The sequence below is a fragment of the Embleya sp. AB8 genome, from assembly GCF_049739465.1.
In the GTDB taxonomy this organism is placed as follows: Bacteria; Actinomycetota; Actinomycetes; order Streptomycetales; family Streptomycetaceae; genus Embleya.
The window spans coordinates 57,672-114,151 of record NZ_JBMHHY010000031.1; the positions used below are offsets into that span (position 1 = coordinate 57,672).

Sequence of the window (56,480 nt, forward strand, 5' to 3'; positions counted from 1 at the left end):
GATGGCCTCGGTGATCGGCCCGGCGTATATCGCCGAGGTCGCGCCGCCCGCGTACCGGGGCCGGCTCGGCTCGTTCCAGCAGGCCGCGATCGTCACCGGGATCGCCGTCTCGCAGTTGGTCAACTGGGGGATCCTCAACCTGGCCGACGGCGATCAGCGTGGGAAGTTGCTCTTTGGCCTGGAGGCGTGGCAGGTGATGCTCGGCGTGATGGTGATCCCGGCCGTGTTGTACGGCCTGTTCACCTTCACCATCCCCGAGTCGCCGCGCTTCCTGTTGTCGGTCGGTCGGGTCGAGCAGGCGAAGAAGGTGCTTGCCGAGGTGGAGAGCGACGACGTCGATCTGGACGCGCGCGTCGCGGAGATCGAGGAGGCGATGCGCCGCGAACACAAGTCCACGTTCGGGGATCTGTTGGGCGGCGGTGGCTTCGTCTTCCTGCCGATCGTGTGGATCGGCATCGGGCTCTCGGTGTTCCAGCAGTTGGTGGGGATCAACGTGATCTTCTACTACTCGGCCTCGTTGTGGCAGTCGGTGGGGATCAACCCGAACAGCTCGTTCCTGTACTCGTTCACCACGTCGATCATCAACATCATCGGCACCATCATCGCCATTTCGCTGGTCGACCGGGTGGGCCGCAAGCCGCTCGCGCTGGTCGGCTCGACCGGCATGGCGCTCTCGCTGGGCACGGTGGCGTGGGCCTTCTCGGCGCGTACCGGGCAGGGCAAGTCGATCAAACTCCCGAACACCGAGGGCACTGTCGCGCTGATCGCGGCCCACTCGTTCGTCCTGTTCTTCGCGCTGTCGTGGGGCGTGGTGGTGTGGGTCTTCCTGGGCGAGATGTTCCCGAACAAGATCCGCGCGGCGGCGCTCGGCGTGGCCGCGTCGGCGCAGTGGATCGCGAACTGGGTGATCACGGTGTCGTTCCCGACCCTGTCGGACTGGGATCTGTCGGCGACGTATGTGATCTATGCGTGCTTCGCGGTGTTGTCCATCCCGTTCGTACTGAAGTTCGTGCAGGAGACGAAGGGCAAGACGTTGGAGGAGATGGGCTGAGGGCCGCTCTGTTGGTTGGCTTCAGTCCAGGTCGCGGCGGCGCAGCGCGGTCAGGCCGGCGGCCGGGAGCAGGAGTGCGAGGGCGAGCAGCCAGGCGTACGGGGTGGCGGTCACGTCGGCGCCGGGCAACTTCGGGAGGTGGCCGAAGGGGGACACGTCGAGCACGGCCTGGGGCAACTTGAGTGCCGGGCCGAGCCAGCCGAGCGCGATCACCAGGCCGACCAGGCCCCAGACGGCGGTACTCAGGCGGGGCAGCGTGCCGACGATCAGGACGGCCAGGCCGGTCATCACCCACACGGCGGGTGCCTGGGCCAGTGCGGCGAGCAGGATGCGGGGGAGTTGGCCGGATACGTCGCCGACGGTGATGCCGTACGACAGGCCCATCGCCAGGCCGCCGCCGGCAAGGATGGCCAGGGCGCCGGCGTACGCGATCACCAGGTGGCCGCCCGCCCAGCGGAGCCGGCCGACCGCGCCGGCGAGCAGCGGTTCGGCCCGGTTGCCGGTCTCCTCGTCGCGCAGGCGCAGTACGGCGGCGGCGGTGAACAGTACGCAGATCAGGCCGAGGATGCCGAGCAGTGTGGACAGGAACGCGTCGGTCAGGTCGGTGTGGCCGCCCATCCGGCGGAACAGGTCACGGGTGCCGGTGTTGTCCCCGACGATGTCCTTGGCGCCGTCGGCGATGCCGCCGAACACCGCACCGCCGAACGCGAATCCGACCACCCAGGCCAGCAGCGAGCCACGCTGGAGCCGCCAGGCCAGGCCGTACACGCCGGCCAACGACGCGGGCGCCGAGGCGGGTCCCGGGCGCGCCGGGATGAAGCCGGCGCCGAGGTCGCGGCGGTCGGCGAGGGCGTAGGCGAGTGCGATGCAGCCGGCGGCGAACGCGACCGGCAGCAGGAGGACCCACCAGCGGTTGTCGGCGAACGGGCGGACGTTCTCGGCCCAGCCGAGGGGGGTCACCCACAGGAGTGGGTGACTGGTGTCGGCGGGGCTGTTGCCGGCCGTGCTGCTGTTCGCCGCGTCGCCGGAGGCGCGCAGGACGAAGGCGATGCCGAGTGCGGCGGCGGCGATGCCGCGGGCCAGGCGGGTGTTCTCGGTGAGTTGGGCGGCGACCGCGGCGATGCCGGCGAAGACCATGCCGGTGAGCGCGACGACGGCGCCGAACGCGAGGGAACCGGCGGCCGATTGGCCCGCGCCGCGCAGGATCGCGGTGAGCAGGACGAGGAACAGCACGTTGGCCGCGGCGGCGGTGGTCAGGGCCGCGGTCAGCGGCGCCCGGCGGCCCAACATCCCGGCGGACAGCGCCTCCTGACGACCCGTCTCCTCTTCCTCGCGGGTGTGCCGGATGACCACGAGCAGGCTCATCAGCCCGGCCAGGAGGGCGATCGTGCCGCCGACGCGCCAGACGGTCAGGCCGCCGAAGGAGTCGGCGTGGACCGCGCCGTAGAGGGCGCGGAACGAGCCGTTGGCGTTCATGTCGTCGGCGATCTTGGCGCGTTTGGCGGCGGTGTCGTAGAGGTTTTCCAGGGAGCGTTCGGTGCTGGAGATGGTGGTGACCAGGACCAGGATCCAGACCGGGAGCAGTACGCGGTCGCGCCGCAGCGCGAGCCGGATCAGCATGCGGGTGCCGGTGAGGTGGTGGGCGGAGCCGGTGGGCGCGGTGGTCAGGGTGGCGGCGGTCATCGGGACACCCCCTCGGTGGCGCTCGGGACCTGGGCGTTGTCGGCGGCGGCGTCGGCGGCGGCGTCGGCGGTGCGGTAGTGCCGGAGGAACAACTCCTCCAGGGTGGGCGGGTTGCTGGTGAGGCTGCGCACGCCGATCTCGGTGAGGCGGCGCAGGATCGGGTCCAGGTACTCGTTGTCGACCTGGAGGATGACGTGGGCGTCGGTACTTGTCTCGACGCCGGTCCCGACGCCGGTCCCGACGCCTGTTTTGACGCCGGTTTTGACGCCTGTTTTGACGCCGGTCCCGGTGCTCGTCCCGGTGCTGGTCTCGATGTCGTACACGCCGGGGAGGTCGGCGAGGCCGGCGGGGCTGCCGCGTAGTTCGGCCCGTACCGTGGTGCGGCTCAGATGGCGCAGCTCGGCCAGCGAACCGGACTCCACGGTGCGGCCGTTGCGGATGATGCTGACCCGATCGCACAGCACCTCGACCTCGGCCAGGATGTGGCTGGAGAGCAGTACGGTCCGGCCGCGCTCGCGCTCCTCGGCGACACAGGCCCGGAAGACGTCCTCCATCAGCGGGTCCAGGCCGGAGGTGGGCTCGTCCAGGATCAGCAGGTCGGCGTCCGAGGCGAACGCGGCGACCAGGGCCACCTTTTGCCGGTTGCCCTTGGAGTAGGCGCGGCCTTTCTTGGTCGGGTCCAGTTCGAAGCGGGCGAGTAGTTCGGCGCGCCGGGCCGGGTCCAGGCCGCCGCGCAGTCGGCCGTACAGGTCGATCACCTCGCCGCCGCTGAGGTTGCGCCACAGGGTGACGTCGCCGGGGACGTAGGCGATCCGCCGATGCAGTTCGACCGCGTCGCGCCAGGGGTTGCCGCCGAGCAGGGTGACCGCGCCCCGGTCGGCGCGGATCAGGCCGAGCAGGATCCGGATGGTGGTGGATTTGCCTGCGCCGTTCGGGCCCAGGAAGCCGTGTACCTCGCCGGCCGCGACGTCGAGATCGAGACCGTCGAGGGCGTGCGTGCGCCCGAAGGACTTGTGCAGACCGCTGACACTGATCGCCGTGTTCATATTTCAGAAGGTACGCTTCTTTCAGGAAGTTGTGAAGTTAAGAAATCTCAAGAATCATGTACGGCGGGGCGGCGAGCGGAGGGATGCGAATGCGACACGACGAGCCGGTGACGACGACGCCGGGTGCCGGCGGGAGCGGTGGCGAGGGCAGGGGCGAGGGTGGAGAGCGGGACGAGGCGGATGTCGCGCGATACATCGAACGTTTCGCCGCCGAACTGACCGAGGCCGGCATGCAGCGCATGGGCGCGCGCGTATTCGCCGCGCTGCTCGCGGCCGACTCGGCGAGCATGACCTCCGCCGAACTGGGCGAGACGTTGCAGATCAGCCCCGCGGCGGTGTCCTCGGCGATCAGCTACCTGTCCGGGCTGCGGATGGTCCACCGGGTACGCGAGCCGGGCTCGCGGCGGGACCGCTACTGCCTCCAGGACGAGCTGTGGTACGCCACATACGGCGAGCGGGACAAGCTCCTGGCCCGCTTCGAGGTGATCCTGCGAGAGGGCGCCCGAGCCTTGGGCCCGGAGACACCGGCCGGCACCCGGGCCCAGGAATCGGCGGAATTCTTCGCCTTCCTCCAGGCCGAGTTCGTGGGCATGATGGCCCGCTGGCGCGCGCGGCGGGGGGCGGAGGGCGGGGTTTGAGGGCGGGGGTTGGGGTTGGGGTTGAGGGCGGGTGGGGTTGGTTGCGGCTTTGACGGCCTTGTGGGTGGTGGGTGAGGGTCCGTGCCCGGTGCCCGGGATCGGGATCGGGATCGGGTGTCGGGGTGCGGGGAGTGGGGACCGCGTGCTGGGTGGCGGACGCCGGCCTGATGCCGGGACGTCACCAAACCCAGCCGGTCCGGCGTTTGAGAACACCGGGCCGGAGGCCCGTTGCACCCCAGCTCGGTCGGCGTGTGAGACCGGTTGGGGTGGGGCGGGCGAACTTCAGCCGGTCCGGCGCTTGAGGACCTCGGGCCGGAGGCCGGCTTCGTCCGAGTTGGATCGATGTGTGAGACGGCTGGGGTGGGGCGGGCCACTTTCAGCCCGTCCGGCGCTTGAGGACACCGGGCCGGAGGCCGGCTGCACCGGAGCCGGGTTGGCGTATGAGTCGGGTCAGGTCAACTCCAGCCCGTCCGGCGCTTGAGGACGCCCGGCCGGAGGCCCGTTGCACCCCAGCTCGGTCGGCGTGTGAGACCGGCTCGGGCGTGGGGTGGGCAAATTCGGCCCGTCCCAACCCCCGGCCGGGGGCCCGCTTCATCCCAGCCTGGTCGGCGTGTGAGACCGGCTCGGGCGTGGGGTGGGCAAATCCGGTCCGTCCCAACCCCCGACCGGAGACCCGCTCCGGCCGAACCGGTGGGCGTGCGAACCTGGTTCGCGTGAGGGCCCTCGGCCGGAGGCCCGCCGCCAACCCCGAGGTGGACCATGTACGACGTCACCGAGTTCGCGAACATCCCGCCCACCACGCTCGCCGACCTGCTGGGCCGCGAGCAGGTGATGGACATCGGGATCCGGCCACTGTGGCAGTCGATGCCCCGCGTCGCCGGCCCCGCGTACACGGTGCGCTGCCCAGCCGGGGACAACCTGATGCTGCACGCGGCCATCCACCGCGCCGAGCCCGGCTCGATCATCGTCGTCGAATCGGGCGACGTGGACTACGCCCTGGCCGGCGGCAACGTATGCGCGGTCGCCCAACGACGCGGCGTGGCGGCCTTCGTCGCGGACGGCGTGATTCGCGACCTCGCCGAGGTCCGCGCGATGGCCTTCCCGGTATTCGCCCGAGGCGTCATCCCCATCCCCGGCACCAAGTCGGCCGTCACCCCACTCAACGACCGAGTGCGCTGCGGCGGCGTATATGTGGACGCCGGCGACATCGTGGTGGCCGACGAAGAGGGCATCGTGGTCGTCCCGGGCGCACGTGGCGAACACGTACTGCGCGATGCCCAGGCGAAGTTGGCCAAGGAGGCAGCCGAATCCCTCGACGAATGGGAGGCGGCCCACCGAGCCCGGATCGACGCGATCCTGACCGAGCACGGCGTCAAGTACTGACCGCCGGCAACGACTCGTCCGGCGGGAGGCCCTCCAGGATGGGGTAGTGCCGCATGGTGTCCCGCCCACAGGGGCAGTACACGCCGGCCCGCTGGTTCAGCACGAAGACCGCCCCGACCCAGTACTGCCGAAGAGCCCGAACGCACCACTGATACGGCAGAACTTCCCCATCCGGTACGAGAGTTGCCAGATATGCGCGGAGATTGGCGCCCATCGGCACGAGCCGCAACCGCTGCGGCAGCAGGGTGTGCCACACCCCTTGATCGGTGACCTGGAGACAGGCGGCGTCGTCGGTCACCACGCCGATCGTCATCGGCAGATCGAGGTCGGCGGCCTCCGACGCGGGCTGCCGAACGGTCACCGAAGCCCCGCCGTCCGGAACGCTCAGCGTGAGATCACCATCGTGATGCCCGCCGACCGGCCAGGTGTGCATGGTCGCATCGATCTTCCCGAGATACTCCGGCACTTGCTCGAACCACGGCACCCAATGCCGCACGACCTTGAAGTTCCGCGGAACCACCGTGCCGGGCGCCTCCCAAGCCACGGCCGCATGCCCACCGGGAACACCCGGCAACAGCCGGATGTCCACCAGCGACGGGCAGTTCAGAAAGGTAGGCGCGACCTCGAAGGTCTGCAGAAGATCCACCACCCGATCGGGTGAAAGCAGATGGGTCCCGGTGGAACACGATCGATTTTCGGACATGGCAACTCCACCTCGTCGGTAGCAATGAACCCCGGCCCCCGCCCGCTCAGACGCGAGCAACCACAAACGGCTCAATCAAGGCCGTTTCTCTCACTCCGGCCTCGGGCGCAACCACCGCCCGGACCCACTTCCCACCCCCACGAACGGGCCCCGACCCCAACCCACACCCCATGGCCCAGACCAGAAACAGCCCCCGCCCGGAACACCCCTCGGTGTCCTCCGGCGGATCCACCGCGAGCGCGAACGGACCCCCACCATCCACGACTTCCACGACAATCGCCCCGTTCACCACCCCGCACGAGATGGATCGAGCCCCACCCGCATGCCGAACGGCATTCCCGACCAACTCCGAGGCCGCAAGCCGCAAGAGCTCGCGCACCTCGGAAGCACCATGCGCGACGCTGGACGTATCAACGAACTCCCTTGCAACTCGCCAGGCTTCTGGATGTGACGGAACTCCCGAATGTTGCGTTGCGGGTGATCCCGTTTACGGCCGGAGGCGGTGGCACCTACGCCAGCTCGTTTCAGATCCTGTCGTACGGCGGTGAAGAACCCGAAGTCGTGTTCGGTCAGGGCGTGTCGGGAAGCACCTTCATGAACGATCCTCGCGAGGTACGACGATTCCGTCGATTGTTCACGACTCTGTCCAAGCACGCGCTGAGCTTGGAAGATAGCCGTGCACTGATCGCAACCATCAAGAAAGACACCACATGAGTCTGGCTACCGGAACCGCCGCTCCTCTGGCCTGGAGGAAGAGCACCTTCAGCGGCGCTAATGACGACTGCGTCGAGACCGCACCGATGGCAAAGGCCGTGGCGGTGCGGGACAGCAAGGATCTCACTGTCGGCAACTTCGCTGTCCCCAACGCATCCTGGGCCCGGCTGACGGAAGCTCTCAAGGCCTGAACCGCCCGCAGAATCAAGCGAGACCGCCCCGACGCGAGGGGTGGTCTCGCTTCCGTCGCGCCAATGCCCGAGCCCGAACACGACCGAGTCCGAGGTTGCGTTCCCGCGTCACGCCCGTGGCGCAGCGTCGGCCGAACCCCTGCTACCCACTTGTGCGACGGCTCTGGCAATGGCGGTTCGTGGCCCGAATGATGGGTGTCCGCTGAAGGCACCGGCCAAGGAGGGCAACACATGAACCTGCCTGGCGATACCCGAACTCCTCCGGTCTGGAGGAAGAGTTCGCACAGCCACAACGACGGTGACTGTGTCGAGACCGCGCCGACCGCAATGGCCGTCGTGGTGCGGGACAGCAAGGACCTCGCCGTCGGCAACTTCGCCGTCTCCCGCCAGTCGTGGGCCCGGCTGATGGAAGCCCTCAAGGCCTGAACCAGCCGCAGAATCAAGCGAGACCGCCCCGACGCGAGGGGTGGTCTCGCTTCTGGCACGCCAATGCCCGAGCCCGAACACGATCGAGTCCCAGGTCGCGTTGTTCCCGTGGCACGCCAGTGGCCCAGCGTCGGCCGGACCCGGGCTACCAACTGGTACGGCGGTTCTGGCAAAGGCAGTTCGCGGTACAACCGTGGACAGCGGGCTGGTGCGTGGCTGGGACAAGCCAAGACAGGGCCGACATGGCCAGGGGCCCGGGACGGTGAACCCGCCTGTTTGGTTCGCCGGGCGTGCGGGGCGGGTCGAGTCGCCGCCGCGGCCGACCGCCTACTGCGGCTGTGTCGCGATCTGGATGAGGTTGCCGCAGGTGTCGTCGAAGACGGCGGTGGTGACGGGGCCTGTTTCGATGGGCTCCTGGGTGAAGCGGACGCCGAGGCCGTGCAGGCGCTCGTACTCCGTCTTCACGTCGTCGACGGCGAACTGGGCGAGCGGGATGCCGTCGACGACGAGCGCGTCGCGGTAGGTCTTGACGGCCGGGTGGCCGGCGGGCTCCAGGAGGAGTTCGACGCCGCCGGGCTCGTCGGGCGAGACGACGGTGAGCCACCGGTCCTTCTCGCCCACCGGGACGTCGTGCTTCTTCACGAAGCCGAGGATCTCGGTGTAGAAGCGCAGAGCCTTGGCCTGGTCGTCGACGAAGATGCTGGTCAGATGGATCTTCATGGGGTGTTCTCCTCTGCTCCGGACGTGTCGGGCGCGGGCCATCGCTCGGCGATCCGCCGCAGCGGGGCCGTGTTCAGGTCGTGGAACTTGTAGCGGCCCTCCCGCCTGGTCTCGACGAGTCCGGCGGCCTCCAGCACGGCGAGGTGCTGGGAGATCCCCTGACGCGAGATGCCGAGCTGATGCTTCGTGCTCAGTCGCGAGCAGATCTCGAACAGTGTCTGTCCGGACTTCTCCGTCAGCTCGTCGAGGATGGTGCGACGGGTGGGGTCGGCCAAGGCTTTGAAAAGGTCGTCGGCCACAATCACAGGATAGGCAACTTTTCACTTGCCTATCAAGTCGAGGTGCGCCGTGTCCAGGGTCGAGGGCCACCAGACCGATATCGCTGTCCTGAGGTACGCACCACGCGCCTTGCGGCGGCAGTTCCAGGCGGGCCGTCGTCGAGGAGCCGGTGCAGGCGCTCGGCGGCGTGTGGGGTGTGGGGTGTGGGGTGTGCCGGTGGGGAGCGGTGACGATCCGGTGTGCGATCTCGCGTGGGGAAGGCGGCCGTTCGCGCGGCACATCGGGGGGCCACGCCCTAGTGGCGCGACGGCCGTCTTCACGCACGGACCGGCCCCCGACCACGGCGGCGGCGAGGTGGATGTTGCTGCGGGACCGGAGAAACGTGTGGGCCGGACGTGCACCCGCGTGGAATGCTCTGGTGCGTGACCGACTCGACTCCCTATGACGACGAACGCAGCGCGTACTCCCGGGAGGCGCTGGCCCGTCTCGTACTCTCCCACCGGGCGGCGGGTCTGTCCGAGACCGCCGGCCACCTGGCGGTGACTCGCTACGACAGCTATACCGGCCCCGGCGGTCGCGTCAGCGAGGCCCACCAGTTGACTCGGATTGCTGAAGGGCTTCTGGTCGGCGCCGTGGTGTACGAGCGTGAGCGTGGCAGTTCCTGGGAGGAGATAGCCCAATACCTCGGTGTCGAGGCCGCGACGGCAGAGGAACGGTTTTCTCCCGAACTCCTCCAGTGGGCCGCGGCGTTCGAGGTGCCGTACCGGCTCGACGAGACGGGCCGCAAGCGCATTCCACAACTGCCCACCGCCGCCTACGACCCCGAGAGCGCCTGCCGGCAACTCGACCTCTGGGCCAGTGTGCGCCTGAGTTTCGATGACAAACATGCCGTGAGCGCCGGCCTGGTCGCAGACGCCCCGACGAAGGAAGCGGCCGGGCCCGCGCGGCACGAAATCGCCGGGTGGATATGGCGACGCAACCTCGAAGCCTTCCTGGACCTGCTGAAGCAGTACGTCGGCCAATACTCCGACGACACCGACTGGGACAGCCTCGAACTCGGCCTGGAGACGACCGACGACGAGGATCCGAGCAGGTGGTACTCCCATCCCGTGGCCGGCGCCGCTCACTCACTCGACGTCCGGTTGGCGAACGCGTCCGGAAGCGACATGCTGTCCGTCGTAGTCGCCGGTGCCGACTCGGCCGTACTGCGGCTGAGAATTGACACCCTCATGGCCGCCTTCTCCGCCGATGCGCCCTCGGATCACCACTGAGCCCTCTCGGACGTCGTTTCGGCAGCGCGGGCGACGTCGGAGTGGACATGTTCGCCCGTACGTCTGGTACGCCGACGGGAGGAAAAGGTTCGTACGGCCACAACGATGGCGAGTGCGTCGAGCCCGCGCCGACTGAAACTGCCGTCGCAGTGCGGGACAGCTCATGAGGCCGCACCGTCGGCAAGTGCGTGACGGCGGCTCCTCGTTCCCCGGCGGTGCCGAACACGGGGCGTCGGACGGTCTGTTCGCGCTCCATCGGAGTGTTGATCCACGGGAGCAGCCGTGGCCGGCCGGACGGGGTTGCTGTCCGGAGGATCAAGGGCACCTCGGGCCCTTCGCCGACGGCGTGCGCTTCGGCCCCGCATACTCCGGATACCCGGATACCCGGACACCCGGACACTCCGGATACCCGGACACTCCGGTGGGAACCGAAAGGCCGTTGACACCTGCTCGCTCGCGTCGTGCCGCTATGGTGCAAACACTCGCACATGAGGAGATTGCTGGTGCGCACGCTGACCTTCATCGTCGGTACGGGACGCAGCGGATCGACGGCGCTGTCGCGGATCGTCAACGCTCACCCGGATGTACTCAGCCTCAACGAGCTGCTCGCGTCCGTGGGGAAGACCGGATTGCCGGAACAGCCGCTCTCGGGGCCGGAGTTCTGGGAACTGCTGGCCCAGCCCAATCCGGTCTTCGAGAAGATGATCCGTTCGGGTATCCCCCTGCCCGAGTTTCTGTACACGCGAAACCCAGGGCGGTACTCGACACACACGACCGGAATCCCCGCCCTCCTGCTGATGGTGCTGCCACACCTCTCCGACACCCCGGACGCACTGTTCGACCATCTCGCGGGCGAGATTCGACACTGGCCCCAGCGCCCCGCAGCCGACCACTATCAGGCGCTGTTCGGGCACCTCTGCGCACGGTTCGGCCACACCGCCGTGGTGGAGCGATCCGGCTACTCCACCGGGTGGATCCCCCGACTCATGGCAAGTTTTCCGCAGGCCCGCTTCGTACATCTGGTCCGCTCCGGCCCGGACTGCGCCCTGTCCATGAGCCGGCATCCGGGATACCGGACAATCCTCCTGCTGCGCGACATCCTCACTCGCTCCGGTGTGGACCAGCTCACCGACTTCACCGACGAAGACGTACGCGCCCTTCCCGCCGACCTCGCTCCACTTCTCGGCGAGCAGTTCGACCCCGCCCTGGTGTGGGATCGCCACATCCCCCTCGCCGCGTTCGGTGAACTGTGGTCACACCTGGTCTCCGAAGGAGCGGCCCATCTCGAGGCCGCCCCCGGGCCACTGCGCACCACGCTCGTCTTCGAGGAACTGCTGGACCAGCCGGTCCGAGAACTGTCGCGCCTGGCAACGTTCATCGGCGTGGAACCGCTCACACCGTGGCTGGAGGCAGGCAGCGCCATGCTCGACGGCAGCCGACGAGGCGCGTCCTGTCGCCTCCCGTCCGAAGAGCTCACCGCGCTCCGGAATAGCTGCACGGAAGGGGAAGCCGCCCTCGCAGCTAGCACGTCCCGGTGATCGGGCGTCATGCTGCCGTAGGAAGGTCGACGACCGGGGGCCGGCGAAGGCGACGAAGTGGCTCGTTTTCTAAGGCTGTTGCCTCGAACGCGACCGCCCGCCGGGAAGCCGGAGCCTGTTTCTGAAGCGCGCAAGTCGTTGCGGGAACGGCCCATGCCACGACGCGTGACGAGCGATTCGCTCAGCCCCGATCCGGTCGTCCACCTGCGCTACGCGCGGGTGGTGGCCGACGGGCTCGTCTTCGCCTACGCCCTCGACATGCCCACCGGTGTGCGGATCCTCACCGACGCAGACCAGGAGCGTGCCGGGCTGGAGGCGCCGGGCGGGGCGGCGTACGGGAACCTGATGCGCGTGCCCGTCGAGCACAGCGAAGTGCCGGTCGAGGGAAGGGCGTTGCTGCATTCCGTGTACGGCGACTCCCCGTTCGTCGTGAGCAAGGCGCTGTACCTGGGCGAACCGGCCCGGCAGGTCACCGGCGAGCCGCCGCCGGACGCCGGAGCCCTCGTCGTGGTGCCGACCCGGCACCTACCGGCGTACCACCAGATCACCGACGGGTCTGCTGCCGCCGCCGTCAACTGGCCCATCGCGATCGAGTCCGCCGACTACGCAGACACGCTCGTCCGCGGGGCGGCCTTGGCCGACTTGCCGGCCGCGCGGCGGCGGCGGCCCTCGCCGGCCATCCGGCGGTCCCAGCGGTAACGCCACACGGATGCCAGAAAGGTGGCGGTGAACATGGTGGCGGTGCCAATGGTAATGGCGAGGATTACGTATTCGATTTTGGCGACGTGTGCTACCGCGAATGCCGTGACCGCGAGCACCAGACAGACGCCCAAACCCTTGAGAGAGTTCACGACGGCTTACTCCTTGCTATTTCCAGGACGACACTCGGGTCACGTAGGACTTCAGGATCGACGAGGTGAGCCAGTACGCCCGAACCAGGGAGTAGAGCAGCTCCGGGAGAATGAGCGCTTCGACGAGCATGGCCTTCCATCCCATTTTCCGCGCGCATATCGCAGGATAAACGACCCAGAAGGTGATCAGCAGCCAGAAGAGCGGCCATTGGGAGAAGCCGTTCTGTGCTATCGACGCGACCTGGACCGCACCATAGCCCACGAGGTATATGAAGCCGAGCATCCCCAGGTTGATGCTGAGGATGGATTGCCACGTGTGTTTGGTCCAGCCCCGGTCCCGCAATGCGTCCATCGTGCCCCGGATCCAGCGCTGCCGCTGCTGTATCAGTTGGCGGAGCGTGGGCATGAGGTCGGTGCGGGCGATACAAAGCTCGTTCGCCGTCACCTTCCAGCCGCATTCCTTCAGCGTGAGCGTGGTCTCGTAATCCTCGACCAGGTTCTTGTGGTCTTCCCAGAAGACCTCGCCTCGCCAATCGATGACGGACTGCAGGGCCTCGCTCCGGTAGAAGGAGCCGGCCCCGGACATCGTGTGGACGTCCCGCCGGAAGCGGGTCGTGGCCGCGCGCCCGTATTCGATGATCTGCATGCCCAACAGGTAGCGTTGCCACGGATTGCGCCACAGGCCGGTCAGCCCCAGGCACGAGGCGCTGACGCCGCCGATCTGCGGATCCTGCTCCAGGACGTTGCAGGCGCGCTCGATGAACTTCGGGTGCAGTTCGGTGTCGGCGTCCATCACGAGAACGTGCTGCACGGTGTCGGACAGCCTGCCCCGCGCTTCCTCGCGCAGCCAGTCGATGCCATAGTTGAGGGCGCCGGCCTTTTTATGCGGATTCTCGGGAAGGCTGAGAACGACGGTGAGCGGTGTCTCCGGATCCTCGCCGAACTCGCGGGCGTAGTCCTCGGTGCGGTCCGTCGAATTATTGACCACCACGAGAATGAGGTCGGGCCGCCGGGTCTGCCGGGCCAAGGAATTCAGTGATCCGAGGACGCCCGCTTCTTCGTTCCGCGCAGGTATGACGGCCACAGTGCCGAGGATCCTGGGCGTTGCCGCTTCCGACGTGCTGCGACGCCGACGATGTTCGCCGCGACGGGCATCGACAACCTCAATGCCGTTCACCGGAACCGCATTCCCCCCTGTTAATGCCGTTCACCGGAACCGCATTCCCCCCTGTTAATGCCGTTCACCGGAACCGCATTCCCCCTGTTATCGGGCCGCGGGCGAGGCCGCACGCCTGTATTCACGAAGATGCTAGGCGGCGCCTCCATGGGCAGGCATCCGGCGGGTGGCCGATATTCTGATAGATGTCCCAATTGTCTCGCAAGAGAGAATATGATAAGCGTCACACCAACAAGTTGGCACGGTGAAGGTCGATCTCCGAACGAGCGGCAGTGTCGACCCGCCCGCATCAGCTTCTCGCCCGTCCCGGACGCCGTCAAAGCTCCCCGGCACGGCGCGTTCCCCTGGAACTCCTCGCACGGGCACTGCGTTTCCTCATCGCCGACCTCCCGGCGGTGCTCATCCACGACGGACCCCAGGCACCGCACCCGCACCACCAGACGTCCCCACCTCAGCCAACGGACCTACGCTCAACCGACTCCGACTCCGACTCCGACTCCGACTCCGACTCCGACTCCGACTCCGACTCCGACTCCGACTCGTCACCCACACCACCGTGCTCCACAAGCCGAACTCCGAGAGCATTCGACTCGGAAGCAGCCGCCCGGACAGGCAAGGGCGGCTTCTGTTTCCATCCGCTTTCATCCGTTGTGTTGTTGTGCTTCCAGGCCCACACCGGAGTAACGAACGTGCCGAAGCCTTCCACCGTCTCGCCACTCTGCCCCGCTTCGCCGGCTGACCGATAAGCCCCTGCCCGCGCATGACCCGAAAGACCCCGGCGAACTCGACCACGGCGCCGGGACTCCGCGAGGCCCGGACGCCGAAAACGTCTCGGTCACCCGGTAGCCGACGATCAACGACACCGCATTACCCAAACGAAACGGCGAGGCCGGCCGGTCCAAAGGCCTCGGCTAGCATTCCCGCGCACAATCAAGCGGCGTATTCCGACAGCGTAGAAATGAGGAGCACCCAATGAGCCACCCACGACCCGGCGGACGACGACGCGGCCTGCCCGTGCTCACCCCGCTGGTCGCCGTGGCCGTCCTCGCCGGTGGTGTGGCCTTCGCCGCAAACCAACTGTCCGACGAGAACCCGAAACCCGCGAACGGCGCCAAGCCGCCCGCCGGTGCCGGCCAGACCTCCTTGCCGCCCACTGCCGACGGGCCGAAGACCGCCTACCCGGCCGGCACGCTGTTCGACAGTTTCGACTACAGCGGCCCCAACGATCCCGCACTCGCGGCCCACGGCTGGCAGGCGCGCGACGGACAGGGCGGCCCCGGGATCCCGAACACCTGGTCGACCTCCGGAGTGAGCTTCCCTCAGGTGCCGGCAGCCCAAGGCGGCAAGGCGCTGCAACTGCAACTCGTCACCGACGGAACCAAAGCAGGCACCCGGCAGGCCGAACTCGCCGGCACCGGCGGCAAGTTCTCCACCGGGACCCTCGCAGCCCGGGTGTACTTCAGCGAGAAGCCCACGAGCGGGCGCAACGGGGACCACATCAACGAGACCCTGTTCCTGATGTCGCCGAGCGGGGGGTCGTCAGCCAAGTACACCGAACTCGACTACGAGTACATGCCCAACGGCGGCTGGGGTGCGCCGGGCCCCCAACTCGACACCACCAGCTGGCGCAGCTCGAAGCCGGGCGACCGGGTGACCCGCCCCAACAAGCAGAGCTACAAAGGTTGGCACACCCTGATGATCACTGCCATGGACGGGGTCGTCACATACTCCATAGACGGCCGCACCCTGTTCAGCAGCAACGGCAAAGAGTTCCCCCGAGAACCGGCCGACATCCACTTCAGCACCTGGCTCATCGATCTCCCCTTCACCGGCGTACGCACCTGGAACATGCAAGTCAACTGGGTCTACCGCAAAGCCAACCAAACCGTCGCGCTGAAGGACGTCCAAGCAGAGGTCGACGCCTTCTACGCGCAAGGCACCCGCTACGTCGATACCACGCCCAGGAGCTGACGTCCGCGCGAGCCCACGTCGGGCGGCGGCCGTGTGTTGCCGCCTGGCCGGCGGTGCTGCCGGCCCGAGGAGCTCCTTGCCGGCGAACGTAGTACCGATGACGCCGGTGAGCCGGTGAGTCTGCGGTACCCCTCGGTCGCGGCGGTCGGATCGGCCGGCCTGACTCGATTCGGGACATGGGACGTGGTCACGCCGGGCTCGGGCTCGGGCTCGGATTCGGCAGAGGAGGCGCGACCCGCCCGTACCCGTACCGGATCGACGCCTGCGCACGCAGGCTGCGGGTCGCAGGCCGGGGCTCGCAGGCCGCGGGTGGTGTGGCCGGCCGATCGGGCCGGCTACGTTGCGCCATGCTCGCCGTACAGCGTCCGGGCGCGGGTCAGGTCGACCGGGCCGTGCGGGTTTGGCGGGATGGGTAGGAAGTGGTTGAGCTGCCAGGTCTGGGTGGAGCGGGCCTGGCGGTTGGTGGTGGTTACCCACGGCGGGTAGATCCGGAAGCCGCGTTTGCCGCCCGTCCTGCCGACGGTCAGGATGCCCCGCGCGCCGAGGACCGCGCTCGGGAAGACGAACTGGCCGAAGCCTTCCGCATCCGCGTCCGCGTCCGCGTTCCCGTCCGCGTTCCCGTCCGTGTTCCCGTCCGCGTTTCGGGAACTGATTACGACCAGGTCGAGCGGGTCCTCGATGTCGAACGGCTCGATCGGGCCGGCCGCCGACCGTTGCCACAACGTGACGAACTGGCCGACCTTGGTCGGGGTCGTCCGGCCGACTCGAAAGCGCACCCGAGCGCCGTTCACGGTGAACGTGTGCGCGGCGTAGTCGGCGCTCTCCGGCTCGGGCCTGGGCGGGGTGCAGACGAACCCGGCCGGATCGTAGACCAGGGCCTTCGCGGCGATCAGGTCGGCGGGGAGGGCGTGGGTGGACGGCCAGGGCCCGTGGGCGGCGGAATCGTCGGGGTTCGTGCGCATTGCGCTATCCTGCCGGCGCCCGCCGATACCGGTGCGCCACCCCGGACCGTGGCTCGGTTGCGTGAGTTGCGGCTTGGCCTGGCGCTATCGGGTGCGCGGGCTGACTGGTCCACGCGGCTACGCCGTCGGTGCTGTCGGTGCTGTCGGTGCTGTCGGCTGCCCCGGTCCAACACTTCGGCGACGGGCGCCGGTTCGCCGTGCTCGTGCAGTATGCGCATGACTGTGGTCGGGGCTGGGCTGGGCTGGGGTGGGAGCGGGAGTGGGAGCGGGGGCCGTGCCGGAAGTGGCCTACATGGGCTTCGAGTTGCCGGGGCTGGAAGCTGTGGCCGGGTCTCCGGGTGGCTCCTCGATCGGGAAGTGGATCGGGCTGAGTAGGTATCGTGCGCGGTCGCCGGTGGGCTTGTTGGCCAGCCGGGGCACGATCGCACTGCGCAACTCACCGATCAGTTCGAGGAGCTCGTCGCGGGTGAGCCAAACCGCGTGCTGGCGGTAGCCGACCAGATCCGCGGTCGGGTCGGCGCCGTCTTGTTCGAGGTAGGCATTGAACTCGGCGGCCAGCACGGCGAGTGCGGTGGCGAACGCGCTGCGGTGGTCGTCGAGTGAGAGTGACTTGACCGTGTCGGCGTCGACGACCGCGCGGTCCTGGCGCAGCCGGAAGGCTCGTTCCACCGCGCCCCGCACCCGCCGCTCCTCGGCCACTTCGAGGATTCCGCCTCCGCAGAGCAGGTCGACGTGCCGGTAGACCATCGCCTTCGATACGTCCGGCAACAGTGCGCACAACTGGGCCGTGGTCAGCATGCGTTCGCCACGCATGGCGTGCACGATCCGCAGGCGTACCGGGTGGGCCAGGAGTTCCAACGTGTCCATGGGTCAACCTTCTCGCAATCTGCTACCGTTCGCAAAAGATGAGAAAGGTAGTGGTGGCGGATGGAATCGAAGCCGATCCGGAGTGCGACGCGGGTCGTCGACTTGGCGGGCAGCGGGCGCTTCAGCGAGATCGAAGAGCTCTTCGCACCGAGGCTGCGCGCAGTCGTGTCCGCGGAGACGCTGCGGGCGGCCTGGGCGACCGAGACGGGCACGAAAGGCCCGATCCTGGAGATCGGTCGACCGACGACTGAACCGCACGGGCCGAACCTGGTCCGGGTGAGTGTCCCGGTGACCTGCGAACACGGGGGCCTGACCGTGGTCATGTCGGTGGACGACACCGGCATGCTGCACGGACTACGACTCGCGCCCCCGGCCACCGCGTCCTGGACGCCGCCGCCCTATGCGACCCGGAGCAGGTTCACCGAGGAGGAGGTCACCGTCGGCGCCGGTCCACTCGCGGTGCCGGGCACGCTGACGCTGCCCCGCAGACGCGGCCCACGCCCCGCCGTCGTACTCCTCGCCGGCGGCGGCCCCTTCGACCGCGACGCGACCAGCGGACCGAACAAGCCGCTCAAGGACCTGGCCTGGGGACTGGCCGGCCGTGGCGTGGCAGTACTGCGGTTCGACAAGGTGACCCACACCCACCCGGACGTCGCCGCCACACCAGGGTTCACCATGTCGGACGAGTACGTGCCGCATGCGGTCGCCGCCATCCGACTGCTCCGCCGTCACTCGGCCGTGAATGCCGAACGAGTCTTCCTGCTGGGCCACAGCATGGGCGGCAAGGTGGCGCCGCGCGTGGCAGCCGCCGAACCGTCGGTCGCCGGCCTGGTGATCCTGGCGGGGGACGCCCAGCCGATGCAGCATGCCGCCGTCCGGGTCGTCCGCTACCTCTCCACCGTCAACCCCGGTCCCGACCTCGAAGCCGCCGTCGCCCTCGTCGCCGAACAGGCCGCACGTGTCGACAGCCCCGAGTTGTCCGCCTCGACGCCGGCCGAGGACCTGCCGTTCGGATTCCCGGCGCCGTACTGGCTGGACATGCGCGGCTACGAGCCGGTTTCCGCTGCGGCCGGCGTGGACAAGCCGATGCTCATTCTCCAAGGAGGGCGCGACTACCAAGTGACCGTCGACGACGACCTCGCTCGATGGAGGCGTGGCTTGACCCACCGCTCGGACGTCACGATCCGCATCCACGATGCCGACGACCATCTGTTCTTCCCCGGCAAAGGCCCCTCCACGCCGACCGACTATGAGATGCCCCAACACGTCGACCCTGCCGTCATCACCGACATCGCGGAGTGGCTGGCACCGGACCGCGGGAAGCTCACTCGGTTCCGTCGATTCCTTCCTGCGGCCGTCATCCGCCGCCGAAGCTGATCATGGGCTCGGGCTGCTCGGGCTGCTCGGGCTGCTCGGGCTGCTCGGGCCGCTTGGGCTGCTCGGGCTCGGGCTCGGGTGCGACCGCGACCGCGACTGCGGTCCGACTCGAGGGGCCGGACGTCGACCAGCGAACCCACCCGGACCGGGAGCGGCTTGATTTCGATCGGCGCGAGGACCGGTTTGCGATACCCCGGGACGACCCAATGCGCCCCTGCCGCACCTCTGTTACGCCCGACCACCCCGACCACCCCGACCACCCCGACCACCCCGATCCCCACGAAGTCGCAGGTCGGCGGCGGTAGTTGGGTCCGCCGCCGGACGTTCCGGAACTCGGCCGACCCGCCGCAGACCGAGTTCCCCGCGACCCCCGACCCCCGACCCCCGACTCGCGACCCCCGACTCGCGACCCCCGACTCGCGACCCCCGACTCGCGACCCCCGACCCCCGACTCGCGACCCCCGACCCCCGACCCCCGACTCGCGACCCCCGACCCCCGACCCCCGACTCGCGACCCCCGACCCGGCCGGTGGAGGCCGCCACCATCGCCTCCACCGGCCTGGTGCCGGGTACTCCGGGCCCACCCACGAGGACGCCCGCAACGCCCGGCGGCCAACCGGGCCGGTTGCCACGCCGGCGGGCCCTGATCGGTGGGATCGGGGTCCGCCGGCAGGTCGGCCGTCGATGGGTGTGGTGGCCGGAGGTGTCGACCCGGGGTCAGTGTTGGAGGTCGGTCAGGCGTTGGCGGGCCTCGGTCAGCTTCGGGCCGTACGTGGTGGGGTCGGTCTTGGTGAGGGCGGAGTAGAGGGTGATTGCTTCTTCCATCAAGGGGATTGCTCGGGGTTTTTGGTTTGTGGCGACCAGGAAGTCGGTGGTCGGGGAGAGGATCCAGGCGGCCAATTGGGGCTGGTAGGTGGGGATTCGGGTGGCGAGTGGGCGCAAGGTGTCGAGGGCCGGTACGGCCAGGTCGGTGGCCTTGCCGCGCAACTCGGGCTTGCCCCACAGGTGGATGGCGATGTCGATGGCCGACCGGGCGTACTCGTCGGTCAGTTGGTCGTCGGTCGGCGACTCGGTGGTGAGTCGGCGGAACAGGGTGATGGATTCGTCGGCCAGCGCTGCGGCTTCGGACCAGCGGCCGACGTTGCTGAGGAACGCGACGGTGGGCGAGGCGGCCCATTGGGCCAACCGGCGGCGATAGGTGGGGTTTCTGCCGGTCAGGGGGCGTAGGTTGGCGATTGCCGTGACGGCCAGGTCCAGGGCCTTCGGCTGCAACTCCGGTTTGCCCCACAGGTGGATGGCGACGTCGATGGACGCCCACGAGATGCGGAACGCGAACTCGTCGTTGCCGGGGTGCTCGGCCGCCAGTGCGCGGTACAGGTCGACCGACTCCCCACCGGCGGCGTCCGCCTGATCCCAGTGCCCGGCCGACGCCGCGAAGGCCGCCAGCCGTACCAGCGCCTCGGCGAGCCGGGGTCGGTAGTCGCCCGCCGAGCCGACGGTGCCGACCAAACCGACCAGCCGGCGCAGCAGCCCACACGCCGCCGACTGTGCGTCGAACGCCTCCGCGCCCCGCATCGCCCCCGCCAACCCCGTCGCCCGCAGGTCGAGCGCGCCGGCCAGGCGGTCCGCGCCTGATCGCTCGTCGGCGGTCAGCACGTGGTCCGCGCTCGCCCAGTGGTACGCCACCGGCGGCCCGCCCGCCGGGGGCCGGGTGAACAACTTCCCGCTCGACGTGCGGAACACCGCGAGTTCGGCCCGGCCGTCGCCGTCGTAGTCGGCGGGCACCGGAAGGTCGCCGACCTGGCCCAGAAAGAAGGTCCGTGCACTGCCCCCGGCGGCCGGGGTCACCCGCCAACTCCCGTCGGCCGGATCCCAGATCACCCGGTCCGCCCGGCCGTCACCGGCGAAGTCGGCGGTCAGCGCCATCGGCGCGGCGGCCTGCCCGGCGGGCGCCGCGCCGCGGTGCCAGTACCAGAGGGTGAGGAAGACACCGGTCAGCCCGCCGAGATCGAGCTTGGCCTGCTCGGCGGCACTCGCCTCGATGGTGATCCGCCACGTGGTCGCCGGGCTGCGGCCCCAGAACGCCTGCCGGAGCGTCGGCGGACCGGGGTCGGTGCGGTCGAAACCGGCCAGTACGGTGCCGGCCAGCGGACCCGCCTGGGCGGTGCGTACCGTGCCGTCCTCGGCACGATTGGTCGCCAGGCCCGAGTGCTCGAACCGCACGCTCACGTGCGGGGTTTCGGCCCGCGCGCCGAGCAGACCGACGTGCGCGTACACCACCTTCAGCGCGAAGCGGTTCGGGAAGGCGTCGAGTGGGACGGGGAAGGTGGCGCTTCCCTTGGTCCGCAGGTCGCTCAGCAGCGCTGGAGAGGTGAGGTGGAGGTAGTACAGGTCCTGATCCAGCGGATAGCGGTCGTGGATCCGGTGCAGATCGGCAAGTTGCGGCAGCCGACTCCACGAGGTCTGGTACTGCCCCAACAGGCCCTTGACCCGGCTGTCGTCGCCTCGGGGCAGTGGGCGGTAGGCGTTCTCGATGTCGTCCGGGTGCAGATAGCCCATGTCGAAGCTGTAGGTGGGGGTGAGATTGCTCAGCGTCCACAGGTCGAGCGCCCGGTAGGCGTAGAAGCTGTACTCGATCAGCAGGTCCATGTAGTGCTGGTTCTGCTCGATCAACCGGCGGGTGATGTCGACCAGTTGCCCGATGTCCCGCGCCCAGTTGCCCTCCAGGGTGGTCAACCGGGTGATGTCGTTCTCGTTGACGGCCATCTTCCCGTCGGCCGCGGTCAAGGTCAGCTGGTTCCGGTTGACCTCCAGGACCTGGAGCGCGCGTTCGCGGACCAGCTCGATCTGCCGAACCAGTAGGTTCTTCTCCGCGTTCTCCAGTTGTCCGTCCACCTTGGCGGTGAGCAACTGGCCGAGGGTGCCCGCCGCGTCGATGAACTTCGAGGCACTGTCGCCCGGTTTCTCGAGTTTGGCGACGTCGAAGCTCAGTCCGTCCTTCAGCTTGGGGACGCCCCCGCTCCAGTCGAACCAGTTGACCAGATAGCTGCCGTCGCCGTACTTCCCGGTCTTGGGGTCGAACCCGTTCAGGGCTGCGGAGTTCTTGGCGATCATGTCCCCGACGGCGAGCAGCGCCACCAGTGTGGCGCCGCCCGTGTAGACGGCGCTCACCGCGGCGGCGATCGCGATTGCGGCACGACCAGCGGGCCCAGGCTGTTGCCGGGTGGGAACTCCAGGCGTTCCCGGACCATCTTGTCGCGCACTGCGGTGAGTTGGCCCTCCACCTCGCGCATCTGCTTGTCGATGATCTCGGCCCGTCCTCGGGCGTGGTCGAGCCCCGCCTTGGCGGCGTCGCGCTCGAGGCCGAGGATGGGCCGGAGGTCGGTGAGGTGGGCGACCTGGGTGTTGACCAGTTGGATCTTGTCCGCCTCGCTCATCGCGAACAGCAGCAGATCCCGCGCGGCGATCAGCGAGGTCAGCACCAGGGGGCCGTAGCTGTCGACGAACTTCTCCTGGGCGGGGAAGTCCGGTACGAGGTCGACGTCGTAGGGCACGCCGATGGGGGAGAGGTTGTGCGCGAGACGCAACGACAACTCCGCCGCATGGGCGTGTTGTGGCCACAACACGAGCGCCCGGCCGAACTCGCGCCCGGCGGCGAACCGGTTGTCGGCCCGGTCCGGCAGCGCCGCCGCGTAGCCACGGAAGAGGAACTCGCCCACCCGCGTGCGGTAATTGGCCCACGCCTGGGCGTACACGTCGCCGAGCTCGCCGCGCACCATCGCCCACCAGGCGTCGGCCGTGTCGGTACGCAGGTCGGGAGCCACGCTCGAGCCGGCCGCCGCGCCGGCCCGGCCCGCGCCGCCGTCCGTGCCCGGATCCGCCGGCCCGCCCCAGCCACCACCACCTCGCCCACCCTGCCCGGCTCGGCCGGCGTGGCCGGGATCGCCGCCGCTGCCGTCGACCCGCACTCCGGAGCGCTCGACCGTCCGCACCCGAATCTGGGCGCCGGGGCCGCCGATCGCCCCGTTGCCGCCGTCGCCGCCTTGGCCGCCGGTGCCGGGATCCAGGCCGGGGCTTTCCTCCGTGGGCGGCTGGACCCCGTCCCGACCGCGCCCGCCGGGGCCACCGCTGCCGCCGGGCCCTCCGGCACCGCCGCGCGCGATCAGCGCCACGTCGGTCGACTTCGCGGCGAGCAACGTGATCGGCGTGGCCGGCCCGCCGGGGCCGCCGTCGCCGCCGGGCCCGCCCGGCCCACCGTCGCGGCCCGCGGGACCCTGGTCGGAGCCCCCGGATGTCCCCGGCTGCCCACTCGGCCCGGCCGGTCCGGTGGTGTCGACGGCTCCGCCGTTGCCCCGGTAGGTCTCGGCGACCAGCAGCACCGGGTAGCCCGGGACGCTCAGCACATAGCCCGGGGCGTGGGTGATCTCGCGGGCGACCAGGACCAACCGGGCGCCCGGGGGCGGCCCTTCCGCATGTAACTCGGCCGCCAGCGCGCCGTCCACCGTGATGGTGTCCCGCAGATGGAACCAGTCGGCGACGGCGGCCGCCGTAGCCACTGTTGCGCCGCCATTGACATCGGAACTCATCGCGCGTCGTTCCCTTCGAACTCGCTCTTCGAACTCGCTCTTCGAACTCGCTCTTCGAACTCGCTCTTCGAACAGGCTTTTCGAACAGGCTTTTCGGTCGAACTCCTCGATCGAACGCGGCACGACTCGCACGCCGCGCTACCTCGGCATGTTGCCCGGCACGACACCGGCGGCCATCCCGAATTTCGGGGAGTGGACAAGATTGCGCGACTGTGGTGACGCCTGCATGTTCTGGTGGCGCGCGCCTCGGCGAATCGGCGGGCGAGGTCGGCGACGACGGGTCGGCCCGGTGGCGGGTGCTCGGTTGTCGTGTGCGGCATGGCGTGCCCGGACGGTGTGATGCCCGGTAGGCCGAGGTTCGGCCTACCGGGCATCACAATCGGGAGAAGCTATGGGCGGGGTTCGCTCAGCAGGCGCCGAGGTCGACCCAGACGCCCCACTGGCCGGTGGTTCCGGGGGTTTCGCCCTGGGTCCACCACTTGGCGCGGTAGGTGTGGCCCTGGTAGGAGACCACGCTGCCGTTGGTGTAGATGGCGTTCTCGTCCCACGCGGGTGCGGTGCAGTTGCCCGGACCGCCGCCGCCGACGGTCAGCGTGTATGTGGTCGAGTGGGTGACCGAACCCGTGCCGGTGATGGTGATCGGGTACGTGCCCGCCGCGGTGTTGGCCGCGACGGTGATGGTGGCGGTCGAGGACGAACCGGACTGGACCGACGGCGGGCTGAAGCTCACGCCCACCCCGTTCGGCGCGCCGGCCGAGCTCAGCGTCACGTTCTGCGCCGAGCCGCCCGTGGTGGCGGTGTTCACCGTCGTGGTGGCGGTGCCGCCGGCCTGGACGGTACCGGCCGCCGGGACGGTGGTGATGGAGAAGTCGTTGCTGGGCGTGGTGCCGCCGACCGCGGTCTTCCAGATGGTGTACGCGACGCCGTTGGCGCTGCGGCCGAGGGCGGTCGGGTTGATGTTGGACGTGGTGTCACACGACTGGTGGTAGCAGGAGTCGTAGGAGTCGTTGGCGGTGCCGCCCCACTTGGCCGCCTGGTCCGAGGACTTGGTGGCGTCGGCGCCGGCCGCGTAGCCGGACGTCGGGATGCCGCCCTGCTGGAACGAGTAGTCGTCGGAGCGCCCTTGGCCCTCGACGTTCTCCTCGGGCTGCAGGTTCAGCGTGTCCCAGTACGCCTTCATCGGCGCGGCGGCGGGGGAGGTGATGTTGTTGATGAAGTAGCCCGCGTTGGGCGAGGCCACCATGTCGAAGTTGTAGTAGCTCTTGATCGCCGCGCGCTGCGTCGAGCCGAGCTGGCCGACGTAGAACTGCGAGCCCTGGAGCCCCTGTTCCTCACCCGTCCACCAGCCGAACCGGACGTGCTTGGTGAGGCTGGGGTTGGCCTTGGCGAGTGCGAGGGCGTTCTCCAGGATGGTGGCCGAGCCGGAGCCGTTGTCGTTGATGCCGGGGCCGGCCTGGACGCTGTCCAGGTGGGCGCCGAACATCACCACCGAGTCGGTCGGGCCGCCGGGCCAGTCGGCGATCAGGTTGTTCGAGCGGTAGCTGCACGAGGTGCAGGTCTGCTCGGTGACCTGGAAGCCGGCCGCCTGGAGCTTGCCCTTGATGTACGCCACCGACCCGGAGTGACCCGTGCTGCCCGCGCGGCGGTTGCCGCCGTTCTGGTTGGCGATCGAGTTGAGCTGGGACAGGTGTGCCTGGACGTTGGCCACGTCGATGTTCGGCGGGTCGCTCGGGGTGCCCGGGCCGCTGGAGACGGTCAGGTTGTACTGGGCGGTGTGCGTCTTGCCGCCGCCCGTGCCGGTCACCGTGATCGAGGAGGTGCCCGGGGAGGCCGAGCCGCTCGCCGTCAGGGTCAGCGTGGAACTGCCCCCGGACTGCACGGTCGAGGGGTTGAACGAGGCGGTCACACCGGCCGGCAGCGCTCCCGCGGTCAGCGTGATGGTCTGCGCCGGGGTCGGGTTCGCCGTGGTGGTCACGGTGGTGGTTGTCGACGCGCCCGGCGTGACGCTGCCCGAGGTGGGGCTGGTGGCGAGGGTGAAGTCGGGGTCGCTCGGACCGGCCGTGCAGGTCGGGTCGCCCGGCTGGGCGGGCAGGCTGACCGCGTCCCAGGCCGCCTTGGTCTTGTTGAACAGACCACAGGTCGGGTCGAGCGTCTTGGCCGCGCTGAGCGTGGTGGTGCGGTAGCGCTTGTAGGTCATGCCGCTGGTCTTGAGCAGCATGCCGCCGTAGAAGATCTTGCCGGCCTGCTGGATGCCGACGCCGGTGAGCGAACTGCTGTTGCAGGTCGGGCTGGTCGGCTTGCCGCCGCCGGGGTTGGTGCCCTCGGCGAGCAGGTAGAACCAGTGGTTGAGCGGACCGGCCGCCTTGTGCACCTCGGTGCTCGGGATGGAGGAGCTGTAGCAGTCCGGGTCGCCGTTGGTGGACGGCTTGTACATGTAGCGGATCGGGCCGTTGCCGACCAGGTTTACCGTTTCCCCTACGGTGTAATCCGGCGTGTCGTAGGGCGAGGGCTCGTTGGTGTAGGCCTCGGTCAGCGCGCCGAAGATGTCGCCGGTGCCCTCACCGAGTCCGGCCTCGCTGCTGGTGCCGCCGGGGGTGTTCTGGTCGATGCCGTGGCCGAACTCGTGGCCGACCACGTCCAGCGAACCGATCCACTGGTTGGCCTGGTTGTGCCCGATCGTGCCCGAGGAGCCGTCCCAGTAGGCGTTGAGGTCGCTGAGCCCGACCTTGATCGGCCAGCTGCCGCCGTTGCCGTTGTGCCCGTTGCGGCCGAGCCAGTCGCGGAGCATGTTCCACTCGTTCTGCGCCGCGAACATCGAGTCGACGCAGCCGGTCTCCTTGCTGGACGCCTGCCCGTTGCCCCACGAGTCGGTGGACTTCGTGAAGACCTGACCGGTGCCGTAGTCGGCACAGCTCAGGCCGGGACGGGTGGAGTCGCGAAGGGAGTACGAACCCGCCGATCCGCTGGTCTGGATGGTGAGCGGGTTGGGGCCGTTCCACTGGCTGTTGCCGGAGCCGGCCTTGACATCGTCGTAGGTGTCGAGGACCTGGCCGGTGCTCGCGTCGACGAATACGTGCAGTCGGCTGGGCGCGGATGCGGTACGACCCGCAACCACCGTCTCCCAGGCCAATGCGGTGTTGCCGTCCTTGACCCGGACGACCAGGCGGTGCGACTCGACCTTGTCCACGGCGGCGAGTTGGGCCCGGGACGTGGCCTCGGCGGCGCCGGCCGCGACGGTCGGTTGGGTGGTGACGGATATCCGCGCGTCGGTGGCGGACTGGGTCGCGCGGACCCGGCCCTTGCCGTCGGCCAGCACCACGGCGTCCGCGCCGACGACCGGGATGCCGCGGTAGGTGCGCTGGTAGGCGACGGAGTACAGGTCGTTGACCCACGGGGTGACGACCTGGCGTTCGTAGTTCTCGTCCGGTCCCTTGGCGAGGACGTCCAGGCCGCCGGCGGCCGCCCGGTCGGCGGCGGATACCGCGAGGGCCTGGGGGTTGGCGGGGGGCGGCGACGGGTCGGCGACGGCCGGTGCTCCGGCCGTGCCGATCGCCAAACCGGCGAGCATGGCCAGGACGGTCCCGGCCGTGGTCGTTCTGCGATTCATCGAGGCTCCTTGGGTGGAAGGCAGACCTCGACCACGTCGCCGGCTTGCGCCGCGACGCCTCGTGAGCGACGCGGGCGACCGTGCAGGCCGGGTTCGTGCCCGAGCGAGCGAAACACTCACACGGGGGTGGGGACTTGGTGAAGCGATCGGCAACGGCCGGCAAAATTTGGCAAACTCCAAGCAGACCCCGGGAGTCGCGGGAGTGCCTGGTCGGGTGGTCGGGCGGGGTTTTGGGTGGCTTTACCGTCGGTGGGTGAGTTGCTTTGGATGGTCGCCCTGTTGATTGCGCTGTTGGTCGCCTTGTTGATTGCCCTGTTGATTGCGCTGTTTGTTGCCTTGCCTATTGCCTTGCTTGTTGACCTGGCATCTGCTCCAACAGGTCGCGGACCTCGGGCAGATCGCTCCAATGTTGGGACAGACGTCGGCGCAGGCCCAACAGTTCCCGGTTGGTGGTGGCGGTGCCGAGACCGGCGGCCTCGTGGATCACCGGCGCGGCGGTGAGTGCGGCGGCGTCGGGGTGGCCGGCGCAGGCCAGCGCGTCGGCCAGCCGTACGGTGAGCAACACCCGGGCGGGCCGCATCGGTACGGGCAGCAGGTCGAGCGCGGCCTCCACCGATTGCACGGCCGAGCGGGCCGAGGCCAAGTCGCCGGTACTCGCGGCCAGATCGCGCAGCGCGCCGCCGATAGTGGCCTCCATCCGCAGCCGGCCGGCCAGGCCGGTCAGCCACGGTGCCTCGGCCCGGTCGCGTTCGTCGAAGCGGTTGACCTGGCGATGCGCGACGGCGATGTGCTGTCGACACTCGCCGATGTCACCGCCGAGCGCGTGTCCGCGCGCCTGGTAGAGCTTGGCCAGCGTGGTGATCCAGGCCCGCCCGGTGTCCACCGCCTCGAGGGCGCGGGCGTAGGCCAGGGCCGCCGCCGCGTCGCCGTCGAGCCGGGCCAGCGAGCACACGTCGCCGAGCAGCGAGGCGCGCGCGCCGGGACTCTCGCACACGTCCGCCCAGTTGAGGCCCCGGTCGTACCAGGCCATGCCGACCACCGACTGCCCCTGCTGCATCCGGAAGCGGCCGGCGAGTTGGGCGTAGTCGGCGGCGAGCCGCAACTGCGCGTGTGGCGAACGGCCGTGCGCGTTGAGCGATTCGGCCCAGCTGACGATCCGGCGCAACACGTACTCCACCGAGCCGACCAGACCGGTGCCGGCGCCGTGCAGGCCGGCCTCGGTGTAGCCGCCGAGCAGCGCGGTGAGCACGTGTACGACGTCGGGATCGACGCCGGTCGGATTGTTCCCGTCGATCTCGCCCAGGATGGTGAGCGCGTCGGCGTACGGCGGGACCTCACACTCGTGCGCGCCGTCCTTGCCGTGCAGCGGGCAGGGCAGCCCGTGATAGGGCAACCGGTCGGGCCAGAACCGGTCGGCGAGCGGGGCCAGGCCGGCGGGGGCGTCGCCGCCGGGGATCAGCGAGAAGTGGGTGCGGTGCAGGGCGGGGGGCGGGATGGATCGGCTCGTGAGCAGCGCGGACAGGTCCCCGCCGGTGTCCAGGAGATCGTCGAGTCGGCGCGGTAGACCGGCGGGCGGCTCACGCAGACCGGCCTCCAGCTTGCTGATCAGGCTGTGGTGATAGCCGACGCGTAGCCCGAGCTGCTGCTGCGTCATGCCCGCGAGGCGGCGTCGGGTGCGCAGTGTGCGGCCGAACTCGGCCCACAGCGGTGTGGACGCGACCTTTAGCGGTGTGGACGCGACCTGTGTGGTGACGGGCGCGGGCGCGTTCGGGAGCCTGTTCACGTTCGTCCTCCCCGAGGTAACTCCGGATGGTCGACGGTTGGTCACTGCCCGGAGCAGGGTGACAGACGCGGGTGGGGGTTGTCTGCGGTGGAACGAGGCATTCCGCTTTTGCCGGATGGGTGTACGGGGCTATCACGGGTGCTGACACGAGGTGACATTTCACCCCGGGATACGCGGCGCGGCCTCGGGTGGCGGTGGTGGACTGGGCTTGCGGGCCGGTCTGCGCGAGACTTGCCGGACCGGTAGCACTCACACCTTTCTTTGCTGAGGCACTATGCGCTGCACGATCGCTGGTCAGTCCTTTCACCTTCGGAAGAACGAGGTGGAGAGCGCGATGAGCGGGGTCAAGGCCGAGCCGATCACCGGGGAGTCGGTGCGGATCGGGCGTCGGACGTATCCGGTCAAGCAGGTTGGTTCGGTGATCACGGGGCAGTTGCCGCGGGATTTCAGTGCGGCCGAGGTGGTTCGGGCGCTTACGAAGTTGGGGTTCACGGTGAATCCGGCTGAGGCGGCGGAGTAGGGGTTTTTGGCCTCAAGCGCCGGCCGGGCTGGCTTTGGCCTCAAGCGCCGGCCGGGCTGAGTGGCCTCAAACGCCGGCCGGGCTATTTGGCCTCAAGCGCCGGCCGGGCTCAGTGGCCTCAAGCGCCGGCCGGGCTGATTGGTGCTCGGTCGGGTTTGGGGTCGGGTGGCCGTTGGGCTATTTGGCCTCAAACGCCGGCCGGGCTCAGTGGCCTCAAGCGCCGGCCGGGCTGTTTGGTGCTCGGTCGGGTTTGGGGTCGGGCGGCCCTTGGGCTGTCTGGCCTCAAGCGCCGGCCGGGCTATTTGGCCTCAAGCGCCGGCCGGGCTCAGTGGCCTCAAGCGCCGGCCGGGCTGAGTGGCCTCGAACGCCGCCCAGGCTGAGTGGCCTCGAACGCCGGCCGGGCTGAGTGGCCCCAAGCGCCGGCCGGGCTGTCTGGCCTCAAGCGCCGGTCGGGCTGTCTGGCCTCAAGCGCCGGCCGGGCTGATCGGCCCCGAGCGACCGTGCGCGTTACGCGCTCGGGGTGGATTTTGGGGACAGGCCGGTCAACAGGTCGTCCTTGGCGCCTGGGCCGGTCGTGGCTTTCAGGTCGGTCCAGGTCAAGGGCTCCTGGCAGTTGTTGCAGATGTGGACGGCCCTCGTGTGTGCGCCGCACTTGGTGTGCGTGACCAGAATCGGCGGGCCGTCGGGGGCGGCCCAGTCGTCGCCCCACTGGCGCATGGCGTTGAGGACCGGCCATAGGGTGCGGCCTTTTTGGCTCAGGCGGTAGTCGTAGCGGGGTGGGTTGTCCTGGTACGGCTCGCGTTCCAGTACGCCGTGGGTGATCAGGTGGTCCAGGCGCTGGGTGAGCACGTTGCGGGAGATGCCCAGGCGTTCGTGGAAGTCGTCGAAGCGGGTCACGCCGAGGAAGGCGTCCCGGACGATCAGCATCGTCCACCACTCGCCGGCCACCTCGAGGAACTGGGCGACCGAGCAGGACATGTCCTGGAAGCTCTTGCGACGCATGACGTCAGTCTAGTGGGTTGCTTCATAGAACTCACTGGCCTACTTTGAGTTTCTTCATAGAACTCACCATGCTCGCTCGGCTCACCATGGAGGACCGAACCGTTATGGCCGGTACCGAACCCCAATCCCCACCACGTGCCCTCGCCGCCGTGCTGGTCTGCGCGGGCGTCGTGCTCGTCAATCTCGACCTGTTCATCGTCAACGTCGCGATGCCCTCGCTGGCCGACACCTGGTCGGACGCCTCGCTCGCCGACCTGTCGTGGGTGCTCAACGCGTACACCGTCGTGTTCGCCGCGCTGCTCGTGCCCGCCGGCCGGATGTCCGACCGGATCGGGCACCGCCGCGCGTTCCTGGCCGGCATCGCGGTGTTCACCGTCGCCTCGGCGTTGTGCGCCGCTGCGCCGGTGTTGTCGGTGCTGGTGATCGCGCGACTGTTGCAGGCGGTTGGCGCCGCGTTGTTGATGCCCGCGTCGCTGGGGCTGTTGTTGACGTCTTATCCGCCGGAGCGGCGGGGTGCGGTGATTCGGGCGTGGGCGGCGATCGGTGGGCTTGCCGCCGCGCTCGGGCCGATTCTGGGTGGGCTGCTGCTCGAACCGGGCTGGCGGTGGGTGTTCGTGGTCAATCTGCCGATCGGTGTGGTGGCGCTGGTGCTCGGTGCGCGCCGGTTGCCCGACCCCGCGCCCACCGATCGTGGGCCGCTGCCCGATCTGTTGGGGGCCGCGTTGCTCACCGGGGCGATCGGGGCGCTCTCGCTCGGTGTGGTGAAGGCGCCGGATTGGGGCTGGGTCTCCGGCGGGACCGTGGGGGTGTGGGTGGCGACGCTGGTTCTGGTGGTCGGATTTGTGGTGCGTAATGGGCGGCATCCACGACCGGTGGTCGAGGGGGCGTTGGTGCGCAATCGCACCTATGCGGTCTCGGGCCTCGCGAACACCATGTTCGGCGTCGCGTTCGCCGGGATGTTGATCTCCTCCACGTTGTGGATGCAGACCGTGTGGGGGTGGAGCGCGCTGCGTACCGGGCTCGGCACGGTGCCCGGGCCGCTGGTCGTGCCGTTCGTGAGCATCCTGGCCGGGCGCTATGTGGCCCGCTTCGGACCGGGGCCGCTCGTGGTGCTCGGCGGGCTCTCGTTCAGCGCGGGGATCGGGTGGTGGATCGTTCGGCTCGAACCGCACGCGCACTACGCGAGCGACTACCTGCCCGGCTCGGTGCTCACCGGGATCGGTGTCGGGCTGACCCTGCCCACCCTGATCGCCACCGCGACCGGCGCCCTGACCCCGGACCGGTTCGCCACCGGGTCGGGCGTGATCACCATGCTGCGCCAGGTCGGCTCGGCGCTCGGCGTCGCGGTGTTCGTCGCGGCGGTGGGCGCGCCGGCGACGCTCGACGGATACCGCCGGGCCTGGTACATCCTGGGCGCGGCCACCGTGCTCACCGCCGTCGCGGCGCTGTTCCTGCCCCGCCCCGGGCGGCCCGCGCCGACGCCGACCCCGGTGCCGGCCGCCTCCGCCCCGGTGGCCTGACCGGGCGGCGGCCGGCGCCGGCGCGCACGGTCAGGACTCCTTCGCCGCCTTCGCGGCCTTGGCCGCGCGCTTGGCCTCCTGCTTGTGTGCGCGCACCTTGGCCAGCGACTCGGGGCCGGTGATGTCCGCCACCGAGCGGTGCGAGCCGACCTCGCCGTACGCGCCGGCCGCCGTGCGCCAACCCTTCGGGGTCACCCCGTACTGCTTGCCGAGCAGGGCCAGGAAGATCTGCGCCTTCTGCTTTCCGTAACCGGGCAACTCCTGTAGCCGCTTCAGGAGTTCCGTGCCGGTGGCCGCGTCGGCCCAGACCGCGCTCGCCTCGCCGTCGTAGTGCTCGACGAGGTATCGGCACAACTGCTGGACGCGGTGCGCCATCGAACCGGGATAGCGGTGTACGGCGGGCTTCGTGGACAGGAGTTCGGCGAACGCTTCCGGGTCGTACTCGGCGATCTCGTGCGCGTCCAGGTCGGTCCGGCCCAGGCGTTGCGCGATCGTGTACGGGCCGGTGAAGGCCCACTCCATCGGGACCTGCTGGTCGAGCAGCATGCCCACCAGGGCCGCCAACGCACTGCGCCCGAGCAGTTCGTCCGCCTCGGCCTGCTGGGCGAGGTGCACTGTCGTGTTCATCCCCCGATGATCCCCCGGGCGGCGCCAGGGACCCGCCGGGACGCGCCGACGCCGGTCCGCCCGCCCCGGTCAGCGCTCGGCGGTGCGCGGTACGACCAGGCCCGATTCGTACGCGACGACCACCGCCTGGACCCGGTCGCGCAGGCCCAGGCGGCGCAGCAGTCGGCTCACGTGCGACTTGACCGTCTCCTCGCCGACCACCAGGCGCGCCGCGATCTCGGCGTTGGACAGGCCCTCGGCGACCAGGCGCAGCACGTCCATCTCACGGGGCGTCAGCTCGGCCAGTCCGGCCGGCGCCGGGCGCGGGCGCAGGCGGGTGAACTCGCCGATCAGCCGCCGGGTGACGGTCGGCGCGAGCAGGGCCTCGCCGGCGGCGACCACGCGGACCGCGTCGAACAGGCGCTCCGCGGTGACGTCCTTGATCAGGAAGCCGCCGGCGCCGGCCACCAGCGCGTCGTAGACGTGCTCGTCCAGATCGAACGTGGTCAACATCAGGATGCGCGGCGCGGCGTCCTCGGCGGTGCCCTCGCGGATCCGTCGGGTCGCCTCGATGCCGTCCAGCACCGGCATCCGCACATCCATCACCACCACGTCGGGGCGCTCCTCGCGGCAGCGGCGGATCGCCTCGGCGCCGTCGGCGGCGGTGCCGACCACGGTGAAGTCCGGCTGGGTGTCCAGGAGGGCGGCAAAACCGGCCCGGACCACCTCCTGGTCGTCGGCCACCACGATCCGCAACGCCACCCGCCCGCTCACCCGATGCCCCCACCGACGGCGCCGACCACGTCGGTGACCCCTGCGGCAGCCGGGCGGGGTGCCGGCAGCTTGGCCTCGACCAGGAACCCGCCCATCACGAGCGCCCCGGCGCGCAGTTCGCCGCCCACGCTCGCGGCGCGTTCGCGCATGCCGAGCAGGCCGTGTCCGGCCGGTGCGGCCCCTGCCCGCGGGCCCGGGCCGTTGTCGCGTACGCGCACCAGGAGCACCTCCTCGTCGGTGTAGTCGAGCAGTACGTCGACGGCCGCGCCGGGGGCGTGCCGGCGGGTGTTGGTCAGCGATTCCTGGACGATCCGGTAGGCGGCCAGCTCGACCCCCGGGTCCAGTACGGCGATCCGGCCGCGCACGATCAGCCGCATCCCGGCGCCGGCGAGGTCGCGGGACTCGTCGATCAGGTCCAGCAGTTGCTGGAGGCCGGGCTGCGGGCGCCGGGTCGGCTCGGCGCCCGCGTCCTCGCGCAACACGCCGAGCAGCCGGCGCATCTCGGTCAGCGCCGTACGGGCCGTGTCGCCGATCGCCAGCAGCCGGTCGGCGCCCTGCTTCGGCATCCCCGGCGTGGTCAGCCGGGCGGTCTCGGCCTGGACCGAGATCATCGAGATGTGGTGCGCGACCACATCGTGCAACTCGCGGGCGATCCTGGCCCGTTCGCCGCGCGCGGTGAACTCCAGGAAGGTGCTCTCCAGGGCGTGCCGCGAGGCGTCGCGCGCGGCGGCGCGACCGCGGGCCCCGCGTATCCGGTCCAGCACGGGCCTGGCCCACGCCGCGAGCACCGCGATCGACGCGGCGACCGGAACGCCCTGGTAGAGCACCCCGGTGGGCACGGCCGCCGCGGTCACCGTCACCGCCGCCGGCACCGGGTATCGCCGCGCCACGGCCAACGGCACCGTCGCAGCCAGCCCGAGGACCAGGGCCACCGGCAGCAGCGCGGCGGCCTCGTCGGCCCGCAGGGCGGTACGCAGCACGGTCTCGAGCAGTGAGCCGAGGCCGAGTGCCACGCCCGCGCCCCACGGGTGGCTCCGCGCCCGCCGGGCCTGCCGGCGCAGCCGGTCGAGCCGGCGGCCACCGGCCTCGCGGGTGCGGTCCGGCACGCAAGTGCGGTGCGTCATGCGGACATTCTCGCGCTCGGGCGGGCCGGGCCGCTTCCCCCGGGCCGGGGAACCCGCCTCCCCCGCGCCGGGGAGCCGCGCGAGAGCCCTACCCCCGGCCGGGGAACCGAGATTGGCTCGCCCGCGTGATGCGCCGGAGTCGGCCGGATTCATAGCCTCCTGGCCATGGAAGCAACCATCGAAGTCCGCGGCCTGCACAAGCGCTTCGGACCGAGGACCGCCGTCGACGGACTGTCGTTCACCGTCGAGCCCGGCCGGGTGACCGGCTTCGTCGGACCCAACGGGGCCGGCAAGTCGACCACCATGCGGATGATCCTGGGCCTGGACCGACCCGACGCGGGCTCCGCGCTGGTCGCCGGCCGGGTGTACCGCACGCTGCGCACACCGCTGCGCGAGGTGGGCTCGCTGCTGGACGCGGCGGCCGTCCATCCGGCCCGCCCGGCCCGCGACCACCTGCTGTGGATGGCGCACTCCACCGGACTGCCCGCCCGGCGGGTGGACGAGGTGCTCGATCTGGTCGGCCTCGCCTCGGTGTCCCGCCGACCCGCCGGCGGCTTCTCGCTGGGCATGCGGCAACGACTGGGCATCGCGGGCGCGTTGCTCGGTGATCCACCGATGTTGATCCTCGACGAACCGGTCAACGGGCTCGACCCCGAGGGCGTGCGGTGGATCCGCGGGCTGCTCCGCTCGCTGGCCGCCGAGGGCCGCGCCGTACTGGTGTCCAGCCACCTGATGAGCGAACTGGAGGACAGCGCCGACCACCTCGTGGTGATCGGCCGGGGCCGACTGATCGCCGACACGAGCATCCACGACCTGCTCGCCGCCGCCTCCGGTGACCGGATCGTGCTGCGCACCGAACAGCGCCGCGAGGCGATGACCGTGCTGACCCGGGTCGGCGCGACCGTCGCCGCCGGGACGCGGGACACGCTGACTGTCGCCGGGCTGCCCGCCGAGCGGATCATCGCACTGCTCACCGAGCACCGCGTGCCGTTCTCCGGCATCGCCGAGCACCGCGCGTCGCTCGAGGAGGCGTACATGGAACTCACCCGGGACGCGGTCGACTTCCACGCCGTCGATCTCGGTGCCGTCGACCTCGGCGCTGTCGACTCCGGTGCCGTCGACTTCCGCGCCGGGCCGGATGCGGAGGGGACGCGATGACGAACGACACAGTGCCGAGCACGCCCTATCGGAGCCCGCTGACCGGCGGGCGGGACACGTTCGGCCGGCTGCTGCGCGCCGAGTGGACCAAGTTCCGGTCGGTGCGCCGGTGGCTGCTCACGCTGACCGCGGCGGCGGTGCTGATCACGCTGGTCGCGCTGTTGATCGCGGTCGGCACCGGGAGCCGGGAGGTGGCCGGCGGGGGAGGCGGGGTGCGGGACGTCAGGTTGGCCGACCACTTCACCGACGGGGGGCAGTTCGTCGAGCGGGAGTTGGTCGGCGACGGCGAGTTGGTCGCCCGGGTGGCCACGCAGGACCGCAGCGCCGGTTGGGCCAAGGCGGGGTTGCTGATCCGGGCGAGCGAGGCGCGCGGCGCGCGGTACGCGGCGGTGCTGGTCACGCCCGAGCATGGGATCCGGTTGCAGAGCGGGTACGGGCGGGACCGGGCGGGTGGTGTGGGTGGTGCGCCGTGCTGGCTCAAGCTGGTTCGGGCCGGTCCGCAGATCACGGCGTACGCGTCGAGCGACGGCGTGGAGTGGCGGCGGGTCGGTCGGGTCGACCCGGGCCGACTGCCGCAGACGGCGCGGATCGGGCTGTTCGTCGCGTCCCCCGACGCGGTCGAGGTGGATCGGCGGTTCGGCAACGAGGGCGTCTCCGGACGGACCACCACCGGCCGGGCCACCTTCGACCACGTGCGCCTGACCGCCGTACAGCCGCAGCCGGTCGGCGCGTGGCACGACCGGGCGAGCGGACCCCCCGGGCCGGCGGCGGCGGACCGGCCGGACGCCGGCCCGGTACCCGGCTTCACCGAGGCGGACGGCACCTTCACGGTGGTCGGCGCCGGCGACATCGGCCCGGACCGGTTCGGCGAGGACAGTACGCAGAACATGCTCGGCGGTGTACTGGTCGGCCTGATCGCGGTGGTCGCGCTCGGCGTGGTCTCGATCACCGCCGAGTTCCACCGGGACACCATCCGGACCACCTTCGCGGCAACTCCCCGGCGCGGGCGGGTACTCGCCGCCAAGGCCGTCGTACTCGGCGCGGTCACCTTCCTCGCCGGACTGGTCGGTGCCTTCGGCGCGTACCTGGCCAGCGCGCCGGTGCAGCGCGCGAAGCACCGGATCCCGCCGGGGCTCGCCGATCCGAACGTGCTGCGCGCGCTGATCGGCACCGCCGCACTGCTCGCGGTGGCCGCGGTGTTCGCGCTGGCCGTCGGGACGATCGTGCGCCGCGGTGCGCCGGCGATTGCGATCGTGCTGGCGCTGTTGCTGATCCCGCGGATCGTCGGCACCGGCCTGCCGGTGTCCACGGCGGCCTGGCTGGACCGGCTCACCCCCGCCGCCGGGTTCGCCATCCAGCGCACGTTCGACCGCTACGACAGCACGATCGGGGCCTGGCCCGGGTTCGGCGTGTTGTGCGGATATACCGCACTGGCGCTGGTGGTGGCCGGATGGCGGCTGCGCGGGCGGGACGCGTGAGGCGCGCCGCGCACGCCGAGTGGACCAAGCTGCGCACGCTGCGCTCGACCGGATGGCTGCTGCTCGGGCTGATCGTGGCCACCGTCGTGGTGGGCGCGCTGACCGCCGCCGGCGCGCCCGACTGTCGGCCCTCGGCCCGGTGCGTCGAGGACACCACCCGGGACAGCCTGACCGGCGTCCGGCTCGGCCAGATCGCGGTGGTCCTGCTCGCGGTGTCGATGCTCGGCGGCGAGTACGGCACCGGGCTGATCCGCACCACGCTGACCGTGTTCCCGCGCCGGCTCGCGCTGTTGGCGGTCAAGGCGACGGTGCTCGCGGGTGTGGTCGCGGCGGTGGGCACGATCGCGGTGGTCGGATCGCTGGGCGTGGGGCGGCTGATCCTGGCCGACAAGGGCTATCCGGGCCCGTCCCCGACGGATGGGGCGACGCTGCGGGCGGCGGCGGGGACGGTGTTGTACCTGGTGCTGATCGCGTGGTCGGCGCTCGGCGTCGGGGCGGCGCTGCGGGACTCGGTGGGGGTGATGACGGTGCTATTGGCGCTGCTGTACATCGCTCCGGTGCTCGTGCGGGCGATCGCCGATCCGGACTGGCAGCGGCGGTTGGCGCGGGTCACGCCGATGACGGCGGGGTTGGCGATCCAGGCCACGCGCGAACTCGGCGGGCTGCCGATCGGACCGTGGCCGGGCATGGCGGTGTTGGCGGGCTACGCGGCGACGGCGCTGCTCGTGGGCGGGGGGCGGTTCGTGCGGGGGGATGCGTGAGGGGGACGGACGGGTGCCGGAGGTTGCGGTGTGCTTGCGGGGAGTTCGGCTGCTCTGGTGATTCGGACCGGCGTACCGCATGGTCGGTTGAGGGAAGCGCCGGGAAGAGCAGGAAAGCACAGCAGTACACCTGCGCACCTGCGCACCCGCACACCTGCACGCCAGTACGCCAGTACGCCGCGACGACAGAGGAAGTGCCGTATGACCGAGCTCGACGCACGGTTGTTCCTACCCGAGCCCGCGCCCGCCGAGGTTCGTTGCACGGTCGTCTCCGTGGACGATCATGTGGTCGAGCCGCCGCACCTGTTCGAGACCTATCTGCCCGCCGGGCTGCGGGCACGTGGACCGCGCATCGTCGAGGGGGACGACGGGGCGGAGGTCTGGGAGTTCGATGGCGAGATCTACTCCCAGGTGGGTCTGAACGCGATCGCCGGCCGGCGGCCCGAGACCGCGACCCTGGAGCCGGCGCGGTTCGCCGAGATGCGGCCCGGGTGCTACGACATCCACGCCCGGATCCGGGACATGGACCTGGGCGGCATCTGGGCCAGTTTGAACTTCCCGTCCCAGATCACCGGGTTCTGCGGCCGGGTGTTCGCGTTCGCGAGCGACCCCGAGGTGGGCAAGGCGTCGGTGCGGGCCTGGAACGACTGGTTGTACGACGAATGGCATCTGGCCTACCCCGAGCGGATCATCGCGGGCGGCATCGTCTACCTCACCGACCCGGCCGAGGCGGTCCGCGAGATCGAACGCAACGCCGCACGCGGCTTCACCTCGGTCACCTTCCCCGAACGCCCGCACGCGATCGGCCTGCCGTCGTTGTGGGACCGGGAGCACTGGGACCCGATCGTGCGGGCCTGCGCCGAGACCGACACGGTGATCTCGCTGCACGTGGGCAGTTCGGGTGTGTACGAGACGCCGCCCGGCGCGCCGACGATGCAACTGACCACCACGATGTTCGGGCAACTGTCGATGGCCGCGTGCAGCGAATGGTTGTGGTCCGCGTATCCGGTCCGTCATCCCGGGCTGAAGATCGCGCTGAGCGAGGGCGGGATCGGCTGGGTGCCGATGTTGATCGACCGGCTGGACAACCTGATCGACCGCTCCGGCTACGGCCGGGGCTGGGCCGAGCGGCCGGCCGATGTGCTGCGCCGCAACTTCTGGTTCTGCACGCTGGACGACCCCTCGACGATCGCGCTGCGCCACGTGATCGGCGTCGACCACATCATGCTCGAGAGCGACTACCCGCACGGCGACGGCACTTGGCCGTACACCCAGGATGTGATCGCGAAGTATTGGGGCGACATCCCACCGGCCGAACTGCGCCGCATGTGCAGCGAGAACGCGGCGGAGCTGTACCGACACCCGCTGCCGGACGTGGTGTTGCCGCTCGACGACGGGATCAACGCACGTTCGTGAGTACGGCGGGGGCGGCGGCCTTGGCGACGGATTCGAGTTGGGTTACGCCTTCGTCCATGGATTGTTGGTCGTCGGAGAGGACGGCGATCAGGAGCGGGCGGCCGGCGTGGGTGATGTGGCCGATGCTGTTGATCACCCACAGGCCGGTGGCGTCGCGCGGGAGCCAGCCGTTCTTGAGGGCCGGGGTGGTGTCGGGGTCGGCGGCGGTGGATACGCCCCAGATCTGGTCGTCCTCGATCGAGGTCATCAGGCCGGCCAGGTAGGCGCGGGAGGCGGCGGTGAGCGGCGAGTCGGTGGCGGTGATCGCGTCGAGGAGGCGGAGTTGGTCGGCGGCGGTGGTCTCGGTCAGGCCCCACGAGGCGCCGATGGGCTCGGTCTCGGTCAGGCCGAGGGTGGTGTTGGCGGTGCGTAGGCCGGCCGGGCCGCCGATGGCGGACCACAGCGTGTCGGCGGCGTCGTTGTCGCTGTTTTGGATCATCGTCGCGGCGGTGGCCCGCTCGTCGGCGGTGAGGGCGCGGTGGTCCTGTTGGGCCTGGAGGAGGAGGGTGGCCAGGATGTCGACCTTGACGATGCTCGCGGTGACGTAGGGGTGTTCGTCGTTGTAGCCGGCGCGTTCGCCGGTGGCCGGGTCGAGGATGGCCACCGACAGGTTGCCGGTGAGGGCGGGCAGCGCGGCGGCGAGGGCGGACGCTGCGGACACGGCCGGGACGGCGGTGGTGGGCGGCGGCTGCGGGGCGGCGGCTCGGGCCGTGCCGGGGGTGGTCGAGGGTGGCAACGCGGGCTCCGTGGGCTCGGTCCCGGTCGCGGGCGCAGTCGGCGTGGCGGTGTACGAGGCCGGCTCCGCACGGCTGCGGGAGACGACCAGCCACAGCAGCGTGGCACAGACCAGCACGATGGCCAGGGGGACGAGGGCGGGCCGGGCGCGCTTCGGGTGAGCGGGGCTCATGGTCCACACGGTGGTGGGTGGGCCTGTGCGGTGGGTGAGACGAGTATGAAGAGACGATGAGAGTTCGGGCGGGAAGTCGATGTTGATGGTTGATGGTTGATGGTTGATAGGGGACTTGATGATGTCGGGGTTGCGGTTTCGGTTCGAGCTGCGTCCGGTGGCGGCGGTTCGGCCGTGGGGTGACGAGGCGCCTCGATGGGGCTGGTTCATCCTGACGGACGGCTGGTACTGGATCGAGGTGGGCGGGCACGAACTGCTGCGCTACGCCGAGGCGGAGGCGGAGGCGTCCGCGGAGGCGGGCGCGGACGGGGGTGGCGCGGCGGTGCCGTATGTCGACTACTACGTGGTCCGGCTCTGGGAGGACCTGGTCGACGCGCTGCCTCGGCTCCTGGAGCCGGTACCGCCGGACCTGTTCGAGCTCGCGGCGGGTGGCGGCACCGGCTCGGCCGAAGCGACCTCGTGGGCCGAGGGGCACACGCTGGACATGGGCCACCTGCGCGACGCGCCCGACCTGCGCTTTCGACGCACGGTGACGGCCGACGCCGACACGATGACGATCACCTGGACGCACTCGACCGACGAGGACTCCATCGCCTTCACCGCCCCGCCGACCGGCCGCGTCACCATCCCGACCGAGGACTTCGTGGCCGCCGTGACGGCGTTCGACCGTGACCTCTTCACCGCGATGGAGTCCCGGGTGACGACCCTCGAAGCATCCGGCCCACCCGAAGGCATCACCCTGGACCTGCCCGCCCTCCGCCACGAACAACAAGACCGCCAAACCTGGTTGCCCCGAGCCTTGGCCCGCTCGACCGAGACCGCTTGACCGACGGTGCGTGCGGACGCCGCCGGGTTGCTCGGCTCGGCGGGCGAGGCGTCGGCAGACCTTGGGTGATGCGGGAGTGGGGGGTCAGGTGGGGGGTGGGGTGGTCAGGAGGGTGATGGAGTGTTCGCGCATTTCGGCTTTGCGGATTTTGCCGGTTACGGTCATGGGGAATTCGTCTACCAAGTGGATGTAGCGGGGGATTTTGTAGTGGGCCAGGCGGCCTTTGCAGAAGTCCTGGAGGGTGCTCGTGGTCAACTTGGTTGCGCCTGCGCGGAGTTTGATCCAGGCCATCAGTTCTTCGCCGTAGCGGGGGTCGGGGACGCCGACGACCTGGACCTCCTCGATGTCCGGGTGGGCGTAGAGGAATTCCTCGATTTCTCGTGGGTAGATGTTCTCGCCGCCTCGGATGACCATGTCCTTGATCCGGCCGACGATGGAGACGTAGCCGTCGGCGTCCATCGTGGCCAGGTCGCCGCTGTGCATCCAGCCGTCGGCGTCGATTACCTCGGCGGTGCGTTCGGGGTCCTGCCAGTAGCCGAGCATCACCGAATAGCCGCGCGTGCAGAATTCGCCGGGCGTGCCCTCGGGGACGGTGGTGCCGGTGGTGGGGTCGACGATCTTGATTTCCAGATGTGGGTGTACGCGGCCGACGGTGCCCACGCGGCGTTCGAGGGAGTCGTCGCGGCGGGTTTGGGTCGAGACGGGTGAGGTTTCGGTCATGCCGTAGCAGATGGTCACCTCAGTCAGGCCCATGCGGTCGATGACGCGTTTCATTACCTCGATCGGGCACGGGGAGCCGGCCATGACGCCGGTGCGGAGGCTGGTGAGGTCGTATTTACCCGCTTCGAAGTCGGGCAGGGCGAGTTCGGCGATGAACATCGTCGGCACGCCGTACAGGACCGTGCAGCGCTCCTCGTGTACGGCGCGCAGGGTGGCGGCCGGGTCGAACAGCGCGGCGGGGATCACCATGCAGGCGCCGTGGCTGGTCGCGCCGAGGTTGCCCATGACCATGCCGAAGCAGTGGTAGAAGGGCACCGGGAGGCACACCCGGTCGTCGGCCGTCCAGCCCTGGATCTCGGCGACCTGGAAGCCGTTGCCCAGGATGTTGCGGTGGGACAGGGTGGCGCCCTTGGGGAAGCCGGTGGTGCCGGAGGTGTACTGGATGTTGATCGGGTCCTCGGGACGCAACGTCGCCTCGCGGGCGTGTAGTCGGTCGAGGGAGACGGCCGTGCCTTCGGCGAGCAGGGCCGGCCAGTCCGGGGTGCCGATGTGTACGACGCGTTCCAGGTCGGGGCACGCGGCGCGGACCTCGGCGACCATCGCCGGGTAGTCGCTGGTCTTCACGCGCGAGGCGGCGACCAGGAGCCGGGTGCCGGATCGGGCCAGGGCGTACTCGATTTCGTGCACCCGGTAGGCCGGGTTGAGGTTGACCAGGATCGCGCCGACGCGGGCGGCGGCGTACTGGACGAGGGTCCATTCGGCGCAGTTGGGCGACCAGATGCCGACCCGGTCGCCGGCCTCGATGCCGACGCCGATCAGGGCGCGGGCGAGGTCGTCGACGGCGGTGTCGAACTGCGCGTAGGTCCAGCGTCGGCCGCTCGCGCATTCGATCAGGGCGTCGTGGGTGGGGTGTTCGGCGGCGATTCGGGCCAGGTTGGCGCCGATGGTCTCGTGGGGGAGGGGTGGCGTGCGCTCGCCCTGGCGGGCGGCCGGGGGGAGTTGGTGGCTTGAAGTTTTTGGCGGGTTCGGGGGGTTCGGGGATTTCGGCGGTGGGGGCACGGGGGTGGGCATCGCGGGTCACCTGCCTGGTCTGGGGTCGGCTGGGGTGACGGTAGGGCGGGGTGGGTGGGGGCGGCGAGTGGAGTACCCCCGAATGGGGGTGATGCGGGATGGGGTGCGGCAGTAGCGTCGGGGCGAGGGTCGTGAGCCGTCGGCCGAGGTGCGGAGGAATCGGGTGAGCGGACGCGCGGGGCAGGCGGTCGGTGATCCGGTGGCGCGGGCCGTGGAGCGGTTTCGGGCGCGTACCGGGGTGGACGTGGCGTTCGCCGGGCCGTGTGCGCGGGCCGGGGATCGGCTGGTGATCTCGTATTTGAGCGGTACGTCCACGCGCGTGTTGTCGGGGCTGACCGTGGTGGCGGGCAGTGGGGTGGGCGGGAAGGCGATCACCACGCGGCGGCCGGTACGGGTGGTCGACTATGTCGCGGCGTCGGGGATCAGCCACGAGTACGACCGGGCGGTGACGACCGAGGGGGTGCGGGCGGTGTTCGCCGTGCCGGTGTCGGTGGCGGGGATCGGCGTGACGGCGGTGTTGTACGGGGCGTTGCGGCGGCCGTCGGATTTCGGGGACGGGATCCTGACCTCGGCCTGCGACGCGGCCCGGGAGGCGGGACGGGAACTCGCCGTCGCGCGGGAGGTCGAGCAACGGATCGCGCAGGCGGCGGAGTTGCCGGGGTGGGCGGCGCTGGAGATCCGGTTGGCGCACGCGGAGCTGCTGGCGCTGGCGGGAGGCGCGACGGATTTGGCGTTGGGGGCGCGGTTGCGTGAGGTATGCGGGCGGCTGGCGCGTACGGCGGCGGCGACGTCGGGGGCGGCGGCAGCCGGCGGAGTACGGGGGCTGCGCCTGACGCCCCGGGAGACGGACGTGCTGGCCCAGGTCGCGGTGGGGCGGAGCAACGCGGAGGTCGCGGGGGCGTTGGGGCTGGGCGCGGAGACGGTCAAGAGCTATCTGCGCTCCGCGATGCGCAAGCTGGGGGCGCACAACCGAGTCGAGGCGGTGGTCGCGGCCCGGGCAGCGGGCCTGTTGCCGTAGGCGGCGGCGCGTCCGGCGCGGTGGGTATGCGGCGGCGCGGCGGTCGCGGCGGGGTCCGGCCTCCGGCCCGGTTGTCCTCAAGCGCCGGACGGGCTGGGGTGGATCGGGTCGGCGTGTTGCGCGGCTGGATGCCGGGCTGCTTCCGCGTCGGGCCTCCGGCCGGGGTCCTCAAGCGCCGGACAGGCTGAGTGGGTCGGGTTTGCGCCCTGCGTTGCGGGATGCCGGGCTGCTCCCGTGACCGGCCTCCGGCCCGGGTCCTCAAGCGCCGGACGGGCTGAGGTGGGTCGGGTCGGCGTCTTGCGCGGCTGGATGCCGGGCTGCTTCCGCGTCGGGCCTCCGGCCCGGGTCCTCAAGCGCCGGACGGGCTGAACTTGGGCTGGGTTCGTGTGTTTGTGCTGCGGGAGGCATGGTCGGCTTCCGTGGCCGACCCCCACCGGGTGTCCTGATGTGCCGGAGGGGCCGGCGTGGTTCGGGCTCGCGAGGTGTGCTGGGGATGACCGTGTTGTCAGTGCACCGGCCACGCCTCGGCGGTGGGATCGTCGAGCCACGCTCGCTGTCCGTCCGCATCGACGGTGAGACCGAGGCGTTCCGTTCGTGGCCTGCCGTTTCCCACCCACCACGTACGCGCCCGCTCAACCTCGGTCCACAGGGAACGTGCCCCGGCTTGCACTACGTTCGATGCGGTTTCCTCCCCGAACGCAGCCACCGCCACCGATCGATCCCGCGTCGAGTACAGCCACACCGTGACCGAGCCGTCATCCCCATATGCCGGGACCTGCACGCACTCAGGCACACGTAGGCCGACCACGAACGAACCGTCACCGTCGACGATCTCCCGCACGTCGGACAGCTCGAGGTCGCTGTCTGTGTCACGCCCCGATTCCATCCACCCTGGCGGGGCATAGGCGGCATGGTCGGGAGGGGTGAGGCGTTGGGCGCGCATCTTCATGAACGACAGGCCCACCCCGAACCGGCCGGAGGCGGTGCCGGCTTCGTCCACGATCAAGGTCAGCAGCCGGTCATGCGGGGTGAAGTCCGTGCCCCACGGCAGCACGATCCGCCCGCCCGCCGTGCTCTGCCTGGCCCAGGCGTACGAGGTGGTCCGGATGCCGCACGTCACGTGCGTGCGGTCGTACGGTGCGCTTGTGGGCCAACCCTCGAAACCGTCCGCGCAGACCACTTCCGCGTTCTCGACGCCGGCCCGTGCGAGGTTCGCGCGTGCCGTTCCGACGAGTTGCGCGTCGACCTCGACCGATGTTACGAATCCATCCGGACCGACGATCTCGGCGAGCCGGGCCGCCGTGTATCCGGTGCCCGTGCCAACGTCGAGGACGCGCATTCCCGGACCCGCTCGCAGCGCTTCGAGCATGGTGCCGACCGCCTTGGGCATGGACGCAGACGAGGAGGCCAAGGCACCCGGTTCCGAGTCGGTGTGTCGCCCGTCGTCCCACTGGGTCACGAGCGGGATGTCCGCCGAGACGGCCATCTCCCAACGGGCGGGGTCGATCTTTCTGTCGAGGGCCGATCCGTAGCTGTCCGTTTCCGTATCGAACGGCCAGACGACATCCGGGACGAACTCCCCCCGGTCGACGGCCGTCACGGCTTCTTGTGCTTCGGCTCGTTTGCGGGCTTCTGCTGCTGCTTGTCAGGGTTCGGTGGGTTGGCCGGCGCCGGCTCCTGCGCCGGGGTCTTGTCCTTGTGCTTTGCTTCAGGCATGTGCCCTCCAGGTGACGGGTCTTGCCTTGCTGGGACACCGCCGAGCGGGGAAGCGTCGGGCGGGGCCGTACTCCTTCGGGGAACGCAGCCGAGTCGTTGCCCGCCGCTCGTTCTCGGCCTGCCCAAATGATCCACCGGAATTACCGCCGAACCTACCGGCATGCACGTTGTGGACTAAAGATCGGTGCGACTAAGAGCCGACCACTCCGCCAGCTTCGCCCGGGCTTCGTCATCGAATAGTGCCGCCTCCGTATAGCCCCGGAACTCATCGAGATACATGCCGATATCCCGAGTATCCCGGAACACAATCACCCCGGTGGATGTCTCGACCGTGGCGAGTCGGTCTTGTCGAGCCCCTTGCGGCGCATCCCCCGGGCATCCTGCCAGTCGGTGCCGGCCATCCGGGCAAGGGCGGCTGCTTGCGCCACCAGTTCGGGCGGAGCGGACACCGCCGTGAGGATCTGTTCCACGTCGATGAGCGACGGGCGGATCTTGCCGTTCTCGATCCGGCTCACCTTGGATTGCGACATGTTGCAACGGGTGGCGAGTCGGTCCCCGGATAGGCCCGCCTGCTTGCGCAGTTCCCTCAGCAAGGCAGCCAATTCTTGCTGCGATCGGCCCATCCGCTCCGGTTCGAAGGTCACCCCTCTACGTACTCCGCGAAGGGAACGGATTCCGCAACCGCAATCCGCCGGCACTCGACGAAGGAGGCCGGGTCGACCTCGTACAGTTCCCGATTGAGCTGCGTTCCGTCGGCGGCGTAATTCATGAGCACGACTGTGGAGCGATCGAACATCCAGAAGTCGTGTGCACTCGGCAACGGATTGTCCCGATCGGTCACGTCAAGGATGCGAATATCCTCGCCGACCTGGGCCTGGTAGCGGTAGCATCGCGCGAACTCGAATGGGAGATAGGCGGACAACGGGCGAGTTACGATGTGCACCCGTCCGATATTGCCACCGCTCGCCTGATGTCTGCGGATCAGTGCGGTCCAGGAATCCTCGTATACGTTTGGACAATCCCCCTGGCCGCACTCGTCGTCGCCGTCGCCGCTGCCGGTACCAGTGAGTCGGGTGAGTGCCACGTGCTCGGACATGCCGTTTCCTTTGGCTCAGGTCCAGCCGGACCGGTGAGCACGACGGTACGAGGAGTGACCACGGTGCGTCCATGTGCACGCGGACCTATGCGTGTTGTTGCATGAATTGGCCTTCGGTGCCGGGCCTCAAGTGCGGGGCGGGGTGGTCTTGGTGTGGATTGGTGGGCATGTTGTGAGGGTTCGCGTGGTGGCTGTTTGGATTATTTTGATCAAGGTTGCTCTGGTTTGGGTGGTGGGGCCATCCCTTGTTGCCGGGTCGATCTCGGCCAGGACTACTCGGTGGGAGCTGCAGGGGAGGGCGGACCAGGCCTGGTTGCGGGTGCTGGTGCCTGGGAGGTGGTTGGGCAGGGGCTCCGGGGCGGCGCCGGGGCGGGCGGCCAGGGCTCGGTAGCGGTCGTTGTCGGGGCCGCCGGTGGCTGATTGGGCGGTGATCCACAACGAGGCGGTGCGTGGGGGGCCGTCGTCCTTGGCGGATCTGATCTGGAGGACGCAGATGTAGCCGTCGGTGAGTGGGCCCGATTCGGCGGCCGACGGGGACTTCTGGGCGTAGTCGTACGCGCTGTCCGCCGCGATGCCCATGCCGGCGAGGGCGTCCGTGCGGTTGACCAGGCCACCGCACGGGGCCTCGGGCAGGGGGTGTGCCTCCTGGTGGGCGGGGCTGCCGGTGGAGCAGCCCGCGCCGAGTGCGAGTACCGCCACGATCGTGGCGTTCCGACGTACCGTCACCGTCGCTCCCCGAGTCCGTCCGACCGGGGCATCCTCCCATCCCGGCGAGTGGTTCAACCGACGAGTCCGCTCGGGGGTTCGCGGCGTCGGCCCGGGAAGCGGCCGGTGGGTCGGTTCGTTCGGTGGGTGACCGTGCCCTCGGGGGGAATGGGGGGAGGCGGTAGTTTTGGGGGTGGTTGGGGGCTGCCCCGATTCAGTACACCTGTCAGTACACATGGATGGAGGGACGCCATGTCCTTGCTGACCGTCTGGCCCGAGAACGACGCCACCGAGGTGGTGCTGCGGACCTCGGACCCGGCCGAGATGGCGCGCGCCCTGGAGCCGATCGGGGTTCGGTTCGAGCGTTGGACGGCCGACGCCGAATTGCCGGATGGGGCGACTCAGGACCAGGTGATCGCGGCCTATCGGTCCGAGGTGGATCGGATCACCGAGGCTGAGGGCTACATCCTCGTGGATGTGATCCGCCTCCAGCCGTCGGACGACCCCGAGTGGCCGGCCAAGGCCGCCGCGGCGCGGGCCAAGTTCCTCACCGAGCACACCCACGACGACGACGAGGTGCGCTTCTTCGTCGAGGGCGCCGGGATCTTCTACCTGCACATCGACGGCCGGGTGCACGCCGTGTTGTGCGAGGCGGGCGACCTGCTCTCGGTGCCCAAGGGCATCACCCACTGGTTCGACATGGGCGTTACGCCCTCGGTCGCCGCGATCCGGTTCTTCCACGACGAGGACGGCTGGGTCGGCGACTTCACCGGTGACCCGATCGCCTCGCGCTTCCCGGACTTCGACGAGATCTGGGCGGGGTACGCGGCGTGAGCAGCCCACTCGGCCCGGTCGGCCCACTCGGCGTGGTCGTCGACATCGAGGGCACGACCAGTGCGACCGGGTTCATCACGGAACAGCTCTACCCCTACTCCCGCAAGCACTTCGCCCGTTGGCTGGACGAGCACGGCGATCACCCGGACGTGGTCCGGGCGGTCACCGAAGTGCGGGATCTGCTCGGTGACCCGGAAGCCGACACCCGGCGGATCGTCGAGGCGCTGAACGGCTGGCTGGATCGGGACGAGAAGGTCACGCCGCTCAAGTCGCTCCAGGGGCTGATCTGGGCCGAGGGCTTCGCGTCGGGGGAACTCACGTCGCACTTCTACCCGGATGTGATTCCGGCGTTGCGGGCGTGGCACGCGGCGGGGCATCGGCTGTACGTCTTCTCGTCCGGGTCGGTGGCCGCGCAGCGCGCGTGGTTCGGGAGTTCGCCGGAGGGGTCGCTACTGCCGCTGTTCTCCGGGCACTTCGACACCGGGACCGCCGGTCCGAAGCGGATTGCCGAGTCCTATCGGTCGATTGCCGAGCAGATCGGCGAGTCGCGGGCGGAGCGGCTGGTGTTTCTCTCCGATGTGGTGGAGGAGTTGGACGCGGCCCGCGAGGCCGGTTGGTGCACGGTCGGGGTGCGCCGCCCGGGTGTGAACGAGCCGTATTACGACCGGGGTGTGGGTGATCATTCTGAGACGGCGACGTTTGCTCGGGTGGATTTGGATGGTGATGGGCCGGTGTTGCGGCCGGACGCGTGACGGGCAGTGGTCGGCGGTACGAACTTCCGTGCCGCCGACCGCCGTTCACCGCCCGAGGCGGCTCAGCCGAAGCGCTCGACCCGGATTCGTGAGGTCGGTACGCCCGCCGAGGTGAGCAATCGGCCCGCGTGTTCCGCGAACCCGGTCGAGCCGCACACGAAGACCTCGTAGTGCTCGTCCGCCAAGACCGCCGCCGCATGCGGCGCGAGCGCCGCCGCGTCCAGGCGCCCGACCGGATGCGGATACCCGGCCGGCGCCGCCCGGCTGTACCGGATCGTGTGCTCCTCGCCCGGCCGCGGGACCAACTCCTCGGCGTACAACAGGTCTTCCGGTGTGCGGGCGCATGCCACCAGGCGCAGCGGCACGGCCGACCCGCGTCGCCGGCGGTGTCGGACCATCGCCATCAGCGGCACCAGGCCCGAGCCGCCGGCCACCAGCAGCGCGGGCCGATCGCCCGGCCACGCGAAGAACCCGCCGAGTGGGCCGCGTACTTCGAGCAGGTCCCCCGGGCGCGCCACGTCGTGCACGAAGCCGGACACCTCGCCGCCCGGCATCCGGTCCACGGTGAACTCGACGTGGCCCGCGTCGTCCGGCGCGGAGGCGACCGAGTAGTGCCGCTGCGCGGTGTACCCGTCGGCGGCGGTCAGTCGCAACATGTAGTGCTGGCCCGCGACATGCGCGTTCCAGACCGGCAGCGCAAGCCGCACGGTCACCGCGTTGGGCGTCTCGCGTCGTACCTCGACCACCGTCGCGGCCTGCCAGTCCACCTGTCCACGCAGGCTCGGCGCGGCCCGGCCGGGCGCCGCGAAGGCGGGAATCGGCGGCAGGTCCCCGGCGGTGGAGTCCGTTACGGAGTATGCGGAGTCGGTTACGGAGTATTTCGTGATGGAAACGGGAGGGTTCGTTACCGTCGCGTCAGTCACCGGAGTATCGCTCCTCTGCCCACGGGTCGCCGCGGTGGTGGTAGCCGTTGACCTCCCAGAAGCCCGGCTCGTCGTGATCGAGCAGGCGCAGGCCCGCGATCCACTTGACGCTCTTCCAGAAGTACAGGTGCGGCACCAACAACCGGGCGGGCCCGCCGTGTGCCGGGGTCAGTGGGGCGCCCTCGAAGTCGAAGGCGATCCAGGCCCGGCCGCCGGTCAAGTCGGCGAGCGCGAGGTTGGTGGTGTAGCCGGTGTGCGAATAGGCCACCGCGTGGGTGGCGTTCGGCTGCGGACCCGCCTCGGCGAGGAACGCGTCCAACGGGATGCCGGCGAAGTCGGTGGTCAACCGCGACCAGGACGTGACGCAGTGGATCGGGCCCGTGTAGGTGTCGCGGGGCAACTCGTGCGCCTGCGCCCAGTCCCACGCGCGCGGCCGGTCGACCAGGCCATCGATCCGGAACGACCAGTCGGCCGCCGCCAGTTCGGGGGTGACCTCGGCGGACAGTACGGGGAAGTCCCGGCGTGCGTCGTACTGGCCCGGGGGCAGCCGCGGATCGCGGTCGGCGGCGGTGTGCCGGCCGACGAAGCCGCGCGTGACCGAACTCATGGCGACACCTCCACTGTCCTGGACGGCTCCGGCAACCGAGGCAACTCCGACAGCCGGGGCAACTCGGGCAACGTGGCGGCGAGGGCGTCGAGTTCCTCGATCGCCGCGTCCTCGTCGATGGTAAGCAGTCGGCGGTCGCGCAGCACGATCCGGCCGTCGATCACGGTGTCCCGGACGTCGGCGGGCCCGGCCGCGTAGGCCAGCATCGACCACGGGTCGTGACGCGGCGTCAGGTGCGGCCGGCGCAGGTCCAGTACCACCAGGTCGGCGGCCTTGCCCACCTCCAACGAGCCGGTCAGCGCGCCGAGTCCGATCGCCCGCGCGCCGTCGACGGTGGCCATCCGGACCGAGGTCCGCGCCCCGATCAGGGTGGGATCGCCGGTGGCGGCCCGATGCAGCGTCGCCGCCGCGCGGATCGGGCCGAACAGGTCGAGCGCGTTGGCGCTGACCGCGCCGTCCGTACCCAGGCCCACCGGCACGCCGGCGGCCAGGAGTTCGGGCAGTCGGGCCACCCCGGAGGCCAACTTGAGATTGGACACCGGGCAGTGCGCGACGCCCGCCCCGGACGCGGCGATCAGCGCGATCTCCGCGTCGGTCAGGCAGACCGCGTGCGCGAGCAGCGTGCCGGGCCGCAACAGGCCCAGGTCGTGCAGGAGTTCGACCGGGCGGCGGGCGTGGCGGGCCTGCACCATCGCCACCTCGCCCGCGTTCTCCGCCGCGTGGATGTGCAACAACGCATCGTGTTCGCGGGCCAGTTCGGCCACCCGGCGGAGTTGCTCCGGGTCCAGGGTGTATGTGCTGTGCGGGGTCACACAGCGGGTCGCCGTACCGGCCAGGAGCGCGGGGGCCGCACGCAGTCGGGCGGCGAAGTCCAGGCCGTCCGGGGGATCCGGCACGTCCATGAACGTCGGCCCGGTGACCAGCCGAAAGCCCGCCTCGGCCGCGGCGGCCAGGCCCGCCTCGGGGAACCAGTACATGTCCATCGCGGTGGTCACCCCCGCCCGGATCGACTCGGCGAGCGCCAACCGCACCGCGACCCGCACCACCTCGGCGGTCAACACCGCGCTCTCCGCGGCCACCAACCGGGCCAGGAACACCTGGAGATCGACATCGTCGGCGGTGCCCCGGAACAGCGTCATCGCCGAGTGCGCGTGCGCGTTGACCAGGCCCGGCAGGACCAGACACCCGCGCGCGTCCAGAGTCGGGGCGGCCGGGAAACGGGCGCGCAACTCCGTCGCCCCGCCGACCGCGACGATCCGCCCGCCGTCGATCGCCACCGCGCCGTCGGGGAGATACGTGTCGGCGGCATCGGCGGTCAGTACCGCACCGCCCGTCACGAGCAGGTCGATCACGCCTGCTCCGCCGCCTCGTCCACGGCCAGTCGGTACAGCGCGTCCAACGCCACCAGCACGCCGCGCTCGACCCCCTCGGCGACCACCGTGCGATGCGGGTCGTAGGTCGACGCGCCCGACTCGTCGACCAGATCGTCCGCCGCGATCCCGTCCACGACCAGCACGCCGCCCGCCCGATGCCCACCGAGCGCGGCGAACACCAACAGCGCGGACAACTCCATCTCGATCGCGAGCACCCCGGCCGCCTGATACGGCTTCATCGGCAGTTCGAGGACACCCGGCAGGAACGCGGCCCGAGTCCACACCGTCCCCCGGTGCTGCGGCGCACCGTGCGCCCGCGCCGCGCCCTGGAGCGCGAGTACCACCTCGGGCGTCGAGCAGGCCGGGAACTCGGCGGGGACCAACTGCTGCGTCACGCCGTCGTCGCGGACCGCACCGGTGGCCACCACCAGATCGCCGTCACCCACCCCGCGCGCCATCGCGCCCGCCGTACCGAGCCGGATGAAGGTACGCACCCCCGCCTCGGCCAACTCGCCGAACAGGCACACCGCGCCCGGCCCGCCGACCCCGTGCGAGGACACCACCACGGGTACCCCGCGCCAGGTGCCCGAGTAGCTGACGTACTCCCGGTTGGCGCCGATCCGCCGCGCGTCGTCGAGCCGTTCGGCGACCAGTGCGGCGCGCGCCGGGTCGCCGACCACCAGGGCGTGGGCGGGCAGGCCGCTGCTGGGGATCTTGGTGATCGGCAGTACGGCCGGACGGGTGGTGGGCGTGCTCATGACGTCGACTCCGAGGTGGTGCGGACCGAACCCGGGCGGCGGGAACGGGGGTTGCGTGGACGGGGGTTGCGTGGACGGGGAATGGGGCCGGCGAACCGGCCCGGGGGCGCGCCGCCGCGCCGGGCGCGGGAGCGGGTGGCCAGGAAGAGCGCGACCAGGGTCATCACATACGGCGCGGCGTCCGCGGCCTGTTGCGGCATGCCTTCGCCCTGGAGCCGGAAACCGACCGCCTCGACCAGGCCGAACAGGATGCCGGCGAGCAGCACGCCGATCGGCAGCGCGCGGCCGAGCATGACGGCCACCACGGCGATCCAGCCGCGCCCGGCGGTCATGTTCTCCGAGAACAGGGTCACGTTGCCGAGCGCGAGTTGGGCGCCGGCCAGGCCGCACAGCGCGCCCGAGGTCAGGATCGCGGCGTAGCGATAGCGGGCGACGCTGACCCCGAGCGACTGGGCCGCCTCCGGCGCCTCGCCGACGCCGCGCAGCCGGACGCCCCACGGGTGCCGGGACAGCAGTACGGCGATCACCGCGACCGCCAGCCAGGACAGGTAGACCAGCGGCGAGTGCCCGGACAGTGCCGGGCCGAGGAAGGGGACCGACTCCAGGCCGGGGATGTCCACCGGCTGCAGGCCCTTGAGGTCCGGATCGCCGAAGGTGCCCTGCTTGCCGAAGATGGTGCGCAGGAGGAAGCCGGTCAGGCCGACGGCCAGCAGGTTCAGCGCGATGCACAACACCACGGCGTCCGCGCCCAGGGTGACCGCGCCGATCGCGAGCAGCAGGGAGAAGACCATCGCGGCGAGCACCCCCGAGATCACCCCGATCCACACGCTGCCACCGAACCAGCTGCCGGTGACGGCCGCGAAGCAGCCGATCAGCATGGTCCCTTCGAGCGAGACGTTGAACACGCCGGCGCGTTCGCACAGCGCGCCGCCGAGGGCGGCGAACAGGATCGGGGTGAGCGCGCGCAGCGCGGAGAAGATCAGCTCGGCGTCGAAGGACATGGTCACTTACCTCCGTCGCCGCGCGCGGGAGCGCCGGATTCGAGTGGTTCGGGGGCGGGATCCGGCGGTGGATCGGCCTCGGCCCGGGCGCCGGACCCGCTGCCGAGTCGGCGCAACCAGCCGTCCTTGCGGAACACCCCGCCGCGTACCGCCAGGAACAGGATCACCACGGCCTGCAGCACGGCGGTGAGCTGCTGCGGTACGGCCGTCTCCTGCTCCATCCCGAAGCCGCCGATGGTCAGCGCGCTGAAGAAGAAGCCGGCGGCCACCGTGCCGAGGGGGGACGCGGCGGCCAGGAGCGCGGCGAGCAGCCCGGTCCAGGTGTAGCCGGGGGTGGTCAGCGCCCCGTCGACCAGCCGGTAGGGGAAGCCGAGCACGATGATCGCGCCGACCAGGCCGGCCAGCGACCCGGAGGCGAACATCAGCCGCAGCGTCACCCGGGCCCGGTCCACGCCCGCGTAGCCCGCGAACCGCGCGCCCAGGCCGGTCATCCGTACCTCGTAGCCGGCGGCGGTGCGGTGGTCGACCACGAAGTAGACGATCGCGGCGAGCGCGATCAGCACGACGCCCGTGCTGACCCCGGTGCCCGCACCGGAACCGGCGGCGAACTCGGGCAACTTGACGCCGGCGGGCAGCCGGTCGGTCTGCGGGATGCCGGAGCCCTGCTGCAGCAGCGGGAAGCGCACGATGTAGGACCCGAACGACATCGCCGGGTAGCTCAGCAGCAGACTGCTGACCAGCAGCGGGACGCCGCAGCGGGTCTCCAGGACGGCGGCGAGCGCGGCCCACAGACCGCCCGCGAGCATGCCCGCGAGCAGCGCGAGCACGACGGTGATCGGGGCGGGGAAGGGCGAGTACAGGCCGACCGAGACGGCGGCCAGGCCGCCCAGGACGAGTTGACCGTCGCCGCCGAGGTTGACCAGACCCGCGCGCAGCGGGATGGCCAGCGCCAGGGCCAGGCCGACGATGGGGATACATTCGCCGAGCGTGTCGCCGATGCCCTCGGAGCCGAGCGCGCCGGTGAGTACGGATCGGTACGCGGTCAGCGGGTCGGCGCCGGTGCCCGCCAGGATGATCGCGCCCAGGATCAGCGCGGCCACGATGGACACGGTGACCGGGGAGAATACCGCGCCGCGCACGCGCGATGCCGCGTGCCGGGCGAGGCCGGCCGGATGCTCGATGGCCGTACCGGCCTTGATCGCAGTCATGTCTGATAACCCGTCAGGCCAGGTGGGTGGTGGTCGGTGTCGCGTCGGCGGGTGACGTGGGATCCGCGCCCGCCATGGCCAGGCCGATCCGGTGTACGTCGGCCTCGGCGCGCGGCAGTTCGGCGACGATCCGGCCGTCGTAGATCACCAGGACCCGGTCGGCCAGCGCGAGGATCTCGCTCAGTTCGGCGGAGACCAGGAGGATGCCGTGGCCGGCGTCGCGATACTCGATCAGCCGCGCGTGGATGTTCTCGATCGAGCCGATGTCCACCCCCCGGGTGGGCTGCTCGACCACGAGCAGCGGCGCGTCGTGGGTGATCTCCCGGCCGAGGATGGCTTTTTGCTGATTGCCGCCGGAGAGGGTGCCGATGGGGACGGTGGGGGAGGCGGCCTTGACCCCGAAACGTTCGATCACGCGCGTGGCGTGGGCCCGGATCGCGCTCCGGCTCAGGAAGCCGGCGCGACCGGCGATCGGCGGCGTGCGGTGGAAGCCCATCGCCAGGTTGTCGGCCAGCGACGCGTCCCGCGCGGCGCCGACCGTGGCCCGGTCCTCGGGTACGTAGGCCAGGCCCGCACGGCGCCGGTGTGCCACCGTGGCGTTGCTCACATCCTGTCCCGCCACCAGGACGCGGCCGGCCGCGGCGGGGCGCAACCCGGCCAGGGCCTCGACCAGTTCGCTCTGCCCGTTGCCGGCCACACCCGCGACGCCGACGATCTCGCCGGCCCGTACGGTCAGCGACACGTCCTCGACGGCGGGCTTGGCGCCGCGCCCGGCGGAGACGGTCAACCCGCGGACGTCGAGCACCTCGGCGGCGGGGGTGCCCGCCGGATGGGTGCGGTCCAGGTCGATCCGCCGGCCGGTCATCGCGAGCGCGATCTCGGCCGGCGTGGTCTCGGCGGTGGTCAGCCGGGCGGTGACCCGACCGTCGCGCAGCACGGTGACCCGATCGCTGACCGCCATCACCTCGCCCAGCTTGTGGGTGACCAGGAGGATGGTCCGCCCGGAGCGGGCCAGCCCCCGAGCGACCGCGAGCAGGCGGTCCGCCTCGGCGGGGGTGAGCACGGCGGTGGGCTCGTCCAGGATCAGTACCCGGGCGTCGCGATAGAGCAGCTTGAGGATCTCCACCCGCTGCTGCACGCCGACCGGCAGGTCACCCACCCGGGCGTCGGGCGGGACGTGCAGGCCGTGCGTCTCGACCAGTTCGGCCACCCGGGCGCGGGCCGCGGCCCGGTCGACCAGGCCGCGCCGGGTGGGTTCGCCGCCGTAGACCACGTTCTCCGTGACGGTCAGCGAGGGGAACAGCTTGAAGCCCTGGTGCACCATGCCCAGTCCGGCCGCGATGGCCTGCACGGGGGAGGAGAACGAGTGCTCGGTGCCGCGCAGCAGGATCCGCCCGGCGTCCGGGCGTTGCAGACCGTACAGGATCGACATCAGGGTCGACTTGCCCGCGCCGTTCTCGCCCATCACCGCGTGGATCTCGCCGGTGCCGACCCGCAGGTCGACCCGGTCGTTGGCCAGGACCCCCGGGAACCGCCGCACGATGCCGCGCATTTCGACCTCGGCGGGGTCACCGGGGGCGGCGGCGGGCTGCTCGTTCATCGGGCGTCTCTCCGGTCGAGGTCGAGGGTGTGACGAGGGGCATGCGGGCGGGCGAAGCAGCGGCGTGGGTGTGGGGGCGGTGCGGGTGCGGGGGTGGGCGCCGGATCCGTGGAGCCGGCGCCCACGCCGCTCGGGACGGGACT

51 protein-coding genes and 1 pseudogene (2 of these 52 cut by a window edge) are annotated in these 56,480 nt (G+C 70.4%); 21 read left to right on the forward strand and 31 right to left on the reverse strand.

Annotated elements, in window-relative coordinates:
- Window positions 1-1,051: the 3' portion of a sugar porter family MFS transporter gene (locus ABIA38_RS36455; protein ID WP_424643246.1), read on the forward strand. Its footprint begins 383 nt before the window's first position; 1,051 of the gene's 1,434 nt are visible here — the last part of the coding sequence; its start codon lies beyond the left edge, outside the window; the stop codon is at window positions 1,049-1,051.
- A 21-nt stretch (window positions 1,052-1,072) separates the two neighbouring features.
- On the opposite strand, the gene ABIA38_RS36460 is transcribed toward ABIA38_RS36455, so the two are convergent.
- Together ABIA38_RS36460 and ABIA38_RS36465 are read right to left on the reverse strand one after the other, a co-directional pair.
- Window positions 1,073-2,734, reverse strand: coding sequence for an ABC transporter permease (locus ABIA38_RS36460; protein WP_424643247.1), 1,662 nt, complete (start codon window positions 2,732-2,734; stop codon window positions 1,073-1,075).
- Window positions 2,731-3,780 carry an ATP-binding cassette domain-containing protein gene (locus ABIA38_RS36465; protein ID WP_424643248.1) on the reverse strand — a complete coding sequence of 350 codons (1,050 nt, stop codon included), beginning with the start codon at window positions 3,778-3,780 and terminating at the stop codon, window positions 2,731-2,733. The genes ABIA38_RS36460 and ABIA38_RS36465 overlap by 4 nt, the downstream gene beginning before the upstream one ends.
- 89 nt (window positions 3,781-3,869) lie before the next feature.
- On the opposite strand from ABIA38_RS36465, the gene ABIA38_RS36470 reads away from it, so the two are divergent.
- A complete protein-coding gene (locus ABIA38_RS36470; protein ID WP_424643249.1) occupies window positions 3,870-4,418 on the forward strand; it encodes a GbsR/MarR family transcriptional regulator in 549 nt (182 codons plus the stop codon).
- Between the two features lie 759 nt (window positions 4,419-5,177).
- Window positions 5,178-5,801: an RraA family protein gene (locus tag ABIA38_RS36475; protein ID WP_424643250.1), complete on the forward strand. Its 624-nt coding sequence runs from the start codon at window positions 5,178-5,180 to the stop codon at window positions 5,799-5,801.
- Here ABIA38_RS36475 and ABIA38_RS36480 read toward each other — a convergent pair.
- Both ABIA38_RS36480 and ABIA38_RS36485 read right to left on the reverse strand, forming a co-directional pair.
- Window positions 5,791-6,447 (reverse strand): hypothetical protein, encoded by a 657-nt coding sequence (locus tag ABIA38_RS36480; protein ID WP_424643251.1) that lies wholly within the window; start codon window positions 6,445-6,447, stop codon window positions 5,791-5,793. The two genes, ABIA38_RS36475 and ABIA38_RS36480, sit on opposite strands and share 11 nt — an antisense overlap.
- Before the next feature lie 103 nt (window positions 6,448-6,550).
- Window positions 6,551-6,898: pseudogene (locus ABIA38_RS36485) on the reverse strand (ATP-binding protein); the annotation flags it as partial.
- Between the two features lie 29 nt (window positions 6,899-6,927).
- Here ABIA38_RS36485 and ABIA38_RS36490 point away from each other — a divergent pair.
- From ABIA38_RS36490 to ABIA38_RS36500, 3 genes are all read left to right on the forward strand, one after another.
- Entirely contained in the window at window positions 6,928-7,218 is a 291-nt protein-coding gene (locus ABIA38_RS36490; RefSeq protein WP_424643252.1) for a Scr1 family TA system antitoxin-like transcriptional regulator, read from the forward strand.
- Window positions 7,215-7,409, forward strand: a complete 195-nt coding sequence (locus ABIA38_RS36495) for a DUF397 domain-containing protein (RefSeq protein WP_424643253.1) — start codon at window positions 7,215-7,217, stop codon at window positions 7,407-7,409. Before ABIA38_RS36490 ends, ABIA38_RS36495 begins: the two co-directional genes overlap by 4 nt.
- Window positions 7,410-7,640: 231 nt before the next feature.
- Complete coding sequence (locus ABIA38_RS36500) at window positions 7,641-7,835, forward strand: DUF397 domain-containing protein (RefSeq protein WP_424643254.1); 195 nt, start codon at window positions 7,641-7,643, stop codon at window positions 7,833-7,835.
- Between the two features lie 327 nt (window positions 7,836-8,162).
- On the opposite strand, the gene ABIA38_RS36505 is transcribed toward ABIA38_RS36500, so the two are convergent.
- Window positions 8,163-8,555: a VOC family protein gene (locus ABIA38_RS36505; protein WP_424643255.1), complete on the reverse strand. Its 393-nt coding sequence runs from the start codon at window positions 8,553-8,555 to the stop codon at window positions 8,163-8,165.
- The gene (locus tag ABIA38_RS36510; RefSeq protein WP_424643256.1) at window positions 8,552-8,854 is read right to left on the reverse strand and encodes an ArsR/SmtB family transcription factor; all 303 of its coding nucleotides are present in this window, start codon (window positions 8,852-8,854) and stop codon (window positions 8,552-8,554) included. Before ABIA38_RS36510 ends, ABIA38_RS36505 begins: the two co-directional genes overlap by 4 nt.
- A 402-nt stretch (window positions 8,855-9,256) precedes the next feature.
- Between ABIA38_RS36510 and ABIA38_RS36515 the strand changes: the two genes are divergently transcribed.
- From ABIA38_RS36515 to ABIA38_RS36525, 3 genes are all read left to right on the forward strand, one after another.
- Window positions 9,257-10,105 (forward strand): hypothetical protein, encoded by an 849-nt coding sequence (locus ABIA38_RS36515; protein WP_424643257.1) that lies wholly within the window; start codon window positions 9,257-9,259, stop codon window positions 10,103-10,105.
- A 488-nt stretch (window positions 10,106-10,593) separates the two neighbouring features.
- Window positions 10,594-11,643, forward strand: coding sequence for a sulfotransferase (locus ABIA38_RS36520; protein ID WP_424643258.1), 1,050 nt, complete (start codon window positions 10,594-10,596; stop codon window positions 11,641-11,643).
- 165 nt (window positions 11,644-11,808) lie between these two features.
- Entirely contained in the window at window positions 11,809-12,342 is a 534-nt protein-coding gene (locus ABIA38_RS36525) for a hypothetical protein (protein WP_424643259.1), read from the forward strand.
- Between the two features lie 168 nt (window positions 12,343-12,510).
- Here the strand turns inward: ABIA38_RS36525 and ABIA38_RS36530 are convergent, their stop codons facing one another.
- Window positions 12,511-13,671 carry a glycosyltransferase family 2 protein gene (locus ABIA38_RS36530; protein ID WP_424643260.1) on the reverse strand — a complete coding sequence of 387 codons (1,161 nt, stop codon included), beginning with the start codon at window positions 13,669-13,671 and terminating at the stop codon, window positions 12,511-12,513.
- 1,014 nt (window positions 13,672-14,685) lie between these two features.
- Here ABIA38_RS36530 and ABIA38_RS36535 point away from each other — a divergent pair.
- Window positions 14,686-15,642: a glycoside hydrolase family 16 protein gene (locus ABIA38_RS36535; RefSeq protein WP_424643261.1), complete on the forward strand. Its 957-nt coding sequence runs from the start codon at window positions 14,686-14,688 to the stop codon at window positions 15,640-15,642.
- A 335-nt stretch (window positions 15,643-15,977) separates the two neighbouring features.
- Here ABIA38_RS36535 and ABIA38_RS36540 read toward each other — a convergent pair whose 3' ends face one another.
- Window positions 15,978-16,604, reverse strand: a complete 627-nt coding sequence (locus ABIA38_RS36540) for a MepB family protein (protein WP_424643262.1) — start codon at window positions 16,602-16,604, stop codon at window positions 15,978-15,980.
- A 288-nt stretch (window positions 16,605-16,892) separates the two neighbouring features.
- On the reverse strand, window positions 16,893-17,471 hold the full coding sequence (locus ABIA38_RS36545) for a helix-turn-helix domain-containing protein (RefSeq protein ID WP_424643263.1): 579 nt from the start codon (window positions 17,469-17,471) through the stop codon (window positions 16,893-16,895).
- A 60-nt stretch (window positions 17,472-17,531) separates the two neighbouring features.
- Here ABIA38_RS36545 and ABIA38_RS36550 point away from each other — a divergent pair, with 60 nt between their 5' ends.
- On the forward strand, window positions 17,532-18,848 hold the full coding sequence (locus tag ABIA38_RS36550; protein ID WP_424643264.1) for an alpha/beta fold hydrolase: 1,317 nt from the start codon (window positions 17,532-17,534) through the stop codon (window positions 18,846-18,848).
- A 717-nt stretch (window positions 18,849-19,565) separates the two neighbouring features.
- On the opposite strand, the gene ABIA38_RS36555 is transcribed toward ABIA38_RS36550, so the two are convergent.
- The 4 genes from ABIA38_RS36555 to ABIA38_RS36570 form a co-directional block, all read right to left on the reverse strand.
- Window positions 19,566-22,019 carry an FG-GAP repeat domain-containing protein gene (locus ABIA38_RS36555; protein ID WP_424643265.1) on the reverse strand — a complete coding sequence of 818 codons (2,454 nt, stop codon included), beginning with the start codon at window positions 22,017-22,019 and terminating at the stop codon, window positions 19,566-19,568.
- On the reverse strand, window positions 22,016-23,434 hold the full coding sequence (locus tag ABIA38_RS36560; RefSeq protein WP_424643266.1) for a hypothetical protein: 1,419 nt from the start codon (window positions 23,432-23,434) through the stop codon (window positions 22,016-22,018). The genes ABIA38_RS36555 and ABIA38_RS36560 overlap by 4 nt, the downstream gene beginning before the upstream one ends.
- 406 nt (window positions 23,435-23,840) lie before the next feature.
- The gene (locus ABIA38_RS36565) at window positions 23,841-27,041 is read right to left on the reverse strand and encodes a M28 family peptidase (RefSeq protein ID WP_424643267.1); all 3,201 of its coding nucleotides are present in this window, start codon (window positions 27,039-27,041) and stop codon (window positions 23,841-23,843) included.
- A gap of 340 nt (window positions 27,042-27,381) precedes the next feature.
- A complete protein-coding gene (locus ABIA38_RS36570) occupies window positions 27,382-28,824 on the reverse strand; it encodes a helix-turn-helix domain-containing protein (RefSeq protein ID WP_424643268.1) in 1,443 nt (480 codons plus the stop codon).
- A gap of 274 nt (window positions 28,825-29,098) precedes the next feature.
- On the opposite strand from ABIA38_RS36570, the gene ABIA38_RS36575 reads away from it, so the two are divergent.
- Window positions 29,099-29,344 (forward strand): SCO5918 family protein, encoded by a 246-nt coding sequence (locus ABIA38_RS36575; protein ID WP_424643269.1) that lies wholly within the window; start codon window positions 29,099-29,101, stop codon window positions 29,342-29,344.
- Window positions 29,345-29,851: 507 nt separating this feature from the next.
- On the opposite strand, the gene ABIA38_RS36580 is transcribed toward ABIA38_RS36575, so the two are convergent.
- Window positions 29,852-30,346, reverse strand: a complete 495-nt coding sequence (locus tag ABIA38_RS36580; protein ID WP_424643270.1) for a winged helix-turn-helix transcriptional regulator — start codon at window positions 30,344-30,346, stop codon at window positions 29,852-29,854.
- A gap of 44 nt (window positions 30,347-30,390) precedes the next feature.
- On the opposite strand from ABIA38_RS36580, the gene ABIA38_RS36585 reads away from it, so the two are divergent.
- Window positions 30,391-31,866, forward strand: coding sequence for a DHA2 family efflux MFS transporter permease subunit (locus tag ABIA38_RS36585; protein ID WP_424643271.1), 1,476 nt, complete (start codon window positions 30,391-30,393; stop codon window positions 31,864-31,866).
- A 30-nt stretch (window positions 31,867-31,896) separates the two neighbouring features.
- Here ABIA38_RS36585 and ABIA38_RS36590 read toward each other — a convergent pair whose 3' ends face one another.
- The 3 genes from ABIA38_RS36590 to ABIA38_RS36600 all read right to left on the reverse strand — a co-directional run bounded on the left by ABIA38_RS36590 (window position 31,897) and on the right by ABIA38_RS36600 (window position 34,370).
- Window positions 31,897-32,493, reverse strand: coding sequence for an HhH-GPD-type base excision DNA repair protein (locus ABIA38_RS36590; protein WP_424643272.1), 597 nt, complete (start codon window positions 32,491-32,493; stop codon window positions 31,897-31,899).
- A gap of 69 nt (window positions 32,494-32,562) precedes the next feature.
- Window positions 32,563-33,234: a response regulator gene (locus tag ABIA38_RS36595; RefSeq protein ID WP_424643314.1), complete on the reverse strand. Its 672-nt coding sequence runs from the start codon at window positions 33,232-33,234 to the stop codon at window positions 32,563-32,565.
- 8 nt (window positions 33,235-33,242) lie between these two features.
- Window positions 33,243-34,370, reverse strand: a complete 1,128-nt coding sequence (locus ABIA38_RS36600; protein ID WP_424643273.1) for a sensor histidine kinase — start codon at window positions 34,368-34,370, stop codon at window positions 33,243-33,245.
- Window positions 34,371-34,535: 165 nt separating this feature from the next.
- Here ABIA38_RS36600 and ABIA38_RS36605 point away from each other — a divergent pair, with 165 nt between their 5' ends.
- From ABIA38_RS36605 to ABIA38_RS36620, 4 genes are all read left to right on the forward strand, one after another.
- Entirely contained in the window at window positions 34,536-35,528 is a 993-nt protein-coding gene (locus ABIA38_RS36605; protein ID WP_424643274.1) for an ABC transporter ATP-binding protein, read from the forward strand.
- On the forward strand, window positions 35,525-37,006 hold the full coding sequence (locus ABIA38_RS36610) for an ABC transporter permease (protein ID WP_424643275.1): 1,482 nt from the start codon (window positions 35,525-35,527) through the stop codon (window positions 37,004-37,006). The genes ABIA38_RS36605 and ABIA38_RS36610 overlap by 4 nt, the downstream gene beginning before the upstream one ends.
- Complete coding sequence (locus tag ABIA38_RS36615; RefSeq protein WP_424643276.1) at window positions 37,003-37,767, forward strand: ABC transporter permease; 765 nt, start codon at window positions 37,003-37,005, stop codon at window positions 37,765-37,767. Before ABIA38_RS36610 ends, ABIA38_RS36615 begins: the two co-directional genes overlap by 4 nt.
- Window positions 37,768-37,968: 201 nt before the next feature.
- Window positions 37,969-39,183 carry an amidohydrolase family protein gene (locus ABIA38_RS36620; protein ID WP_424643277.1) on the forward strand — a complete coding sequence of 405 codons (1,215 nt, stop codon included), beginning with the start codon at window positions 37,969-37,971 and terminating at the stop codon, window positions 39,181-39,183.
- Here ABIA38_RS36620 and ABIA38_RS36625 read toward each other — a convergent pair.
- Window positions 39,167-40,129 (reverse strand): serine hydrolase, encoded by a 963-nt coding sequence (locus ABIA38_RS36625; RefSeq protein WP_424643278.1) that lies wholly within the window; start codon window positions 40,127-40,129, stop codon window positions 39,167-39,169. The genes ABIA38_RS36620 and ABIA38_RS36625 overlap by 17 nt on opposite strands.
- A gap of 121 nt (window positions 40,130-40,250) precedes the next feature.
- Between ABIA38_RS36625 and ABIA38_RS36630 the strand changes: the two genes are divergently transcribed.
- Window positions 40,251-40,955 carry a DUF5984 family protein gene (locus ABIA38_RS36630; protein ID WP_424643315.1) on the forward strand — a complete coding sequence of 235 codons (705 nt, stop codon included), beginning with the start codon at window positions 40,251-40,253 and terminating at the stop codon, window positions 40,953-40,955.
- Between the two features lie 84 nt (window positions 40,956-41,039).
- Here the strand turns inward: ABIA38_RS36630 and ABIA38_RS36635 are convergent, their stop codons facing one another.
- Window positions 41,040-42,746 (reverse strand): AMP-binding protein, encoded by a 1,707-nt coding sequence (locus ABIA38_RS36635; RefSeq protein WP_424643279.1) that lies wholly within the window; start codon window positions 42,744-42,746, stop codon window positions 41,040-41,042.
- A 163-nt stretch (window positions 42,747-42,909) separates the two neighbouring features.
- Here ABIA38_RS36635 and ABIA38_RS36640 point away from each other — a divergent pair, with 163 nt between their 5' ends.
- Complete coding sequence (locus tag ABIA38_RS36640; protein ID WP_424643280.1) at window positions 42,910-43,764, forward strand: helix-turn-helix transcriptional regulator; 855 nt, start codon at window positions 42,910-42,912, stop codon at window positions 43,762-43,764.
- Between the two features lie 505 nt (window positions 43,765-44,269).
- On the opposite strand, the gene ABIA38_RS36645 is transcribed toward ABIA38_RS36640, so the two are convergent.
- The 4 genes from ABIA38_RS36645 to ABIA38_RS36660 form a co-directional block, all read right to left on the reverse strand.
- Window positions 44,270-45,154, reverse strand: a complete 885-nt coding sequence (locus ABIA38_RS36645; RefSeq protein ID WP_424643281.1) for a methyltransferase domain-containing protein — start codon at window positions 45,152-45,154, stop codon at window positions 44,270-44,272.
- A 634-nt stretch (window positions 45,155-45,788) separates the two neighbouring features.
- Window positions 45,789-46,124 (reverse strand): helix-turn-helix domain-containing protein, encoded by a 336-nt coding sequence (locus ABIA38_RS36650; protein ID WP_424643282.1) that lies wholly within the window; start codon window positions 46,122-46,124, stop codon window positions 45,789-45,791.
- Window positions 46,121-46,576 carry a DUF6879 family protein gene (locus tag ABIA38_RS36655; protein ID WP_424643283.1) on the reverse strand — a complete coding sequence of 152 codons (456 nt, stop codon included), beginning with the start codon at window positions 46,574-46,576 and terminating at the stop codon, window positions 46,121-46,123. Before ABIA38_RS36655 ends, ABIA38_RS36650 begins: the two co-directional genes overlap by 4 nt.
- 126 nt (window positions 46,577-46,702) lie before the next feature.
- A complete protein-coding gene (locus tag ABIA38_RS36660; RefSeq protein WP_424643284.1) occupies window positions 46,703-47,302 on the reverse strand; it encodes a hypothetical protein in 600 nt (199 codons plus the stop codon).
- Between the two features lie 231 nt (window positions 47,303-47,533).
- On the opposite strand from ABIA38_RS36660, the gene ABIA38_RS36665 reads away from it, so the two are divergent.
- Window positions 47,534-48,115, forward strand: coding sequence for a 1,2-dihydroxy-3-keto-5-methylthiopentene dioxygenase (locus ABIA38_RS36665; protein WP_424643285.1), 582 nt, complete (start codon window positions 47,534-47,536; stop codon window positions 48,113-48,115).
- A complete protein-coding gene (mtnC, locus tag ABIA38_RS36670) occupies window positions 48,112-48,867 on the forward strand; it encodes an acireductone synthase (protein WP_424643286.1) in 756 nt (251 codons plus the stop codon). The genes ABIA38_RS36665 and mtnC overlap by 4 nt, the downstream gene beginning before the upstream one ends.
- A 62-nt stretch (window positions 48,868-48,929) precedes the next feature.
- On the opposite strand, the gene ABIA38_RS36675 is transcribed toward mtnC, so the two are convergent.
- The 8 genes from ABIA38_RS36675 to ABIA38_RS36710 form a co-directional block, all read right to left on the reverse strand.
- Window positions 48,930-49,694 (reverse strand): ferredoxin reductase, encoded by a 765-nt coding sequence (locus tag ABIA38_RS36675; RefSeq protein WP_424643316.1) that lies wholly within the window; start codon window positions 49,692-49,694, stop codon window positions 48,930-48,932.
- An 88-nt stretch (window positions 49,695-49,782) separates the two neighbouring features.
- Entirely contained in the window at window positions 49,783-50,397 is a 615-nt protein-coding gene (locus ABIA38_RS36680) for a sulfite oxidase-like oxidoreductase (RefSeq protein WP_424643287.1), read from the reverse strand.
- A complete protein-coding gene (locus ABIA38_RS36685; protein ID WP_424643288.1) occupies window positions 50,394-51,749 on the reverse strand; it encodes an amidohydrolase family protein in 1,356 nt (451 codons plus the stop codon). Before ABIA38_RS36685 ends, ABIA38_RS36680 begins: the two co-directional genes overlap by 4 nt.
- Window positions 51,746-52,528 (reverse strand): nucleoside phosphorylase, encoded by a 783-nt coding sequence (locus ABIA38_RS36690; protein WP_424643289.1) that lies wholly within the window; start codon window positions 52,526-52,528, stop codon window positions 51,746-51,748. Before ABIA38_RS36690 ends, ABIA38_RS36685 begins: the two co-directional genes overlap by 4 nt.
- Complete coding sequence (locus tag ABIA38_RS36695; RefSeq protein WP_424643290.1) at window positions 52,525-53,529, reverse strand: ABC transporter permease; 1,005 nt, start codon at window positions 53,527-53,529, stop codon at window positions 52,525-52,527. Before ABIA38_RS36695 ends, ABIA38_RS36690 begins: the two co-directional genes overlap by 4 nt.
- A 2-nt stretch (window positions 53,530-53,531) precedes the next feature.
- Window positions 53,532-54,737, reverse strand: a complete 1,206-nt coding sequence (locus ABIA38_RS36700) for an ABC transporter permease (RefSeq protein ID WP_424643291.1) — start codon at window positions 54,735-54,737, stop codon at window positions 53,532-53,534.
- A 13-nt stretch (window positions 54,738-54,750) separates the two neighbouring features.
- Window positions 54,751-56,337, reverse strand: coding sequence for an ABC transporter ATP-binding protein (locus tag ABIA38_RS36705; protein WP_424643292.1), 1,587 nt, complete (start codon window positions 56,335-56,337; stop codon window positions 54,751-54,753).
- A gap of 141 nt (window positions 56,338-56,478) precedes the next feature.
- Window positions 56,479-56,480: a 2-nt sliver of a BMP family ABC transporter substrate-binding protein gene (locus ABIA38_RS36710; RefSeq protein WP_424643293.1), read on the reverse strand. It continues 1,075 nt past the right edge of the window; only 2 of the gene's 1,077 nt are visible here; its start codon lies beyond the right edge, outside the window — the gene reads right to left on this strand; the stop codon is cut by the window's right edge — 2 of its three bases fall inside, at window positions 56,479-56,480.

Excerpts from the sequence above, each read along its gene's own strand:
- ABIA38_RS36460 (WP_424643247.1), bottom strand. The coding sequence starts at position 2,734 with ATGACCGCCGCCACCCTGACCACCGCGCCCACCGGCTCCGCCCACCAC.
- ABIA38_RS36465 (WP_424643248.1), bottom strand. The coding sequence starts at position 3,780 with ATGAACACGGCGATCAGTGTCAGCGGTCTGCACAAGTCCTTCGGGCGC.
- ABIA38_RS36470 (WP_424643249.1), top strand. The coding sequence starts at position 3,870 with ATGCGACACGACGAGCCGGTGACGACGACGCCGGGTGCCGGCGGGAGC.
- ABIA38_RS36475 (WP_424643250.1), top strand. The coding sequence starts at position 5,178 with ATGTACGACGTCACCGAGTTCGCGAACATCCCGCCCACCACGCTCGCC.
- ABIA38_RS36495 (WP_424643253.1), top strand. The coding sequence starts at position 7,215 with ATGAGTCTGGCTACCGGAACCGCCGCTCCTCTGGCCTGGAGGAAGAGC.
- ABIA38_RS36500 (WP_424643254.1), top strand. The coding sequence starts at position 7,641 with ATGAACCTGCCTGGCGATACCCGAACTCCTCCGGTCTGGAGGAAGAGT.
- ABIA38_RS36505 (WP_424643255.1), bottom strand. The coding sequence starts at position 8,555 with ATGAAGATCCATCTGACCAGCATCTTCGTCGACGACCAGGCCAAGGCT.
- ABIA38_RS36520 (WP_424643258.1), top strand. The coding sequence starts at position 10,594 with ATGAGGAGATTGCTGGTGCGCACGCTGACCTTCATCGTCGGTACGGGA.
- ABIA38_RS36540 (WP_424643262.1), bottom strand. The coding sequence starts at position 16,604 with ATGCGCACGAACCCCGACGATTCCGCCGCCCACGGGCCCTGGCCGTCC.
- ABIA38_RS36545 (WP_424643263.1), bottom strand. The coding sequence starts at position 17,471 with ATGGACACGTTGGAACTCCTGGCCCACCCGGTACGCCTGCGGATCGTG.
- ABIA38_RS36550 (WP_424643264.1), top strand. The coding sequence starts at position 17,532 with ATGGAATCGAAGCCGATCCGGAGTGCGACGCGGGTCGTCGACTTGGCG.
- ABIA38_RS36560 (WP_424643266.1), bottom strand. The coding sequence starts at position 23,434 with ATGAGTTCCGATGTCAATGGCGGCGCAACAGTGGCTACGGCGGCCGCC.
- ABIA38_RS36565 (WP_424643267.1), bottom strand. The coding sequence starts at position 27,041 with ATGAATCGCAGAACGACCACGGCCGGGACCGTCCTGGCCATGCTCGCC.
- ABIA38_RS36575 (WP_424643269.1), top strand. The coding sequence starts at position 29,099 with ATGCGCTGCACGATCGCTGGTCAGTCCTTTCACCTTCGGAAGAACGAG.
- ABIA38_RS36580 (WP_424643270.1), bottom strand. The coding sequence starts at position 30,346 with ATGCGTCGCAAGAGCTTCCAGGACATGTCCTGCTCGGTCGCCCAGTTC.
- ABIA38_RS36590 (WP_424643272.1), bottom strand. The coding sequence starts at position 32,493 with ATGAACACGACAGTGCACCTCGCCCAGCAGGCCGAGGCGGACGAACTG.
- ABIA38_RS36600 (WP_424643273.1), bottom strand. The coding sequence starts at position 34,370 with ATGACGCACCGCACTTGCGTGCCGGACCGCACCCGCGAGGCCGGTGGC.
- ABIA38_RS36605 (WP_424643274.1), top strand. The coding sequence starts at position 34,536 with ATGGAAGCAACCATCGAAGTCCGCGGCCTGCACAAGCGCTTCGGACCG.
- ABIA38_RS36610 (WP_424643275.1), top strand. The coding sequence starts at position 35,525 with ATGACGAACGACACAGTGCCGAGCACGCCCTATCGGAGCCCGCTGACC.
- ABIA38_RS36620 (WP_424643277.1), top strand. The coding sequence starts at position 37,969 with ATGACCGAGCTCGACGCACGGTTGTTCCTACCCGAGCCCGCGCCCGCC.
- ABIA38_RS36625 (WP_424643278.1), bottom strand. The coding sequence starts at position 40,129 with ATGAGCCCCGCTCACCCGAAGCGCGCCCGGCCCGCCCTCGTCCCCCTG.
- ABIA38_RS36630 (WP_424643315.1), top strand. The coding sequence starts at position 40,251 with ATGTCGGGGTTGCGGTTTCGGTTCGAGCTGCGTCCGGTGGCGGCGGTT.
- ABIA38_RS36635 (WP_424643279.1), bottom strand. The coding sequence starts at position 42,746 with ATGCCCACCCCCGTGCCCCCACCGCCGAAATCCCCGAACCCCCCGAAC.
- ABIA38_RS36645 (WP_424643281.1), bottom strand. The coding sequence starts at position 45,154 with ATGCCCAAGGCGGTCGGCACCATGCTCGAAGCGCTGCGAGCGGGTCCG.
- ABIA38_RS36655 (WP_424643283.1), bottom strand. The coding sequence starts at position 46,576 with ATGTCCGAGCACGTGGCACTCACCCGACTCACTGGTACCGGCAGCGGC.
- ABIA38_RS36665 (WP_424643285.1), top strand. The coding sequence starts at position 47,534 with ATGTCCTTGCTGACCGTCTGGCCCGAGAACGACGCCACCGAGGTGGTG.
- ABIA38_RS36680 (WP_424643287.1), bottom strand. The coding sequence starts at position 50,397 with ATGAGTTCGGTCACGCGCGGCTTCGTCGGCCGGCACACCGCCGCCGAC.
- ABIA38_RS36690 (WP_424643289.1), bottom strand. The coding sequence starts at position 52,528 with ATGAGCACGCCCACCACCCGTCCGGCCGTACTGCCGATCACCAAGATC.
- ABIA38_RS36695 (WP_424643290.1), bottom strand. The coding sequence starts at position 53,529 with ATGTCCTTCGACGCCGAGCTGATCTTCTCCGCGCTGCGCGCGCTCACC.
- ABIA38_RS36700 (WP_424643291.1), bottom strand. The coding sequence starts at position 54,737 with ATGACTGCGATCAAGGCCGGTACGGCCATCGAGCATCCGGCCGGCCTC.
- ABIA38_RS36705 (WP_424643292.1), bottom strand. The coding sequence starts at position 56,337 with ATGAACGAGCAGCCCGCCGCCGCCCCCGGTGACCCCGCCGAGGTCGAA.